The sequence below is a fragment of the Planifilum fimeticola genome, from assembly GCF_003001905.1.
Taxonomy (GTDB): domain Bacteria; phylum Bacillota; class Bacilli; order Thermoactinomycetales; family DSM-44946; genus Planifilum; species Planifilum fimeticola.
The window spans coordinates 1-57,671 of sequence record NZ_PVNE01000006.1 but is presented as its reverse complement, the minus strand read 5'-3'; the positions used below and the strand labels follow the sequence as shown (position 1 = coordinate 57,671).

Genomic DNA, 57,671 nt, shown 5'->3' with positions numbered 1-57,671 from the left:
ATCGTGTGGTACGGGCGTTTGCCCGGCTCCAGGCAATTGGGATGGCCGGGATCCAGGGTGAAATTGCACCCCCGGTTGTGCAGGCTGATGCCCGTTCCCGGGACGACCAGACCGGAGCCGAATCCCATGTAGTTGCTCTGGATAAAGGAAACCATGTTCCCCTCGCCGTCCGCCGCGGCCAGATAGACGGTACCGCCCCTCGGCGGACTTCCCGGGAGGGGATCGGAGGCGCGCTCCCCGATCTGTTTCCTCCGCTCTTCGGCGTAAGCATCGGAAAGCAGCTCCGCCACCGGCACCTCCCTGCAGCGTGGGTCGGCGATCCACCGCTTCCCGTCCGCAAAGGCCAGCTTGATCGCCTCGATCTGCCGGTGAACCGATGCCACACCAAATTCGGCTGGATCAAACCCCTTCAGCAGGTTGAGGGCCATCAGGGTGATGAGCCCCTGGCCGTTGGGAGGAAGCTCCCACACCTCAAACCCCCGGTAGTTCACCTGGATCGGGGTCACCCATTCCGGGGAGAAGGCGGCCAGGTCCTCCGCACGCAAATAGCCCCCGTGTGTGCGGGAAAAAGCGTCGATTCGCTCGGCCAGTTCCCCCCGGTAAAAGGCCTCGGCCCGGGTTTCGGCGATGGCCTGCAGGGTCTTCGCGTGGTCCGGAGAGCGCCACCGCTCTCCGATCTCCGGCGCGTCTCCCCCAGGGGCGAAGGTGTCAAACCAGGGGGCGAACAAATCTCCGTCAAGCCGGCGATACACCTCCGCCGCCCGTTTCCAGTGCTTCCCCAACACCGGCGTGAGGGGAAAACCCTCCTCCGCGTAACGGATCGCCGGAGCCAGCACTTCCGTCAGGGGAAGCCGCCCGAAGCGCCCCGAACAGGCGGCCCAGGCGGCCGGAGCGCCGGGCACGGTGACCGGAAGCCAGCCGAATCGGGGCATCTCCGCATGACCCGCCCTTTTTACGGCCTCGAGCGAAATTCCCTTCGGCGCGGGGCCGCTGGCATTCAATCCGTACAATCGACCCTGAAACCAGATGAGGGCGAAGGCATCCCCGCCGATCCCGTTGGAGGTGGGCTCCAAGACGGTCAGGCTGGCGGCGGTGGCGATGGCCGCGTCGACGGCGTTCCCCCCCTTTCTCAGCATCTCCAGGCCGGCCTGGGCGGCCAGGGGCTGAGAGGTGGCCACCATCCCTCCGGAGGCGTACACGGCCATCCGGCGGGACGGATGCGGATAGTACAGGGGATCAAATTGCAGCACCGACCCCACCCCTTATGATTTGGTCAATTCCGCATGCTCTTCCAGATTCCGTTCAGCGCCCAGGAGATAACGCTGACGATGATCGCTCCGAAGAAGGCGCTGAGAAAACCGTCGACTTCAAATCCGGAGACGAAGGCGCCCACCAGCCAGAACAGCAGGGCATTGATGACGAAAATAAACAATCCCAGCGTCAGGAAGGAGATGGGCAGGGTGAAGAAGACCAGCACCGGTCGGATCACGGTATTGACGATCCCCAGAATCAGCGCGGCCAACAGGGCCGTTCCGAATCCCTTCACCTCGATTCCGGGAACCAACTGGGCGGCCAGGAAGACGGCCAGTCCGTTCAGCAGCAGCCTGACGATCAGGCCCATCCTATCGCTCCTTTCAGCCATCAAGCTCCTTTCAGATCATCCAGCACTTCGACGAGGACGGACTCCACCTCTTCGGCGATTCCCTTCAGCTGTTCATCGCCGGTGAGGCCGAAGAGAACAGTCAGTCTCGCCATGCCGATCCGGGTTTTCCCCGTTTCGCGGTCCTTGTACACGACCACCCTGCAGGGAAGGAAATAGCCCCCCTTCTGGTTCCGGGTCAACACCTTTTTGGGTATCTCCGGATTGCACACTTCGAGGACGCGATACTCCTGGTCCAGGTGAATCCCCTTCTCCAGCAGCTTGACGGGAATGTCCAGCTTCCACAGTACGCTGAATTTGCGTCGTGCCAATGCTTCTTCCACCGAACGCACGGCTTCATCCACCGTCAGTCCGGTCTCCACGGTGTAGTCGAACATCGGTTACCCTCCTCGATCACTGTTGACACCTTTATTGTATATCAAAAAAGCTCGCGAGTCCCTGCCCGTAAAACCGATAAGCTTCATCCCCGCAGTAGGCCCCTTCCCCCCCTTCACCGCTTTTCAGCTTTGAAAAACCCCGGCGAGCCGGCACCGCGACTTGTCTGACAATGACGCTTTCGGTCCGGGCGGAACGGCGTACATCTTTTGTCGCACGACACACATCAATAAGTATTGAGAAAAGTAATAAAATCATGCTATAATGCAGCCACCACTTCAAGAATGACAGATCCTGAAGCCGAGGCTGCAGAAGGGACGAACATTACATGTTGGAAGAACGGATTCGAAGCCGTTTTCATCAGCTTACCAACGGTCAGAAAAGGGTGGCGAAATATTTGTTGGATCACCCGGAGGAGCTGGTCGTCCGTTCCGCCGCCGATATCGGAAACGCCGCGGGGGTCAGCGAAACGACGGTGATCCGCTTTTGTCACGCCTTGCACTACAGCGGGTACGCCGAACTTCAGAAACAGATCCGCCAAGGATTGATTCAGCCGAAAAGCGGCCTGGAGAAGTACCGCGCTTCCAAACAGGATCTTGCGACGCAGCCCCACTTTTACGCGCAGGTGATGCGAAAAGACCTTTCCAATCTGGAGCGTGCGATCGCCCAGATCCGCGAGAAGGATTTGGATGTGGCCGCCCGGAGAATCGCCGAGGCCGGTCGGGTGGTGGTGGTCGGCATGCGGACCTCTTACGCCGCCGCCCATTGGCTCTCTTTCATACTCAATCTGGTACGGGGAAACACCAGGCTGTACCGCCCGGACACGGATGACATCCTGGAGATGACGGCGGATGCGGGCAGTGAGGATGTATGGATCGCCATCTCCCTCCATCGATACGCGAAAGCCACGATCCAAATCGCCGAGAGGGTCGGCCAAAAAGGGGCCTTTGTAATCGGGCTGACCGATTCGCCGGTAGCCCCCCTGTCCGACGTCAGCGATGTGACGTTAACCATCGATTCTTCCCCCACTTCCACCATCGATGCGGCACCGATGCTTTTCTCTCTCATGAACGCACTGGTGAGCGGCGTGGTCATCCGCGATCGGGAACGCTTTGAACGGCGGCGCGCCGCATACGATTCCACGCAGATGGAAGATCTTTTCGTGCAGGAGGAATTTTAGCATGAATCCCGCAGTGAAAAAGTTGGAACCCATAATTATGGAAATTTTTCAACATCTGCACAACCACCCGGAGATCAGCTGGCAGGAATATGGGACAACGTCCTATGTTGCGGGGCTGTTGGAGCGCCACGGATACCGGACAAGGCGGTTTGAGGATTGTACCGGGGTGGTCGGGGAGATCGGTTCCGGCCGGCCCGTCGTGGCGCTCCGGGCCGACATGGATGCCTTGTGGCAGGAAGTGGACGGCCGCTTCCAGGCCAACCACTCCTGCGGTCACGATGCGCACATGACCATGGTCCTCGGCACCATATTGCTCTTTCAACGGATGGGGTACTATCCGCCCGGAACTTTTCGCGTCATCTTTCAGCCTGCCGAGGAGAAGGGAACCGGGGCCCTGAGAATGGTGGAGAAACAGGTCATCCGGGACGCGGATTACTTGTACGGCGTCCACCTGCGCCCCGTACAGGAACTGAAAAACGGGACCGCCGCTCCGGCGATCCTCCACGGAGCCGCCCGCTTTATCACCGGTGAAATCATCGGAAGCGAGGCCCATGCTGCACGTCCCCATCTCGGCATCAACACCATTGAAGTGGGGGCTTCCTTCGTTCAGGAGCTCAGCCGCATCCGCCTGGACCCGATGGTGCCCCATTCCGTCAAAATGACCCGTTTCACCGCCGGTTCCGAAAGCGGAAACATCATCCCCGGCCGGGCCAGGTTCAGCCTCGACCTGCGGGCGCAGACCAACCGCATCATGGATGGAACTGACTTCGCGCGTTCACCACATCGCGAAAAGTTTGGAGCGCTTGCACCGTGTGGAAATCCGCCTCACCGACACGGCCTACACGGCCGCGGCGGAACGGAACGAAGAGGCGGAACGGCTGATGGCACGAGCGATCCGGGATGCGCTCGGCCCCGAGCGGCTGGCGGAACCGATCGTGACGCCCGGAGGGGAGGACTTTCACTTTTACCCCCTGAAAAACCCCCGGCTGAAAGCCACGATGTTGGGTCTCGGTTGCGGTTTGCGCCCGGGATTGCACCACCCGCAAATGACCTTTGATCGCGGTGCGCTCCTCAACGGGATCGACATCTTGTCTCGGGCGGTACAACTCACCTTTGCCCGTCATGAGGAGGGACATCCATGACGCGACCCATTGCCGTTCGGCGGCTCACCTCGCCGGACGAATTCAAAGCCGTGCAGCATTTGGAGAGAACCGTCTGGGGGATGGATCCGATTCCCATTCATCAAACGCTGACGGCCGTCAAAAACGGCGGCATTCTGATCGGCAGCTTCGACGGCGACCGCCTGGTCGGCTTCTGCTACGCGTTTCCCGGCTTTGACGGCAAACGAACCTACCTCTGTTCGCACATGATGGGCGTCGCCCCCTCCTACCGCGGGATGGGCCTCGGAAAGCGAATGAAATGGGCGCAACGCGAATGGGCCCTCTCCAGGGGCTATTCGCTGATCACCTGGACCTACGATCCCCTGGAAAGCGTCAACGCTTCCCTCAACCTGAACGCGCTGCGCGCCATCTGCAACACGTACGTCGAAAACTGCTACGGAGAGATGGACGATGTGCTCAACCGGGGCCTTCCGACGGATCGTTTTCAGGTGGAATGGTGGCTCGACAGCCCCCATGTGACGAACCCCGCCCCGCCGCCGACGACGATGGGTTTGCATCGCCGGGTGTGCGATTGGTCCGTCAATTCGGACGGAATGCCTCAACTGCCGGAAAACGTGGAACAAACCTTGGCGGGGGCAGAACACTTTCCGGATGGAACAGATTCCCTTCTGGTTCCCATCCCTGTCCGGTTCCAGCACATCAAATCCCGCGATCTGGTTCTGGCCCGGGATTGGCGCATGAAGACCCGGACGATTTTTCAGGCGCTCTTTTCGAAGGGTTACGCGGCCACAGGAACCCTTCGCCAATCGGGGGAACCGGTGCATTACTATGTCTTGCAACAGAGGGAGCGGCTCCGAATCGACACGTCGGCCGAAACAGAAAAGGGGGATAAATCATGAAGATCGCTCGCGTCACCCTGCGCCAGCTTCGCATGCGTCTGAAGGCCCCGTTTGTCACCAGCTTCGGTTCCTTCCTCGACAAGGACTTTCTTCTGGTCGAAGTGACCGATACGGACGGAACCAGCGGATGGGGGGAGTCGGTCGCTTTTTCCTCCCCCTGGTACAGCGAGGAAACGGTGAAAACCAACTGGCACATCCTGGAGGACTTTTTGATCCCGATCCTGTTTAAAGAGCCCGTTCGCCATCCGGGGGAGCTGTCGGCACGCTTCTCCCCCCTGCGGCGGAACAACATGGCGAAATCCGCATTGGAAGGAGCCGTGTGGGATCTGTACGCGCGGCGGAGCGGGCAGGCGCTGGCGGCGGCTTTGGGAGGGGAAAAAGCGGAGATCGAAGTGGGAATCAGCATCGGCATCCAGCCGACGATCACCGATTTGCTGCGGCTCATTGAAAGGCACGCGGCGGAAGGTTACCGTCGCATCAAAGTGAAAATCAAGCCCGGTTGGGATATCGAAGTGATCAAGGAAGTGCGCAGGCACTTCCCCGACATTCCCCTGATGGCCGATGCCAACTCCGCCTACCGGCTCGGCGACGCGGCCCGGTTGAAAGAACTGGACGCGTACAACCTGATGATGATCGAACAACCTCTGGCCTTCGATGATATCATCGACCACGCCGCCCTTCAGGCACAACTGTCCACACCGATCTGCCTGGACGAGAGCATCCACTCCGCCGAAGATGCGCGCAAGGCGATCGAACTGGGAAGTTGTAAGATCATCAATATCAAGATCGGTCGGGTCGGCGGATTGACCGAGGCCCGGCGAATCCACGACCTGTGCCTCGACCGCGGCATTCCCGTCTGGTGCGGGGGAATGCTGGAGTCCGGTATCGGTCGGGCTCACAACATTGCGATCACTTCCCTCCCCGGGTTTACACTGCCCGGAGATACCGCCGCTTCCTCCCGTTACTGGGAGCAGGACATCATCGATCCGGAAGTGATTGTGGAGAACGGCCGCATACGGATTCCGAAGAAACCGGGGCTCGGATTTGAGCCGGTTCGGAATCGGATGGATCAGCACACGATCCGAAGCCAAACCTACCGGCCATAATCGGTGGGGGTCAACACAGTAAAAAAGAGTGGGAGGGAATGCGGATTTACGTTGGGTTTGCTGAGCTGCTCGATAAAAGGACGAAAGACAGCGCCTCGGGCAGCTCACCCTGCATTCCCGGGATTCTGTCCCCAAGCGATCCGGTCGCCCGGCCGGCGGTACCGATGGCCGTGATCCGAATTGGGAATGATCTGCCGCCGTCAGCTTGATATCAAGAAGTGAGGGAATTTTGAACGGTATCCATGCCGGAAACAAAGCGGGTTCAGATTATCCGCCCCTTGCAGGGAGCAAAAAAGTGTCCTGTACGGACACTGAGATTGAAGTCAAACCCCCGGCCTTTTCTTTGAAAAAGGAACGGGGGTAGTCATTATATTTTTTTGTCGTTTTGAACCTCAGCAGCAAGGATTCGTTTCTCAGTTACCCGCATAAGCCTCCTGTATCGTGCATAACTGACCATAGGGGGGTAGCCGCCCCCTCTCTACTCTATCTGCCGCGATGTTTTTCCTTTCTCTTTTTCACTTTCAACTCCCGCCTTTTCGCGGCGAGCGCTTCTTTTCTCGCCTTTGCCGACTTCCTGCGCTCTTGTTTGCGCCTTTCATACTCGTGCTTTATCGCCATTTGCGCGTAAGTGGAAACGCCTTTTTGTTTCATTTCTTTCGCCGCTTGCCGTGCCAGTCGCTTGGGATTCACCTTTTTCTCCCTGCGGCGAGCAGAAACGTGTTCCCTGGATTCAGCGATCAACCGAAGCATGTTTCTTTGGACGAAGAGCAACACTTCGTTATCTTTGGGTTCTCTGCCAAAAACATATTGAGCCGCTTTCAGTCGGTCCCCGTCCCATTGCTCGATGACTCCCACCCAAAACTGGCCATTGAAAAAAACAGTCAGTTTCATTTCCTTCGTTCCCCCTCTTGTACATTCAAAAAGGGAATGATGGACATCCCGAGGGGGGAAGGTTACTGACACCGGAAATCTCCGTTTCCGATGCAACCGGACTACCAACCGGTTCGTGTTTTTACATTCCCTTATTAAGCAGCATTATTTTACATTTTGCCAATTGTGTTTATCCACTCATCTCATCATCAGTTGAGTCCGTTTTTGTGTAAAAAGGGTCTATTTGATAAGAACCATTCTCAAAAAACCTCAAGCGGACGACGCCGGATACCTGACAAATGCGTCCGTCATGCATTTCAAGAGTTTTTACCGTCATCGGCCACCGCCGCAAATTCAATGTCCGCCGGGTTTGTCAACAACCTCATTGTCGTCTTCTTCGACCTGGGGCAAAAAATCACAGCCCCGCCGTCCGTCAGGACGACGAGGCCAACTGTTCCTCCAACTCTCGGATTTGCCGCTCCATCCGCTCCCGGTCCCGTTTCAGGATCGGGCCGAGAAAGCGTCCCGTGTGGGAAGCTTGCACTCCGACGACTTCCTCCGGCGTCCCCTCCGCGACGATGGTGCCGCCGGCGTCTCCCCCCTCCGGACCGAGATCGATGATGTAATCGGCGGTCTTGATCACGTCCAGATTGTGTTCGATCACCAGGACCGTGTCGCCGTTTTCCACCAGCTGCTGCAACACATCCAGCAGGCGGGCGATGTCGTCGATGTGCAGGCCGGTGGTCGGTTCGTCCAGGATGTAGAGGGTGCGACCGTTGCTCCGCTTGTAGAGCTCCGATGCCAGTTTCACCCGCTGGGCCTCCCCGCCGGACAGGGTGGTGGCCGGTTGTCCCAGTTTCATGTAGCCGAGGCCCACATCGTAGAGGGTTTGCAGTTTCCGCTTGATGCGGGGGATGTTTTTGAAAAAGTCGAGGGCCTCCTCCACCGTCATCTCCAACACGTCGGAGACGTTTTTCCCCTTGTACTTGATCTCCAGGGTCTCCCGGTTGTAGCGCTTGCCCTTGCACACCTCGCAGGGCACGTAGACATCGGGGAGGAAATGCATCTCGATCTTGATGATCCCGTCGCCGCGGCAGGCTTCACAGCGCCCGCCCTTCACGTTGAAGCTGAAGCGCCCCTTCTTGTACCCGCGCACCTTGGCTTCGGGGGTGGAGGAGAACACCTCCCGAATGTCGTCGAAGACGCCGGTGTAGGTGGCCGGATTGGACCGGGGCGTGCGGCCGATGGGCGATTGGTCGATGTTGATCACCTTGTCCAGGTGTTCAATCCCCACAATTTCGTCATGATCGCCGGGAATCCCCTTCGCCTTGTTCAGCCGGCGCGCCAGAGCCTTGAGGAGCACTTCGTTGACCAGGGTACTCTTCCCCGAGCCGGACACCCCGGTGACGCAGACGAACAATCCCAGCGGAATGCGCACGTCGATGTTCTTCAGATTGTTCTCCCGGGCTCCGCGCACCTCCAGCCACTTGTGGTTCGGCCGGCGCCGCTCCTCCGGCAGGGGGATGAATTTTTTCCCGCTCAGATACTGGCCGGTGAGGGAGTCCGGGTTGGCCATCACTTCCTTGGGAGTGCCGGCGGCTACCACCCGGCCTCCGTGGGCGCCGGCCCCCGGTCCGATATCGATGATGTAGTCGGCAGCCAGCATCGTATCCTCGTCGTGCTCCACCACGATCAGGGTGTTCCCCAGGTCCCGCATCTGCTCCAGGGTGCGGATCAGCCGGTTGTTGTCCCTCTGATGGAGCCCGATGCTCGGCTCGTCCAGGATGTACAGCACCCCCATCAGGCTGGAACCGATCTGCGTCGCCAGGCGGATGCGCTGCGCCTCTCCCCCCGACAGCGTGCCCGCCGCCCGGTGGAGGGTGAGATAGTCCAAACCCACGTTGACCAGAAATCCGAGGCGGTTTTTGATCTCCTTCAACACCTGCCGGGCGATGGCTTCCTCCTTCTCGGTCAGCTTCAGCCCGTCGAAAAAGGCCATCGCATCCCGCACCGACAACCGGGTGACGTAATCGATGTTCTTCCCGCCCACATAGACATGGAGGCTTTCCCGGCGCAGCCGGGCGCCGCGACAGGTTTGACAGGGCTTCTCCGTCATGTAGGACTCGATCATCTCCCGCACATGATCGGAGCTGGTCTCCCGGTACCGGCGCGTCAAGTTGGGCACCACGCCCTCGTAGCGGACGGAAGTTTTCCGCCGGCCGCCGAAATCGCTCTCGTACTCAAAGGGAATCCGATCCGGCGCTCCGTACAGGAGCAGCCTCCGGCTCTCCTCGGACAAATCGGCGAAGGGCGTGTCCCGATCGATGCCGAAATGATCGCAGACCGCCTCCAGCAACTGCTCGTAATAGCTGCCGGGGGAGCCGGACCAGGGTTCAATCGCCCCTTCCCGGAGGGTTTTTCCCTTGTCGGGAACCACCAGTTCGGGGTCCACCTCCATCCGGCTTCCCAAACCGTCGCAGGCGGGACAGGCGCCGTAGGGGCTGTTGAAGGAAAACATCCGCGGGGAAAGCTCGTCGAGGCTGTAGCCGCACTCGGGACAGGCCAGATTTTGGCTGAACAGGAGCTCCTCCCCGTCCACCACGTCGACCAGCACCTGGCCTCCGGTCAGGTTGACCGCCGTCTCCAGGGAGTCCGCCAGGCGGGTTTCGATGCCCGGCTTCACCACGATCCGGTCGACCACCACTTCGATGGTGTGCTTTTTGTTCTTTTCCAGGCGGATCTCCTCGGTGAGCTCCCGCATCTCCCCGTCGACCCGGACGCGGACAAATCCCTCCCGGGCGATCTCCTTGAGCAGTTTGACATGCTCCCCCTTGCGTCCCTTCACCACCGGAGCGAGAATCTGAATCCGCGTCCGCTCGGGCAGCTCCATGACGCGGTCCACCATCTGCTGCAGGGTTTGGGCGCTGATCTCGATGCCGTGTTCCGGACAGACCGGACGGCCGATCCGTGCGAACAACAGCCGGAGATAGTCGTAAATCTCCGTGACGGTTCCCACGGTGGAGCGGGGATTGCGGGAGGTGGTTTTCTGATCGATGGAGATGGCCGGCGATAGCCCTTCGATCGCATCCACGTCCGGTTTGTCCATTTGGCCGAGAAACTGACGGGCGTAGGCGGAGAGGGACTCCACATAGCGGCGCTGCCCCTCGGCGTAGATGGTGTCGAAGGCCAGCGACGACTTGCCGGATCCGGACAAGCCCGTCAGAACGACCAACTTGTCCCGGGGGATGGTGACGTCGATCCCTTTCAGATTGTGCACCCTCGCGCCGCGAATGACGATGTTTTCCTGTGCCATCGGTTCAAGCTCCTTCCGCCTTCAGCTCGATAATCATGTCCCGGAGCTCGGCGGCCCGCTCGAACTCCAGTTTCCGTGCCGCTTCCTTCATTTCCTTTTCGAGTTGGCTGATCAGGTTTCGGCGTTCCTTTTTGCCCATGCTGCGCACATCCAGAGCTTTTCCGTAGGGGGCCTTCTCCTCCGCGACTTTGGTGGCCTCGATCACCTCGCGCACCGCCTTGCGGACGGTCTGCGGCGTAATGCCGTGCTTTTCGTTGTACTCCCGCTGGATCCGGCGCCGCCGCTCCGTCTCGTCGATGGCTTTGCGCATCGAATCGGTGATCGTGTCCGCATACATGATCACCTCGCCATTGGCGTTGCGGGCGGCCCGGCCGATGGTCTGGATGAGGGAGCGCTCGGCCCGGAGAAATCCTTCCTTGTCCGCATCCAAAATGGCCACCAGGGACACTTCCGGCAAGTCCAACCCTTCCCGGAGGAGGTTGATCCCGACGAGCACGTCAAATTCGCCCAACCGGAGATCCCGCAGAATCTGCATCCGCTCGATGGTCTTGATGTCCGAATGGAGGTAACGGACGCGGATCTCCATCTCCTTGAGGTAATCGGTCAGATCCTCCGCCATCTTCTTGGTCAGGGTGGTGATCAGGACCCGTTCGTCCCGCTGGACGCGTTTGCGAATTTCGCCGATCAGATCGTCGATCTGGCCCTTGGTCGGCCGGACGTGCACCTTGGGATCCAACAGCCCCGTCGGCCGGATGATCTGCTCCACCACATCCGGCGCCTTCTCCAACTCATAGGGCCCGGGAGTGGCGGAAACGAAGATGACCTGGTTGATCCGCTCCTCGAACTCCTCGAAGCGCAAAGGACGGTTGTCCAGGGCCGAGGGCAGGCGGAAGCCGTGCTCCACCAGCACTTCCTTCCGGGATCGGTCCCCGTTGTACATCGCGTGAAGCTGCGGGACGGTCACGTGGGACTCGTCGATGATCATCAGGTAATCATCGGGGAAATAATCCAGCAGGGTGTAGGGGGGTTCTCCCGGTTTTTTGCCCACCAGATGGCGGGAATAGTTCTCGATTCCGGAGCAGAACCCCATCTCCCGCATCATCTCCATGTCGTAGCGGGTCCGCTGCTCCAGACGCTGCGCCTCCAGCAGCTTGCCCTGATCGCGCAGTTCCTTCAGCCGCGCCTCCAGCTCCGCTTCGATGTCCCGAAGAGCGCGGGCCATCACGTCGGAAGCGGTGACATAGTGGGAGGCGGGAAAGATGGCGACGTGTTCCCGATCCCCGATGATCTCTCCCGTCAACACGTCGATCTCCCGGATCCGCTCGATTTCATCGCCGAAAAACTCCACCCGGACCGCCTGCTCGCTCCGGGAGACGGGGAAGATCTCCAAAACATCCCCGCGGACGCGAAACGTTCCCCGGACAAAGTTGATGTCGTTGCGGGTGTACTGGATGTCCACCAGTTTGCGCAGGATCTCGTTCCGCTCCCGTTCCATTCCGACCCGGAGGGACAGCACCTGATCCCGGTATTCCTCCGGCGAACCCAAGCCGTAGATGCAGGACACGCTGGCGACGATGATCACATCCCGCCGCTCGAACAAAGCGCTGGTCGCCGAGTGGCGCAGCTTGTCGATCTCGTCGTTGATCGACGCATCCTTCTCGATGTAAGTATCCGTCTGCGGGACATAGGCTTCCGGCTGATAATAGTCGTAGTAGCTGACAAAATACTCCACCGCGTTGTGGGGGAAAAATTCCTTCAACTCTCCGCACAGCTGGGCCGCCAGCGTCTTGTTGTGGGCGATCACCAGGGTCGGCTTGTTGACGCGGGCGATCGTGTGCGCGATGGTGAAGGTCTTCCCGGTTCCCGTCGCCCCCAGGAGTGTCTGGTACCGTTTCCCGTCGAGCACCCCGCGGGCGAGCTCCTCAATCGCTTTGGGCTGATCTCCCCGGGGCTCAAATTCGGACACCAGACGAAAGCGCTGCTCCATCCCCGATCACCTCGAAATTATCATCCCATCCATTATATCACAGAAAGGGACGGGAACACTCGTTCCGGAAAAACAATTTTCAACCCCATTTTTTCCCTTTTCTCCCCCTTCAACACTTCCAAGAATCAAAAAAGAAGCCCCCTCGGAGGCGGATCGACTGGGAGCAACTGCGCCGAGACTCATTGCGGCCGGGAAAGGAAAATCGACTCCCGCCTCCGAATCCCGGTGGCTTGTCAATTCTTTTGCGGAGACGTCCTGCGTTCTCCCTCACACCTCCATCTCCGCGTGCTGAAGCTGGGACTTCTCCACCTGAATCGTCGTGTGCCGGATCTGGAACTTCTCCTCGATCCGGCGGATCGCTTCCTGAAGGATCCTCTGGCAATCGCAATCGTCTTCAACCAGCAGGTGGCAACTCAGCGAGTCCAGCCCGGAAGTGATCGTCCAGATGTGCAAATCGTGCACATCCCGTACCCCCGGGATGGATTGAAGGGTCCGTCCCACTTCTTCGTGATCGATCGCGGCAGGGGTCCCCTCCATCAGGATATGCGTGGCCTGGTTGAGGACGCCCCATGCGCTTTTCAGAATCAGCAACGCCACCAGGACGCTGATGAGGGGGTCCGCCCAATACCAGGAAAACAGAAGCATCACGAGCCCACCGACAATCGCCCCCGCGGATCCCAGTGCATCCCCGATCACATGGAGGTATGCGCTCCGGAGGTTCACATTCCCCTGAACATCCCCCTTGTGCAAGAGGAACCAGGCACTGGCCAGATTGGCCAAAAGCCCGACGGCGGCGATGGCCACCATCGTACCGCCGGCCACCCGGGGCGGTTCCACCAATCGCTCGACAGCCTCCCAAACGATGAAGCCGGCGATGATGAACAGCGTCACTCCGTTGAAAAGGGCGGCGAGAATCTCAAAACGGTAAAAACCGTACGTTTTTCGGGGTGATGGGGGTTTGAGGGCAAACCACATGGCCGCCAGGCTCAGCGCAAGGGATCCGGCGTCGCTCAGCATGTGGCCCGCATCCGACAGCAACGCCAGGCTGTTGGTGATCAATCCCCCGAAAAATTCCAGGAGCATGATGGCCACGGTGATGCTCAGGGCGATGGTCAATCCCTTTTTGTTCTTCTCCCGCTGGTGATGGGCCTCAGGGTGACCGTGCCCGTGATGATGGTGATGATGCATGATGGACCTCCTTCAAAGATGGTGAAACGGTGCCGGCCGGAGGGGACGCGGAAGGGCCCGGTCAGGGCGCCGGCTGCTCCCCCTGTCCGTCGGCGGCATCCCTAGTCGTGCTGGACGTGCCGGATGGTCTGGAGCAGCATATGGATGACGTGATCATCATCGCAGGAGTAATAAAAGGTGTGCCCCTCCCGGCGGTATTTCACGAGCCGCAAAGTTCGCAACAAGGACAATTGATGGGAAACGGCGGACTGGGACAAATCCAGCATTTCCGCCACCCGGGTCACCGAGCATTCCCCCTGGGACAGCAAATAGAGAATCCGAATCCGCGTCGGATCGGCCAAGGCTTTGAACAGCTTCGAGACTTCCTCCACCGTTTCCGGAGACAGAGCGACCTGCTCTTGAGGTGCCACTTGCTCGCTCCTCCTTTTATATATGAACATATGTGCATATATGTTATTAACATTCTATCACATCGGTGTTATTCTTGTAACATCCAGATCAGGCCGGTGAGGGACATGCAGTCGCGCGGATTTCGCGCCGCGCTCCCCCTCCCGCCCTCGAAAAAACGCTTCAACATGCGCTGAATCCCGCCGCCCCCGACTTCCGTTATCTCAAAGAGGCGGGGTCCGACGGCGGCATCGGTGTCGTTCAGGATTGATGCGGAAAAGGTTTTTCCCGGATGTGCCCTGGCAAACCCGGTATGCAAACCGCACCGGACACAGCATGCAAACCCATGAAACGTTGGAGGGGATACCGTGGAGTTTTGGATGGAAATCCTCAAGTTTTTGTATCTCGGATTGTTGCAAGGTTTCACCGAACCCATCCCCGTCTCTTCGAGCGGACACCTGATACTCGCCCAGCACTTCCTGGGCGTCGCCGTCGAGGGGCACAAACAATTGGCTTTCGCCGTTCTGGTCAATTTCGCTTCCCTGTTGGCCGTTCTGGTGATCTACCGGCAGGATTTGCACCGTCTCGCCACCCGAACCCTCCGCTATCTCAAAGAGAGGGACCCCGCCGATGAAGGGGAAGCCCGGTTCGTCCTGTACATCGTGCTGGGTACGATCCCCGCGGCGGTGCTCGGCCTACTGTTCAACGATCTGATCGAATCCTGGCTGACCGGTGTGACCGTCGTCGGGATCACCCTGATCATCACGGGATTCGCTCTGTGGGTGATCCGCAACCTGAAGGGTCGGAAAATGGACGGAGATCTGCGGTTGGGCGACGCCCTCATCGTCGGCTTCGCGCAGGCCCTCGCTCTGATCCCGGGCATCAGCCGTTCCGGAGCCACGATCGTGGCCGGCATGCTGCGGGGGATGAACCAGGAAACGGCCCTCCGCTATTCCTTCATGCTGTACATCCCCGTCAGTCTGGGAGGCATCGTGCTGGAGGGGGATGACATTCTTCATGCGGTCACGGATGCGAATACGCTCCTGCTCTACACCATCGCCTTCATCGCCACCTTTGTCGCCAGCTATTTTGCCCTGAAATGGTTCATGAACGTGATGAGGCACGGCAATCTCAAGGTGTTTTACATCTACTGCTTCATCGTGGGTTTCCTCGTCGTTCTCTTCGGCTGAACGCGGGACGAACCCCGGATCGCCCGGCGGCAATTCCCGTCTGATACGATCATAGCAAGCACAGGAGAGGATCGGTTATGAACATCCGGCACCTTCGGTGGTTTGCATCCTTTCTCGCTCTGATATTGCTGCTTGCGGCCTGTTCCGTCCCGGCCGTCGACGAAAAACCCCAATTCGCCAGCAAAAAGCATCTGGACGATCATTACGTCAAGCACGTAATCCGGCAGAAAGAATTTGGAAAAATATCCAAGAAGAAATACCTGCGCCGGGCCCAGGAACTGGTCACCTCCGAACCGGGAGGCGACATCCTGGTGAAGCGGCGCTCCAACGGCGACCGGCTGTTCTACAATCAGAAAACCAACGAATTTGCGGTGTTGAGCGAGGACGGCATCATTCGCACCTTTTTCAAGCCGAAGGACGGCATCGATTATTTCCGCAGGCAGTAAGGAGGCGACATCATGTCTCACCTCTGTCCCGTATGCGGTTATGACGGGTTGGAGGCCCCCCCCTACGACGCAAAGGGAAATCCCTCCCATGAGATCTGCAGCTGTTGCGGCTTTGAATTCGGGTATGACGACCAAAGCCAGGGGGACAGCTTTTCGGACTACCGAAAAAAATGGCTGGCGGAAGGAGCGAAGTGGTTCGATCCGGCGTGCAAGCCCGAAAACTGGTCCCTGAAGGAGCAATTGAAGCGAATCGGAATACAGCGGTGAACGGATCCGCACATGGATAAACCCCCCGCACCCATCAGGGTGTGGGGGGTTTTTTCCGGTTCGCAAAATCACTTCATTTGTTTCTTCAGCACATCGATGGCCACCTGGAGCTGAATGTCGCTCTCGGGGTCGCGCAACAGTTTCAGAAACTCTTCCTGCAGCTTCAGCGCGGTTTTTTGATCCACTTGCCCAGACACCGGGAGTTTGCGGGTTTTCTGGAACGCCTTGACGGCCAGTTCCGTCTGTTCGCTGAAATAACCGTCGGTTCGGCCCGGAGGATAGCCCATGCCGTCCAGTATCAGCTGCAGATTCCGCACTTCGGTCGATGCCATGTCCCGCTTCAGGGGCTTATCCGGCATCGGCGGAGTGGCTCGGGCGTAGGCCGGGGGTTTGGCGGTCACATCGGGTTTGATCCCCTTCGTTCCCCCTTTTTGGTCGATCCAGATGCCCTTCGGCGTGAGCCATTTCGCCATCGTCAGCTTCAGATTGCTGCCGTCGTCGAAGTCCTTGGCGGTCTGCACCGTTCCTTTCCCGAAGGTGGTCTGGCCGACGAGGGTGTATCCCCCCGACTCCTTCAGGGCAGCGGCCAGAATCTCCGAAGCGCTGGCGCTTCCCTTGTCGATCAACACGACGATGGGATAGGGCTTCGGCTCCTTGAGCTTCGACTTGTACTCCACCCGCTGTCCCCGTTTGTCCTCGGTGAACATGATGGGTTTCTCGCCGGGGACCAGATCTTCGGCGATTTCCAACACCGCCGGCAACAAGCCGCCGGGATTGCCCCGCAGGTCGATGACCAGCCCTTTCATCCCCTGCCCTTCCAACTTCTCCAGGGCATCGGCAAAGTCCTTGGCCGTATCCTCCGCAAACTGGCTGATCTCTATTTTTCCGATGCCGCCCTTCAGCATCTGCGCATCGACGGTCTCAATCGGAATCTCATCCCTGGTCACCGTGATGTGCAGAATTTCCGAATGGCCCGGCCGGACCACTTCCAGCTTCGCCTTCGTTCCCTTGGGACCGCGGATCTTCATCACCGCTTCATTGAGGGTCATCCCCTCCAGGCTGACGCCGTTCACTTTGATCACCTGGTCCTCCGGACGGAGGCCCGCCTTTTCGGCCGGAGATCCTTTGAAGGGGGACACGATGGTGACTCGTCCGTTTTTCATCGTCACCTCCGCCCCGATCCCTTCAAAGGAAGACTCGAGGGTGGAGTGAAACTGTTTTGCCGTCTCCTGATCCATGTAGACGGAATAGGGATCGTCCAGGGCCTCCACCATCCCGCTGATCGCCCCGTCGATCAATTTCTGGTCATTCACATCCCGGATGTATTCCTGCTTGATCATCCTGTAAGCCCGTTGCAGCTTCTGCAGGCCGTCCTCCAGACCGTCCCCACTATTTGAGGCCGGAACGCTTCCGGGAAGGATCGATGCGATCGACTCACTTGCACCGAACGCCGCAGCCGTGAGCAAGCTGCTGCACAGCACGGAAAAGACGATCAATATCGCCGCTGTGCGACCGCGGATATACATGAAAACACCACCCTTTAAACCGCCTGTTACGGTTGGAGATAGGGGAACATCCCATAACGGATCGCTTGTTTCGTCGGAATGGGGTGCACGGAAGCATCGCCCGGCTGGATTTCCGGATTCCTCGGTACGAAACGCCCTCAAATTCCCCGAAACATCCTAAAACGCCGTCAATCCCCTTGTAATTCCAGTATACTATTGATTCCATCAGACAAGAACCGGAAAGGTGAAAGGAATGCCCGTTGCGTTCCGTCCTCTTGGCAACGTGAAGCCAGGGGCGCCATCCTTATAGAAACACTCTAGCAAAACGGCAATTCGAACACAAGGGAACCAAAAAAGGAAAAGGCCGGAATCGGCCCCGTAAACAATCCCCGCAAAACATTTTTATTTGAGATACGACATCGGGTTGACCGCTTGTCCATTCCTGCCGATCCGCACTTCGAAATGCAGGTGATTTCCCGTGGACATGCCGTTGCTCCCGATCCCGGAGATATGTTGTCCGCGCTTCACCTCGTCCCCCGGCCGGACGCGCACCTGATTCGGATAGCTGTGGGCATACCAGGTGTACAGGGGAGTACCGTCCTTGTTTCCGTGATAGATAACGATGAGCCAACCGTAACCCACGCTCGTACGGCTTTCCACCACTACGCCGGAGGCGGCGGCGTAGATGGGGGTGTTGTAGCTTCCGCCGATGTCGATGCCGGAGTGCATCCGGTATCCTCCGCTCACCGGATGGGACCTCATCCCGAAAGTGGAAGTCACCCGTTTGCTGGCCGACGGCCATGACATGGGTCCGCCCTCATAGGGGAAAGACAACTGGTTGCTTTGGATCAGCTTCAAGTTGATGCGCCGAATCTCCGCCTCTTTGATCATCTCCAGGTTTTCCAGCTCGGAGAGCTTCCCTTTCTTCTTCTTTGCGTCTTCGAGCATTTCCTTATAGGCCTTTTCCGCCTTGGCCGTAATTTTTTCCTGTTCCTTGCGGAGTTTCAGCAGTTCCTTCTTCTGCTTTTCCTTTTCCTCGCGCAGGCGCACATAGTTGTAGAACAGGCTGTGGTCCCGTTTGGCGATCAGCCGGATCGATTCGAAGCGGGCGAGAAATTGCCCGAAGGATTCGGATTCCAGCAGGGAGACCATGTAACCGACTTCGCCCTGCTGGTACAGCTTGCGAATCCGCGTTTTGAAGAGCTTCTTGTAATGTTCCTCCTCCTTCTTTATTCCTTCCATTTTCTTTTCGATCTCGGCCACTTCTTTGTCGATCTTGATCATTTCCTTTTCCGCGGCTCGGATCGTGTCCCGATTTTTCTTCATCTCCTCGTCCAGCTGATCCAGATCCTTCTTGATGGCGCTTTTATCGTCCTGAATTTTTTCCAGTTCTTGTTTCACTTTGTCCTTTTCGTTGGCGTGCGCCAGGCCCACCGTCGAAAGCGTGAGACAAAGGACAAGGAACAGCGTGAAAACCTGCTTCATGCTTCTCTCCCCAAAGTCGGTTTGCGGTTTCATCATGCCTTCACCCCTGCACAAAGCACCGGGTATCCCCGTACAATCGGCATCAGTAATAGTTCATCGGATTTTGCGGGCTGCCGTTTTTTCGCACTTCGAAATGCAGATGGGGACCGGTGGATCGTCCGTTGTTTCCGATGGAGGCGATGCGTTGTCCCTTGCTGACGCGCTGGCCGGTCGACACCAGGACGGTGTTGCTGTACATGTGGCCGTAAACGGTGGTCAGGCCGCTGCCGTGATCGATGACAATAACCCAGCCGTAGCCGCTGGCGGGGCCGTTTTCCTTGACGACTCCGGAAGCAGCGGCGTAGATCGGATCGCCCAGGTTTCCATCGATGTCAATCCCGTAGTGATTTCTGCCGCCGCGAGGCCCGTAGGGGGAGTTGATCCTCCGGCTGTTGGCGGGCCATACGAAGGGACCCCCGCCGTAGGCGAAGTTGCCCGTATTGGAGGTGAGGTACGTGATGCGTTGGATCTCCGCTTCCTTCAGCTCCTCATCGTGCTCCAGCTTGGCCAGTTCCTTTTGATGCTTCTTCATCGTCTTGACCAGCTTGTCGTATTCTTTTTTCATATCGTCGCGCTTCTCTTTCTGTTCCGCCTGCTTCTCCGTCAGTTCCCGCTTCTCGTTCTCGTATTTTCTCTTGGTTCTGAAATAGCCCTCCAGCACCGTGTGATCCTGTTTCACCAGGAGGCGCAGGGCCTCGAACTTGTCGAGGAACTCCCGGAAGGAATCGGCCTCGAGAAGCGCCGTCATGTACCCCATTTCCCCCCGCTGGTACATCCGGCGAATCCGGTTTTTAAAGAGCTCCTCCCGCTTGCCGAGCTGCGCCTCCAATGTCTTCATATTTTTTTCGATCTTGTTGATATCCTTCTCAATGCCGTGCAGATCCTTTTCCAGCTTGTTCAATTTCTTTTTTTGCTCATCGACGTCCTTTTTCACATCCTTAAGTTCCTCTTGGACGTCCTTTTTCTTCTCGCGAATCTCCTTCAATTCTTTTTTCGCCTTTTCCACCTTGCTCTCAGCCGAAACCCAGCCTTCGGGCAAAGGGGTGGTGGTCAGCGCCAAACTGAAAGCAAGCAGGATGGTCAGCAACGTCCGTTTCATTCCATCCTCTCCCCGATTTCACATTTTGGTTGACTGGCGATGATCTGCTTAACGGAAATAGGGTTTCGGGTCCACGGTACGGCCATCCTTGATAACCTCCAGGTGAAGGTGGGGACCGGTCGACTGCCCGTTGTTTCCCACCGCCGCGATGACCTGTCCCCTGCTGACGGACTGGCCGATGCTCACGGTCACGTCCTGGGGATAAACATGGGCGTAAAGGGTGGACACCCCGCCTCCGTGGTCGACGACCACGATGTAACCGTAACCGCTGGCGGGACGGGATTCAATCACCTTCCCATCCGCCACGGCTCGGATCGCCGTTCCGAGCGGCGCGCCGATGTCGATCCCCTCGTGCAGCTTGTAGGCGCCTGTCACGGGATTCCTCCGATAACCGTATTCGGAGGTGATGATTCCCCCCTTCACCGGCCAGAGAAATTTGCCATCCTTCGCCTCGGCCTGCTGTTTGTCCTTTTCGGCGGCTTCCTTCATTTTTTGCGCGATCAACCGGCGGACTTCCTTCCGCTCCCGCTCGTTGATCTCCTCCAGGTGCTCCTGCTTCTTTTCCAGGTCGGCAAGTTGCTTCTCATACTGCTTGTACTCTTTGACCAAGCGCTTATGTAGCCGCTCGGCCTCCGCCGCCAGCCGTTTCCGCTCCTTCAGGTCCCGTTCGATCGAGGCCTTCTCCGCTTCCGCCTGCTTATGGTCCTCCTTGTGGGCATCCAGAAGCCTCCGGTCCGCCCGGATCAGCTTCCGAACCAGATCGAGCCGGGACAAAAAATCCCCGAAGGAATCGGAATCCAGCAGGGTTTCCAGATAGTACATCTCCCCCCGCTGATACAGGAAGCGAAGGCGGTTTTTCAACAGGGCCTCCCGTTCCGCAATCCGCTTCTCCAACTCCTGCAGTCGCCTCTCGCTCTTGTTCAGCTTCTGTTCGGTGCGGTACACCTGTTCATTCAACGACGCCAGACGGCTCTTCATGTCATTCAACTGCTTCATCAATTCCCGCTTTTCTTCCAGGGTCAGCTTTTTCTCCCTCTCAATTTGGAGGATCTGTTTGTCCCGCTCCTTGATCTCTTTCTTTTTCTCCTCGATATCCGACGCCTTCGTCTCGGCGAACGCCGCGGGCAGCACCGCGAAGAGAAAGAGCAGGAAACTTAGCGCAACATGAAGAGTCCGCCTCACGTCAACCCCTCCTTGATCCTTGTCGGCGACGGGAATCCCGGGATTCGGAAACTCCGGCGCCCCTCTCCTTGTCTGAATTTTCCATCCTTTGAAGGGAGGTGGATCAAACCTTCAGGAAGCGACGGATCGAAATCACACTTCCCCAGACCCCGATCAACACGCCGAGGAAGGTGGTCAACAGCGCGACGTACAGGGAAAGCGGCATCATGGGCAACATCTTGATAAAGCTGTACTGGCTGCCGTCCGTCAAAACGTTTAAGGCGGCTTTGTAGAAGGCGAGCACGATGATCACCGGAAAGACGGCTCCCAGCATTCCGATGAACGCCCCCTCGATGAAGAAGGGCCAGCGAATGAACCAGTTGCTCGCTCCGACCAGGCGCATGATCTCGATCTCACGGCGGCGGGCGAAGATGGTCAGCTTAATCGTGTTGGAGATGAGGAACGCCGCCAGCACGGCCAGCCCCAGACCGAAAACCAACACCACGTTCCGGACCAGACTGGAGAAGTCCAGCAACTTGTCCGTCACGCCGTCGCCGTGGTCTTCCTGTTCAATCAAGTTGTTGGCCTTGATCTTCTTGGCCAGCTCATCGATCCTCTGGGGATTATTCGGCACGATCACCAGGGTGTCCGGCAGGGGGTTTTCCTCCCCTTCCAATCCCTCGAGGATTTTGCTGTCCTCGCCCAGCTGGGCCTTCATTTGCTGCAATCCCTGTTGTTTGGGGATGAAGGTGACCGATTTGACCTGCGGATCCTGTTCAATCTGCTTCTGCAGCTGCTCGATATCGTCGGCGGAAGTTCCCGGGTAAATCGATGCCCGGATCGCCACCTGCTGATCCAATTCTTTGGCGAGGTAGTTGATGTTGAAGGCGAATACGAGGAACAAGCCGAAGATGAGCAGGGTGACGGCGACGGCGCTGACCGCCGCAAAGGTCATCCACGTATTTCGCCTGAGGCTCTTGAACGCCTCCCGCGCATGTCGGAACATCGTGTCAATCTTCATAACCGTATTCCCCCTGATCCTCGTCACGGACGATCACGCCGTTTTCGATGGCGATGACGCGCTTGCGGATCGTGTTGACGATCTCCTTGTTGTGGGTCGCCATCACGACGGTGGTTCCCCGGGCGTTGATCTCCTCCAGCAGATACATGATATCCCAGGAGTTTTCCGGATCCAGGTTGCCGGTGGGCTCGTCCGCGATCAGGAAGCCCGGGTTGTTTACGATCGCCCTGGCGATGGAAACCCGCTGTTGTTCTCCCCCCGACAGCTGGGAGGGAAGTGCGTCCATCCGGTCGCCCAATCCCACCAGCTCCAGGACCTCCTGAACCCGGCTGCGGATCTTGCGACGCGGCGCTTCAATGGCTTCCATGGCAAAGGCGACGTTTTCGTAGGCCGTCAGGTGGGGAAGCAGTTTGTAATCCTGGAACACCACCCCGATCTTCCGGCGCAGGTATGGGATCTTCCAATCCCGCACCCGTTTGACGTTCACCCCGTTGATCAGGATGACGCCGCTGGAAGGTTTTTCTTCGCGGTACATCAGTTTGATGAAGGTGCTCTTGCCGGCGCCGCTGGGACCGACCACGTAACAGAACTCCCCCTGGTCGATCCGCACATCGATGCCCCGGAGCGCCTCCACGCCGTTGGGATATACCTTCCAGACATCGTGCATTTCGATCACGCTATCACCTTCCGCACAGAGTCTTCACGCATTTATAAGTGATCGATCCACGAATAGGCGATTAGTTCGAAGATGAGGCCTGTCCGCTCACGATCGCCGGCCCGTCGGGCTTCCGGGGATTCCCGGCCGTTTCCCCATGCCCGGAAGTTCACATTCTATTATAGCATCTGATCTTTATTTTCCCAGAGTTTCTTTTGAAAAAGATTGAATTGAAACGAAACGGAAAGAAACCCCATCGTCTCAATGACAGGGATTTCTTCCGCCTGAATTTCATCATTATCTATTAACGGTGGAAGTCCAACGGAAAGTTTCAGCGATCATCCGCTTTTTTTCAGAGAGGGCCTCGAGGACGGCCTCCCGGGCCGTGCCTCCGGGGATGTTGCGGGACTCCACCACGCGTTCCGAATCCAGAATTTGGTGGATGTCCGCTTCAACGAGGGGGGTAAAGCGGCGGAACTCTTCGAGGGAGCATTCGCCGAGGGTCTTTCCGCTTTGGATGCAGTACAGGACCATCCTCCCCACCACTTCGTGGGCCTCGCGGAAGGGAACTCCCTTCTTGACCAGATAGTCCGCGAAATCGGTGGCATTGGCAAAGCCGGCCTCCGCGCTTCTCCTCATTCTCTCCCCGTTCACCTTCATCGACTCCAACATCGGAGCCATCAGCCGGAGGGATCCCGTGAGGGTATTGACAGTGTCGAAGAGTCCCTCCTTGTCCTCCTGCATGTCCTTGTTGTAGGTGAGGGGCAGGGCCTTGAGGGTCGCGAGAAGCGCCATCAGATGACCGAACACCCTGCCGGCCTTGCCCCGGATCAGTTCGGGAACGTCCGGGTTTTTCTTCTGGGGCATCATGCTGCTTCCCGTGCAGAAGGCGTCATCCAGTTCAATGTAACCGAACTCCTCGCTGGACCAGAGAATCAGTTCCTCCGACAGCCGGGACAGGTGGACCATGATCAGGGAAGCGGCGGAGAGGAATTCGACGAGAAAATCCCGGTCGCTCACGGCGTCCATGCTGTTGTCGTAGATGCGGTCGAAACCCAGCTCTTCGGCGACCATCCATCGGTCGATGGGAAAGGTGGTGCCGGCGACGGCTCCGGCGCCCAAGGGCGAAGTGTTGACCCGCTTGTAGCTGTCCATCAGCCGTTCGGCATCCCGCTGAAACATGGACACGTAGGCCAGCAGGTGATGGGCGAGCCGCACCGGCTGCGCCCGCTGCAGATGGGTGTAGCCCGGAAGAAGGGTATCCACGTGCCGTTCCGCCTGGCCCACCAGGGCCTGCTGCAGCCGGGCCAGGAGCTCCACGATCTCCACGGTGCGCGCCCGGACGTACAGGTGCATGTCGAGGGCGACCTGATCGTTGCGGCTTCGACCCGTGTGCAGCTTGCCGCCGAGGGGGCCGATTTCCTCGATCAACAGCTTTTCGATGTTCATGTGGATATCCTCGTGCTCGACGGAGAAGGAAATTTCCCCGGCCCGCACCCCGTCGTGGATCTTGCCGAGCCCTTCGATGATTTTCTCCGACTCTTCCGGGGTGAGGATGCCGCAGGCGCCCAACATGCGGGCGTGGGCCATGCTTCCGCGGATATCCTCTTCGACCAGAAGGTGGTCGAAGCCGATGGAAGCCGTAAACTCCTCCACCAGCCCGTCAGTTTTCTTGGTAAACCTTCCGCCCCACAGCTTCTTCACCGGTGCCCTCCTTTCCCCGGTTGACCTGGGCGTATACCTGCGTCGGCAGGCCCCAAAGCTTGATGAAGCCCACGGCCGCCTGATGATCAAAGGCATCCTCCGGCGTATAAGTGGCCAGCTTCTCGTTGTACAGGGAATGGCTTGATTTGCGCCCGGTCACCGTAGCATGCCCCTTGAACAGGCGGACCCGCACGGTCCCGGTCACCGTTTTCTGGGATTCCTTGATGAAGGCATCCAGGGCCCGCTTCAGGGGGGAATACCAAAGCCCCTCATACACCAGCCGCGCCCACTGCTGCTCAATCAGCGGCTTGAAATGGGCCATCTCCCGGGGCTGCGTGAGGAATTCCAGTTCGCGGTGGGCGGCGAGGAGGGTCATCGCCGCGGGACATTCGTACACTTCCCGGGACTTGATGCCCACCAGCCGGTCCTCCACGTGATCGATCCGGCCGACGCCGTGCTCCCCGGCAATCCGGTTGAGGCGGGAGATCAGCTCGTGGAGGGGCAGCCTTTCCCCGTCCAGAGCGACCGGCATTCCCTCTTCGAAGTCGATCAATACCTCCGCCGGCACGTCCGGCGTGTCCTCAAGGGATTTCGTCCACTCATAGGCCTCCTCCGGAGGAGCGTTCCAGGGATCTTCCAGCACTCCGCACTCGATGCTCCGCCCCCACAGGTTTTGGTCGATGCTGAAGGGATTATCCAGGTCGACGGGAATGGGAATCCCGTGCCGCTCGGCGTAGGCGATCTCCTCTTCCCGGGACATGGCCCACTCGCGGACGGGGGCCAGCACCTTCAGGTCCGGGTTGAGAGCGCTGACGGAAACGTCGAAACGAACCTGGTCGTTCCCTTTCCCGGTGCAGCCGTGGGCGACGGCCACCGCTCCCTCTTCCCGGGCCACCTCCACCAGCACGCGGGCGATGAGAGGGCGCGACAAGGCCGACACCAGCGGATATTTCCCCTGATAAAGGGCATTCGCCTGAAGGGCGGGAAGCAGGTATTCCCGGGCGAACCGCTCCCGCACATCCAGAACCACCGACTTGACGGCCCCCACCTTCAGCGCCTTCTGCCGGACGAATTCCAGGTCTTTGCCTTCCCCCACGTCCATGGAAACGGCGATCACATCCATGTCGTAATGTTCCTGCAACCATTTGATGGCCACCGATGTATCCAATCCGCCCGAATAGGCGAGCACCACTTTCCCTTTGCTCACAACCGGCTCTCCCCTTTATAAAAATTCATGTATACGAATTATTATACGTACCCTTTGCGAAAAAGTCCACCCCTTTATCGCGCAGGTCAAGCAGTGATAACGGAAACAGCGACTCGCGTTCCCTTTGGCGAAAATGTCCCGGGCGTATGACAAACTCCGAACCGCCCTTCCCCTGTTCGAAAGCCCGCTCCCCTTTGCAGGAAAGCGAAATCGTTCCGAACAAGATCCACGCGGTTTTTCACACCTCTTCGACTGATTGGAATCCCGATCGCGATCCGTCGCATCTTCGCCGAAAACCCGCGCGTTCACATCGATTCCCCGTCCCGATTTTAAACCAACCTTATTATTATGTATACTAAAATTGCGGGTTTCGAAATTTGGAAGAAAGGTGGGGGATGGTTCATATGAAGTACCGCCGTCTGGGAAAAAGCGGTGTGAAGGTTTCCGAGATCGCGCTCGGCAGCTGGCTGACTTACGGCACGGTAACCGAAAAGGAGCAGGCGATCGCCTGCGTCAAACAGGCGTATGATCTGGGCATCAACCATTTTGACTGCGCCAATGTGTACGGGAGCGTTCCCCACGCCGCGGAGGAAGTGTTGGGGGAAGCCCTCGCCCCGTATCCCCGGGAGAGCTACATCCTGACGACCAAGGCCTTCTGGCCCGTGGGCGACGGGGTGAACGACCGCGGACTGAGCCGGAAACACATCGTCTCCGAAGTGGAAAAAAGCCTGCGCGCCCTGGGCGTCGACTATGTGGACATCTTCTATTGCCACCGGTACGACCCGGAGACGGATCTGGAGGAAACCCTGCGGGCCATCGACGATCTGATCACCCAAGGCAAGATTTTGTACGCCGGGTTCAGCGAGTGGCCCGCCCACAAAATCGCCGAAGGCGTCCGGTTGCAGAAGGAGCTGGGACTTCACAAATTCGTCGCCAGCCAGCCCGTTTACAACATGTTCAACCGTTACATCGAATCGGCGGTGATTCCCCTCTGCGATGAGGCGGGCATCGGACAGGTCGTCTTTTCACCGCTGGCTCAGGGGGTGCTCACCGGAAAATACAAAAGGGGGCAACAGGCGCCCGCCGGTTCCCGGGCAGCGACGGACCAGGTCAAAAAATTTGTGGAGCGCTACCTGACCGACGAAAATCTGGCCCGCGTGGAACGACTGGAAGGAGTGGCCAAAGAACTGGGCATCACCCTGCCCCAGCTGGCCCTCGCCTGGGTGCTCCGCCTCCCGTCGATCAGCAGCGCCCTGATCGGCGCCAGCCGTCCGGAGCAGATCGTGGAAAACGTCAAGGCCGTCGACGTGGAGCTGGACGAGTCGGTCCTGGAGAAGATCGAGGAAATCCTGAAATCATAACGATTCGGCACTGCCAAGGGGATGGTCCCCCGATCATCCCCGTCTCCAAAAATGATGATCCTGATCACCTTGATCCAACATGCGTTTTTCCGAGAGCCGCCCTTCCGGCGGCTTTTTTATTGATGGACGGAAACGTCTCCGGAACCGGCAACCGCCCGATCCCCGCACAAGAGGATGTTAAGAAGATCGTTCATCCTTTCCCTTTCCCCGTCGCTTCTGCAACCGCCGTCGGTGGACGGCGACGTTGTACCGGTTGGAACAGCGCGTGCTGCAAAACCGCCGGCTTCGGTTTTTGGAACGATCGATGAACACTTCCACACACGGGCGGGCGTCGCAGATTTTCAACCGCGCCTTTCCGTGTCGCTGCAGTTCGAAGCCCAAAGCCAGGGCGGCCTCGACGGCGAGGCGATCGGCGATCGGCGCATCGGGGTCCGCCTGGATGTTCAATTGGAATGTTCCTTCCCAGGAGAGGGAGGGAATGACCGCCGCCGAGCGAAGCAGGTCGTTCAGGATTTGGACCGCCTCCGTCTCGCTGTCCGTCTCCGCGAACCGGCGAAGGCGCGCCCGCAGCCGGCGGACCGCCGCCAGATCCCCTTCCGTGATCGCCTTGGAACAATCGATGTGCCTTTTCCGGAGAAAACGGGTCAGATCTTTCGTCCCGCGCAGCTGCTCCGGTTCGTCCAAGTACGGGTCCCAGGTGTTGATCAAATCGACGGCCAGATCCAGTTTGCTCCGTTCGTAATTATCCATTTACATCTTCCCCTTACAACATAATGGTCATAAACATTATCCCTCATTACAAAGGGGGTGGGTGAAAAGGAAAGCGCGGCGGCGGGATCGGTTTCCGCGCCGCCGTTGGAACACAGGGGAAGGGGCGCGAATTTCGGAGGCAATTTTCAGGCGTTGTGGACGACGACGGCATGTTCCAATCGGGGGGACGAATTGCATGGTGCTCCCCGTCTTGGCGACCACCTCGACACCATCTCCCGGTCTCGTCGCCGCCGGCACAACCGCCCTCACCCTGCCATGGCTCCTTTTTTCTCTCCCTGTCGGCGCGACCGTGGATCGGGTGGACCGCAAAAGGATGATCATTGCCGTCCCCGCATCGGGTCTGCCGGCGGCGGGGATCATCCCCCGGATCCAGATCGGGTCGCCTTCGGCGGCGGCGTTTCTGCTGGGAGTGCGTAAAACCTTTTCGGACACCGCATCCGGGCCCCCAGCGGCTTCGCAACCCTCGCGGCAAAAAAAACCCGGGTACGCCCCCGGGTGGATTTATTGTGGAAGAGGCGGCGAGGTCGCCGAATCACGCCGCGCCGCCCGATTTTCTCTTTTTGCGGTAGAACCAGAAGACGAAAAGGATGATGCCCAATCCGATCGCCGCGTAGGCAATATGGGAGTAGACGTCCATGAATTCGAGGATTTTATCCCAAGACTCTCCCAGCACGGCGCCGAGGGAGACCAGAATGACGTTCCACAGGGCGGTTCCGATGACGGTAAAGAGGAGGAAAAGTCGGAAATCCATCTTCGACATCCCCGCAGGGATGGAAATCAGGCTTCTCACCAGCGGAACCATCCGGCAAAACAGGACCGTCCAATACCCGTACCGATTAAACCAGTCCGTCGCCTTGTGCAGATCCTCCTTGGTTACCCGCAGAATTCCGCCCCACCGCTCGACGATCGCTTCCAACCGCTCCACGTTCAAAAGGCGGCCGACACCGTAAAGGATGATGCCGCCGGCGACCGATCCCGCGGTGGCCACCACGACGACCCCGGGAACGGTCAGATTGGTATAGGTGGTCATAAATCCGCCGAAGGTCAGGATCACCTCCGAAGGGATGGGAGGGAAAACATTTTCCAAAGCGATCATCAGAAAAATGCCGATATACCCGTACTGCTCCATCACTTCCACAATCCATTCCTGCACCTTGATCCCTCCATCGCATCATCATCGGACAGGGGCATTCCCGTCCGTCTTCTTGTCAATGATTGCGTCGATCAACTTGTAGACGCCAAACATGCCGACCAGGCCCAGCCCGTAAGCAACCAGGGTATATTGGACAACCATCAGCGCCACCACCAGGGATTCCGGATGGCTTACCGCCCCTCTCACCCCATTCAACAGCACGGCGAACAGAAAGGTCAATGCCGCAAACCCGAAAAGGTAATGGTGAGCGGGAAACCGGAAAACCGGTGAGTTTTTCGACAGGGTCATCAGCTCTTTGACCTGAAACTGTCGGATCGCCTCCTCCATCGCCTCCTTCCTCGATCTTCCCTGATCCATTAAATCCTGCGCGTAATCCTCCAAATAATTTCGCAGTTCCTGGCGTTCTTCGCGATCCAACCCAATTGATCGACAAAGGAGCGAATGTCGCCGTGCTTCTGATACAGCGCATGCACCCGGACATGGGCCATGTAATTGCAAACTCCCCAGAGAACCGCCACGGCAAAGGCGAAGTAGTAGGCGATTTCGAGCAGGGTTTGGTCCTCGGGATCGACATGGCGGTCTATAAAAAACGAGGCAGCGAACAGGATAAAGGAAACCAGCAACATCCAACCGTATTTCGGATCGGAAAGCCGAAAACACGCTTTCAAAAACTTCCTCACACAGGCTCCCTCCTAAAGAAATCGTGCAACGATTTCAACCAGCTGCTTCCAGTCCCGAATCTGACCTTGCAACATTTTTCTCCCCTCCTCCGTAATGGAGTAGTATTTGCGCCTCCCTCCCCGGCTTTCTTCCCCCCAGTAGGAGGAAACCATCTTCCGTTTTTCCAAGCGCTTCAAGGACAGGTAAAGGGTCGGTTCCTGCAAGGTGAAGGCACCCTCCGTTCGCTGCTTGATCGCTTTGGAAATTTCATAACCGTAGCTGTCCTTTTCATTTAATAGTGATAGAATGAGAAGATCGATGATCCCCTTCAGCATTTCTTTATTCAGGAGCTTCACCCCCTTAAGGATCATCTTCAATACTATGTAGTGAAAAGTAGTTTTCCTTATTAAATAATATAGAGCAAAGAACTAAATGTTGCAAGGTATTTTTCTTTGTCTGCATCACCCTGAAAATCCTTCTTTTCAAGGGAAGGGTTGACCATGACCGGAGAGGAGAGGAGAGAAGAGATTATGCGAATCGATCTGCGCAGCGACACGGTCACAAAGCCGACGGAAGCGATGCGCCGCGCCATGGCGGAGGCGGAGGTGGGGGATGATGTCTACGGGGAAGATCCCACGGTCAACCGGCTGGAGGAGTGCGCGGCGGAAATCCTGGGCAAGGAGGCGGCCCTGTTCGTCACCAGCGGCACCCAGGGAAACCAGATCGCCGTCCTTTGCCACGCGGGTCCCGGAGATGAGATCATCCTGGAGTCGGATTCCCACATTTTCCTCTACGAGGCCGGGGCCGCTTCCGCCCTGGCCGGCGTGCAGGCCCGTCCCCTGAAGGGAAAGAGGGGAGCGATGGATCCGGAAGAAGTGGAAGGGGCGATCCGGGGAGACGACATCCACTTCCCCCGGACGGCCCTCATCTGCCTGGAAAACACCCACAACCGGGCGGGCGGGGCGGTGCTTCCCCTCGATCACATGGCCGCCCTCCGGAAAGTGGCCGATCGGCATGGAATTCCCGTTCACCTGGATGGGGCCCGACTGTTCAACGCGGCGGTGGCGCTGGGAGTGGATGCCTCGGAAATCGCCCGGTTCGCCGATTCCGTATCGGTCTGCTTCTCCAAGGGGTTGGGGGCGCCCGTCGGCTCCCTCCTCGCGGGCCCGAAATCCTTTATCGACAAGGCGCGCCAATGGCGGAAACGCCTCGGCGGCGGCATGCGCCAGGCGGGCGTGATCGCCGCTCCGGCTCTGCTGGCGCTGACGGAAATGGTGGACCGGCTGGCGGAGGACCACGAAAACGCCAGGCGGCTGGCCCGTGCCCTGGCGGAAACGAAAGGCTTTTCGGTCGATCCGGACCAGGTGGAAACCAACATCGTCATCGTCGACATTTCGGGCACGGGCAGGACCGCCGGCGAGGTCCTGGATCGGCTGGCCGCGGAAGGGGTGTTGGCCGTTCCCTTCGGCCCGACCACCCTCCGTTTCGTGACCCACAAGGATGTGTCCCGAAAGGACATCGACGAGGCCATCCTCCGGATCCGTCGGGCGGTGGGTTCCCTCTGAACAACCGGCGTTTCGGGTTGTCTTGGGGCACCGAAGAGCTTTGGAAACCCTGAAGCCCCTGATCAATCCGGTTCCGGAAAAACGCTCCCGGTTACAGGATTCACCCGGCACCGACAAACCAAAATTTTCCCGCATGAAAAAGGCTCCCGCGTCGTATTCAGGTGCACAAAGCGGGAGCCTCGGTTTGTTCGTTCCTTTTCCGGGCGCGAGCGGTTTTATCCGGCCGCTTAATAGCTGATCAGCGCGGCCATCAGGAGGCCGGAAGCCACGCTGAGGCGCGACGCGAAGATGGCGACGGAAACATTCCCCTTGGGAATCTCGGACACGACTTTAAAGGGAGTGAGGAGTTCAAACAAATAAAAAACGAGGACTTGAAACAGGATGCCGATCACTCCCCACAAGACGAGATCCCACAGGTTGAGGGAATGAAACACCGCCGAAGCGAGCACGATGGAGAGCCCGATGATCTTCCCTCCCAGATCGTGAGCCGCCGCCTTGGCCGCCGCCGTCTTTTGCGGATCGGTCGCATCCGCCCCATCCCGGATCAGTTGGAATTCCTTATATGGCGTGGTGAACAGGAAGACGGCGATCCCCATCCCCAGGAGGGGAAGGGTGACTCCCAGGTATATCAGAAAATTGAGCATGTTGGACCACTGGGCGAACATCTGATCATCTCCTTTTCCGTTCGATTTCCGCGTTATGTCCGCAGGCCCTCCCGGTCGGTCGGCGTCGGCTTGAAGGTTGCGGGAGCGGATTGCCCTTGGCGAGTATCGGGAAAACGTCCGGGGGGAGCGGCACATCTCAGGGAATCGGCGTAGCACACCGGCAAGAAGTAGGACATATCGCCGGTGACGGGCCCATCCACCCGAGCCAGGATCGCGGAAGCGCGTCCGCCGATCAGGAACGAACCCCACAGCAGCCGCCCCCTAAAGGGCCCCTTCAGCGTCTCCACCTCCACCGGCTCCATTTCCACCCTGCGCTGGAACACCATCGGTTGATCCCCGTAACGGTCATCTCCCCGACAAACCGCAACGCCTGAAGCGTCGTAGAGGGTCACCCCCGCCCCTTCCCGCCCGAAGATCGGCTTCGTCACGTGGGGAATTCCCCGGAAGCGGTTCTCCAAATAGGTGGGCAGCATGTAGGTTTCGATGATCCGATGTTCTTCCGGATCGAAAAATTCCCCGGCCTCATGCAGGGCCCAGATCAACGCCTGCATCGCTTTGGTCTGGGAAAGCAGGGCTCCCGGCGGATTGATCACCGCCAAACGGCGCCGGGCGATGAGCTCCAGCGCATGGGCTCCCGTGGGGTACCCGTCGTCATCCCGGTCCTCCGCCAGGATCTCCAGCGCGTGCAAGCGGTAAAGGACGTCGACGGGCAACGAAGCTCCCTCGACGAGGGCCGTCATCCGCTCCCCTTCGACCCGGAGGTCGGAAAGGGGCACAAAGCGGCCGTCCAGGCCGGAGCGATCAAGCAGGTAGCGGGTCGTGCCCGCATCCTCTTCGTGCCAGTCCAGCGCGCTGAAAACGACCCGCTCCGTAGCGTATCCTTCCTTCCGGTAGGTGTCCAGGGCATGCCGAAAGGCGAGGCGAAGGTGCTCCTCGCAGCCCTCGTTGGGATCCTCCGCGCCGAAGTGTTCGCACACCCTGCCGTTGACGTAGAAGGCTTCCACGATCCCCGTCGGCGTGTCGCTGTTAAACTCCAGCATCTTCAGTCCCTCCGGCGTCGGAGCAAAATCGAAGCGGCCGATCAACGTCGGATCGCTCTCCGGGAGAAACAGCCGAACCGCCCTTCGGGCCGCCGCAGGAATCCCCAATTCCTCCAGCAGGGCCTCCGGGCCCCGGCGAACCACGGCCACCGTTTTGGCGAAGATTTGCCCGAGAGCCTCCGTCGCCCCGACGATTTCCTGCCGAAACTCCCGGGAGACGGGATGAATCGTCGCCAGGGCGTACTCGGCACCGTACATCTCATCCCAGGTGAAAACCCCCTCGGCCCGGAGCGGGTCATACAGCTTCCTCCGCCGCTCTGCGTAATCCTCTCTCATCATCCGATTCCGTCAGCCGCCGCTGAAAAAGGAGGATTTGCCGATTCCGCCCCGGGAACCGGAAGAGACCCGGGTCTTTCGGTCGATATCGAAATTTTTCGCGACGGAGGATTTGACGTATCCCACTTTTTTCCCATTGATCACCACGTAGGAATCCGCGTCCACTTCGCTCAAGTCATCATCGCAGAGGAGATCGTTGTCGTCATCGTAACAGATTTCAAGACGGTTATCGTCGCATCCGGATGCCACCAACAGGCTGGCCGCGGCGAACAGCCCCAGCAGCCGGGTTGTGCTACGTCTCTTGCGCTGCTGCCCTTTTTGCTCCTCCATGTTTCATCCCCCTTCCTCCGTCGGTTCCGCGTAGATGACATACACTTTCCGGTTCTCGTCCACTTCCGCGGAGGTCTTTTGCCACTCCCGACCGCCTATGTAAAACAGGTCGCTCTGCAGGTGCAGAAGGGCGTCTTCATCGCTGTGAAAATAAAAAGTGTGCACCACCGGATAATGGACCGTTCCTTCCCGGAAGTGGCGCACCTCCATGCGGATTCCCCTCCAGTCCGGGACAAAGACCAGCTGGTCGTCCAGCACCTTTTCATCCTCCGCCCGCCGAATATAAATCACATAAGTCCCATCCTCCACGGCGCAACTCGTCTTCTCGTAGACGTGTTGATCCTTGACGAAATAGTCGCAGGCGAACCGGAGGGAGATCTCCTCCTTGTCAATGCTGTTGTAGTAACAGAGAACGGGATATCCCCTCTCTTCGTCCAGCAGGCGATACTCCAGCCGGGGCAACGCTTCACCTCCTTCTGTCATTTTCGCTTCTCCTTTTTCGACAAACATCAACACATCCCTTTCGTTTCGCTTATCCCCAAAACCCGGATAAGAATTTCGGGTTTAATGACAAAATATTCATTATGTTGCACACCGCATTTCCCATACCATAAAATAAGTGAGACAAACCATGACAAATTTGTGACAGGGAGGGATTCCCTTGAGCCAACAAACGGCAGCACAACCTGTTTCCCGACGGGCAGTCATCGCCAGTCTGGTCGGAACGTCAATTGAATGGTACGACTATTTCCTCTACGGAACGGCGGCCTCACTGGTGTTCAACAAAATCTTTTTTCCGACGGTCGACCCGATCGTCGGCCTGCTGCTCGCCTATGCCACCTTTGCCCTTTCCTTCATCATCCGGCCTCTGGGAGGCATCATCTTCAGTCATATCGGCGACAAGATCGGCCGGAAACGGACCCTGGTCCTCACCCTGATGCTGATGGGGATTGCGACGGTCCTGATCGGATTGTTGCCGGGATACGAAACCATCGGCATCTGGGCGCCGATCCTGCTGATCCTTCTCCGCCTCATTCAAGGTCTGGGCATCGGAGGCGAATGGGGCGGCGCCGTCCTGTTGGCGGTGGAATACGCCCCGAAGGAGAAGCGGGGATTGTTCGGAAGCGTGCCGCAAATGGGAGTTCCCATCGGCCTCGTGCTGGGCACCTTCGCCATGTCCCTCATCGCCGGCATCTCCGGTGACGCCTTCTACAGCTGGGGATGGCGCATTCCCTTCGTCCTGAGCATCGTACTGGTCATCATCGGCCTCTGGATCCGGAACGGCATCGACGAAACCCCGGTTTTCAAGAAAGCCCGTGAATCCGGGGAAATCGCCAAAGTCCCCCTGATTGACACGCTCAAATACCAGTGGAAGACTGTGCTCCTGGCCGTGGGAACCAAAGTGGTGGAGACCGCTCCCTTCTACATTCTGTCAACCTTTGTCATCTCCTACGCCACCGGATTGGGATACGATGAAAGCGCCGTGCTCAACGCCGTCGCCATCGCCGCGCTGGTGACGACGATTTTGATTCCGATCATGGGATCGCTTTCAGACAAATGGGGGAGAAAGCCCCTGTACATCGCCGGCACCGTGGGGATGATCCTTTTCGCCTTCCCCTACTTCATGCTCCTGTCCACCGGCTCCAATCTGTGGATGACGGCGGCCAGCGTTCTGGGGCTGGGCGTCATCTGGGCCCCGATCACGGCGGTGCTGGGAACGCTGATGTCGGAAGTGTTCCGCACCAACGTCCGGTACACGGGAGTGACCATCGGCTACCAGTTGGGAGCCGCCCTGGCCGGTGGAACCGCCCCCTTCATCGCCACCGCCCTGCTGGCCCGCTTTAACAACGCCTGGCAGCCGGTCGCCCTGTACATGATCCTGACGGCGGTCATCTCGCTGGTAGCCATCCTCGCCCTTCGCGAGACGAAGGAGACGGAACTGCACACTGCCGCCGAATAAGCCTTTGCACCTTTCCAGGGCAATCCGCCCGAAACCGGGCGGATTGCCTTTCTTCTCAATCACCCGACGAAACGGAGGGAGATCCGCCTTGCTGGCGCTGTCGAAGCAAGACATCCGAGCGCTCTATTCGATGAAGGACTGCCTGAGGGATGTGGAGGAAGCTTTTCGGGCCCATCAGGAGGGAAAGACCGTCACGCCGGTGCGCATCGCCTTGTCCGCGGGGACGGGAGAGGCCGCCACGCTGTACATGCCCTCCTTCGTGGAACCGGCGGAATCGATGGGCATCAAGATCGTCAGCGTTTTCCCCGACAATCCCCAGCGGGGAAGGCCCGCCATCCAGGGAATCACGCTGCTCACCGACGCGGAAACCGGCGAACACCTGGCGCTGATGGACGCCACTTACTTGACGGTGCTCCGCACCGGAGCCATCTCCGGCGTGGCCGCCAAGCACCTGGCCCGGAAAGATGCCCGGGTCTGTGCCCTGCTCGGCGCGGGTGCCCAGGCCATCGGACAGATCCAGGCGGTGATGGAAGTGCGCGACCTGACGGAAATCCGGGTGTGGAACCGGACCCGGGAGAAGGCGGAGCGGCTGGTAAAGGCGATTCGGGAAGCCCGTCCAAACTGGGCGGGGACGATTTCGGTCTTCGACCGGCCGGAAGAAGCCGTCCAGGGAGCGGATATCATCCTGTGCGCCACCCGGTCGACACAGCCGCTCTTCGACGGCAGGAAGATTCCCCCCGGCACCCACGTCAGCGCCATCGGCGCCTATCTGCCACACATGCGGGAAGTGGACGCCGTCCTCCTCAACCGGAGCAGCAAGGTGGTGGTGGACACGCGCGAAGGGGCGATGCACGAGGCGGGGGATCTGCTGATACCGATGGGGACGGGAGAGTGGAATGCGGAAAAACTGTACGGCGAACTGGGAGAGATCGTCGCCGGGAAAAAGCCGGGACGGGAGAAGCCGGAGGAGATCACGGTGTTCAAATCGGTGGGCGTCGCCTTTTTGGACACGGCGGTGGCGAAAAGCGTCTACGAGAAGGCAAGGCGGCTCAACCGGGGAACCGTGATCGATCTTTGAGGAGCAATCTCCTCCCGCGTCAGGCAAAAAAAAAGCGGAGCAAGGCTCCACCCGGCCGTTGACAGGGATCGGGAGAGAGCGATTTTTCGCCGCGGCTCCGTTCAGGCCCAAGTCGCTCGGCGAAAAATCGGCTCCCGGTTCCCAGGCTCAGCGGGAGGCCGCTCCGCTTTTTCCGCTTGATGGATCGGCAAACAAGCGGAACCGGCGAGTGACAAGCCGGAGAATTGTCGCAAAGTCGATGAACGGATTTTCGTCAGACCCATGCCCGACACGGACCCGAGGTACCCGGGGAACCGGGCGCGATCAATCCTTCCCCTTTTCGCGGCCGGAGATGCTCCGCGTCATCTGCTGCCACACGGTGCCGCTCGCTTCCTCTCCGCTCTCGATGCGGGCAATGGCCATCTTGATCTGCATGTCCACCTCGAATTCCGGATCGTCCTGGGCCTGGCGGAGGGCGGGAAGCGCCCTTTCATCTCCCACTTCGTACAGGAAGCGGGCGGCGCGCCACCGGACCAGCTTGTTGGAATCCTTCAGCGCCTCGGCCATGGGGCCGATCGCATCGGGATCCCCCAGGTCGGACAGGGTGTCCCCCGCCGTCCGGCGGACGATGGCGGAGGAATCCTTCAGCGCCCGGTACAAGAGAGGGAGAACTTCCTTCCCGCCGATCATCCCCAAGTAGACGGTCGCCAGGCGGCGAATGGACGCCTTGGGATCCTCCAGGGCTTTGGCGAGCACCGGCAGGTCCTCCAAGGTGGGATCCATCCGCTCCAAAGCGGCAAAGCGCTTTTTCCAGTCGGACGCTTCCAGACCCCGGGCCACCTCGGCGGAAGAAAGCTTTTCTTCCGCTTCCATCCGCTGCACGTCCTCGCCCTGCAACACCCCCTCGACCAGCCGGTTCAGCCTTTCTTCATCGTAGGCGGCGTCGATTTCCTGGGCGACGGTTTCACCGATCTCGTCCATCTCCCCGTACCGGACTCCCCTCTCCTCCCAGCGACGCTCCAGCACGATGTTCTCCGACGCGGCCTGGGCCTTCATGGCGGCTTTCATAAAGCGATCCGGCAGGGCATAGCGCCGTTCTTCCCGTTCCTCCACCCCCGCGACCAGTTTGATCTGCATGGGGATGCCCCGGAACATCTGGACGTAGACCTGCACTTCACCGTACCCTTTTCCGGTTTGAACGGACGCTGCGCCGCCCGCATCCCCTTTCTCCCCGAAGATCCTCTTGATCTCCCCCAGAATTTCTCGCCAATCCGCCTTCGGATGACGGTCGACGGCAATAAAGTCGGCCACCTGAAACACGCTTTTCACACCCGGGACCTCCAGGATCCGCCGCAGGAGCTCCGGCGCTTCCTCCCGGTTGACGGCGGTGTAGGTGACTCCCTTGTCACCGGGCAGACGACGATCCAGGTTCAATTTCATCGTGTGGGGACTGGGAGTGGGTTCGATCGACAGCAATTTCATCGGACCACCACCTTTCCTGTAAATCATCTGAAGAGCACCGTTCTTTACTCTCCGGGATGCACCCTTGTTCAAGCGGTTCAGAACCATTGTATCCCACAATCCGGCCGGAGGAAAACCGCACCTACTCCGAAGACCGTTTCTGCTACAGGCAAGGCAACCCAACCAACCTGGTATTTTTCGGACTTTTGTGCTAATGTCTATAGTAGTCAAAGCCGACCCGAAAGCGGCGCCCAGGAGCGGCTTGGCCCGGGATGAACCGAACTTCGCCATCGCAAAAATGCGATCCAAACACTAAAGGAGGTTGGATGATGGGCAAACGGATCTTCCTTTTCCTCACCGTCAACGCACTCATCGTGGTCACCATCCTGCTGGTCACCAACATCCTTGGAATCCGTCACTATGTGACGGAGCAGGGAATTGACTTTACGGCTCTGCTGGTGTTCAGCGCCATTGTCGGATTCACGGGGGCACTGATCTCCCTCGCCCTCTCCCGGACCATGGCCAAGTGGATGTTGAATGTCCGGGTCCTTTCTCCCGACGACCCGAACCTGTCTTCGGATGAACGGTGGCTGGTGGAGGAGGTCCACCGGCTGGCGCGGAGGGCCGGTCTGGTGGAAATGCCCGAGGTGGGGATTTACGACTCCCCCGAGGTGAACGCCTTCGCCACCGGTCCCACCCGAAACCGCTCCCTCGTCGCCGTCTCCACGGGACTATTGGAAAACATGGACAAGGAAGGCGTTCAAGGGGTCCTGGGCCATGAAGTGGCGCACATCGCCAACGGGGACATGGTGACGATGACCCTTCTCCAGGGCGTCATCAACACCTTTGTGGTCTTCCTGTCCCGGTTGGCCGCCTACGTCGTCTCCCGCTTCGTACGGGAAGAGTTGGCCGGAGTGGTCCATTTCATCTGCATCATCGTCTTTGATATTCTCTTCTCCATCCTGGGCAGCATCGTGGTGATGGCTTACTCCCGCCACCGCGAATATCACGCCGATCGCGGCGGTGCCGATCTGGCCGGAAAGGAAAAAATGATCCACGCCCTCCGCTTGTTGCAACAGCACGTGAGCATGATCGATCCGAGCCACAAGTCCCTGCAGACGATGAAAATCAGCAACCGTTCCGGCTGGCTCAAACTGTTCTCCAGCCACCCGGATCTGGAGGACCGCATCGCCCGGCTGGAGCGGGCATAATCGCTCAGGGATCGGACTCGGAAGGCTCTTTGCCTCCAACGCACGTTCGGCGTCACACCGCCCCTTCGGGGGCGGTTTTCATTCCCGAAGAAACCGTTACGCCCGCGCCCGCCATTCCTCGGGAAAATGGGCGATGTCCCCGTGGAGGAGGATTTCCCTTTTCCCTTCGCCCACCCGAACCAGATTGAGACAGGCGGGATGAATGTAAGGAGGATCCCAGAGCCGCTCCAGCGGCCGCCCCTCAAAGTGGGCCATCAAGGTTTTCAACACGACGGTGTGGGTGACGATCAGAACGTTCCCCCCGGGGTGGGATCGCAGGATTTCTCCCATCGAAGATACCACCCGCCTTTGCACATCGATATAACTTTCCCCCCGCTCCCTGCGATAAAGGTGCGGCTTTCTCCAATATCGGTCGAATTCCTCCGGAAACCGGACCTCGATCTCCTCGGACCTCATCCCCTCCCAGTCTCCCAGCTCCATCTCCCGAAGATCCGGGTGTTCCCGGATCGCCACATCCCGATCGCCGCAAAGGATCTCCGCCGTTCGGAGAGCGCGTCCCGCCGGGCTGGAGTAGACGGCATCGAAGGAGATCCCCCGAAGACGCTCTGCCAGATACTCCGCCTGTCGGACGCCCTTTTCCGTCAGGGGCGAATCACTGCTTCCCTGAAACCGGTTCTCCACATTCCACTCGGTTTGACCGTGCCGAGTCAGGTACAACCATGTCACCGCCTCCACCCTCCCCGCCGGCGAAATCAAAAGCATGACAAACATACCAAAAAAACCGGAAAAGATCCATCCCGACGAGCCGTGTAACCGTCGTTCCTGCTTCCGGCTCGGCATTTCTTTCGGACGCCGAAATGAAACAAGCTGACGCCCGTGTAACACAAGCGTCAGCCGAAAATCCCTTTTCTGTGTGCCCCAAATCATCCCAGCAAGGTCAACAGCAGCGCCTTCTGGGCATGCAGGCGGTTTTCCGCCTGGTCGAACACCACCGACCGGGGTCCGTCAATCACTTCTTCGGACACCTCCAGTCCGCGATAAGCAGGAAGACAGTGAAGAAAAAGGACATCCTCCTTGGCCTGGGCCATCAGCTTCGAGTCAACCTGGAATCCCTGAAAGTCCCGGATCCTCCGCTCTTTCTCCTCCTCCTGGCCCATGCTGGCCCACACGTCGGTGTACACGGCGTCCGCGCCGCGGACCGCCGCCGCCGGATCGTGGAAAAGGCTCAGCCTGGCTCCGGTGGTCAGCGCGATCTTGTTCGCCACGGCGACCACCTCGGGATCCGGCTCATAGCCGGGAGGCGTCGCCACCGCCAGGTGCATGCCCGTGGCCGCCGCGGCGTGGAGAAGGGAGTGCAGCACATTGTTTCCGTCGCCCACATAGGCCATCTTCAGCCCCGCAAGCCGCCCCTTCTTTTCCCGCAGGGTCAGCAGGTCGGCCAGGGCCTGGCAGGGATGGAAGCGGTCGGTGAGTCCGTTGATCACCGGAACGGTGGCGTGGCGGGCCAGCTCGACGACGGTGGCATGGGAATGGGTGCGGATGAGGATGCCGTCCACATAGCGGGACAGGGTGCGCGCCGTGTCCGCGAGGGTTTCCCCTCTCCCCAGCTGCAGCTCATTACGGTTGAGGGAAAGGGCGTGTCCGCCCAGTTGGATCATCCCCGCTTCAAAGGAAACCCGCGTGCGCGTGGAGGGTTTGTCGAAGATCATCGCCAGGGTCTTTCCGGCGAGGGGAGCCGCAACTCCTCCCGCATCCCTTTTTTTCTTCAGATCCTCGGCCAAGTCGAGCAAACCCTCCACTTCCGCCGGGGACACGTCCCCCAACGACAGAAAGTCCCGTCCCCGAAGGGTGTTCAACCACGGTTTCGGCTGTAACGCGCTCATCGCATCATCCGCTCCTTTCGATTGATGGCCTGCAGAGGAAGAAGGGGGAATGCATGCCCCCGGTCCGCTTCCTGGGTTCGGATCACCCAGCGGAAGGTGTCGATGGAGGTGAAACAGGGCACCTGCCAGCCGAGGCATGCCTGGCGCAGGCGAAAGCCGCTGCGCCGGGCGTCGCCGCCGCTGCCGGGGATGTTCAGCACCATCTTCGCTCCCTCTTCCCGAAGCCAATTCGTCCACTCATCCGGCTTCAACTCCTCGACGGAAGCCCCCCAACGATCCGCGATCCAGCGGGCCGTGCCGGGCGTGGCGCGCAGGGAGACTCCCCGCCGCAGCAGATCCGGAACGATTCCCTCCAGGTCCGGTTTCGCCTTGTCGGCGACGGAAAGCCCCACCGTCACCCCCGGGCCGAGGCGGGGCAGGGGTGAACCGGCCACGGACGGCAACACCTTGGCTACCGCCTCCTCCGGCGATTCCCCCAACCCGAGCACTTCTCCGGTCGACTTCATGGAAGGCCCCAGGGCGGGGTCGACTCCGGGCAATTTCGCCGCGGAAAACACGGGCCCTTTGGCCGCAAAGACGTCCGGCGGGGGCAGCAGCCCCGTCGGCGCGAAGGATCGGAGGGATTCCCCCAGCTGCACCCGGGTGGCCCAGCCGACCATCGGCACTCCCATCACCTTGCTGACGACGGGAACCGTGCGCGAAGCCCGCGGGTTCACCTCCAGGCAGTACACCTCGTCTCCCTGAACGATGAACTGGATGTTGAGCAATCCCCGATGGGGGAGCGCCCGGGCAATCCGATGCGTGTACTCGACGATCGCTTTCCTCTGATTTGCCGTCAGATCCAGGGCGGGAAGAAGGGAGATGCTGTCGCCGGAGTGAACCCCCGCCCGCTCCACGTGTTGAATCAGAACCGGGATCATCACGTCCCGGCCGTCGGTGACGGCGTCCACCTCCACCTCCAGCCCCTCGAGGAAGCGGTCCAGCAGCAGGGGGAACGCCTTCTCCGAGAGGGAGTAGGCATCGAAGGCGTCCATCACTTCCGCCAGCTCCTCCCGGCTGTGCACCACCTGCATTCCCTGTCCTCCGATCACAAAGGAGGGGCGAAGAAGCAGGGGATAGCCCAGCCGGTCGGCCAGGGGCAGCACCTCGTCGCGGGTGGAGGCGGTCGCGCCCGGGATGTGCGGGATGTCCAGCTTCAGGAGCAGCTCCGTAAACCGCTTCCGGTCCTCCACCGCGGCGGCCACTTCGGCGGAGGTCCCCAGGACGGGAAGGCCCGCCTCCTCCAATCCCCCGATCAGATTCACCGCCGTCTGTCCCCCGTACTGGACGAGGATGCCCTCCACCCGTTCCTTCCGGGCCACGTGGTAAACATCCTCGACGGTGAGGGGATCGAAATAGAGCCGATCCGCAGTGGAGTAATCGGTGCTGACCGTCTCCGGGTTGTTGTTGATGACGATGGAGTGAATCCCCATCTCCCTGAGCGCCTTGGCGGCGTGGACCGAACAGTAGTCGAACTCGATCCCCTGGCCGATGCGGATGGGACCCGAACCGAGGACGAGAACGCGGCGCTCGGCTTCCGCCGGCACCACCTCGTCCTCCCCCTTCCAGGTGGAGTAGAAATACGGCGTCTCTGCGATGAATTCGCCGGCGCAAGTATCCACCCACTTGTAGGCCGGGCCGCGCTCCAGCCGCTCCCAGCGCCTTCGCACCTCCCTTTCCGGCACGCCGTAGAGGCGGGACAGGTGGGCATCGGCCACTCCCCATTCCTTCGCCCGCACCAGGAGGGAGTCGGGCGCCGTCTCCCAGGTGTGTTCCGCCAGCTCCTCCTCCAGCTGAACCATCGAGCGGATTTTGTGCAGGAAAAAGGGAGCGATTCCGGTCTTCCCGCGCACATCCTCCAGCTCCCACCCCCGGCGGAAAGCCTCCGCCAGGAGAAACAGCCGCTCATCGTCGGGGCGCCGCAGGCGGTCCGCCAGCCGGTCGTCGGAAAGCTCCCGGGCAAAGGGTTGAATCAGGGAGAACCGCCCCATGTCCAGGGAGCGGACCGCCTTGTACAGGGCCGATTCCAGATTGCGGCCCAGGGCCATCACTTCCCCGGTGGCCTTCATCTGGGTCCCCAGCTTTCGATCGCCCCGGGGAAAGCGGTCAAAGGGCCAGCGGGGGAGCTTCACGACTACGTAATCGAGGGCGGGTTCGAAGCTGGCGAAGGTATGGCCGGTCACCGGATTGAGACACTCGTCGAGGCGGTAACCGATGGCCAGTTTCGCCGCCAGGCGGGCGATGGGGTAACCTGTCGCCTTGGAGGCCAGGGCGCTGGAACGGCTCACCCGGGGATTCACTTCGATGATGGCGTATTCGTCGGTTTCCGGATGCACGGCGAACTGGATGTTGCACCCTCCGACCACCTTCAGGGCGCGGATCACTTTGCAGGAGACGGAGCGGAGGCGTTGAACCATCCGGTCGGAAAGGGTCTGCGTCGGGGCCACCACCATGCTGTCCCCGGTGTGAACGCCGACGGGATCGATGTTTTCCATGTTGCAGACAGTGATGCAGGTGTCGGCGGAATCCCGCATCACCTCGTACTCGATCTCTTTCCAGCCCAGGATGCTTTTCTCCACAAGCACCTGCCGGATGGGGCTCGCGGCCAATCCCCGCCGGGCGATCTCCCGCAGGGAAGCCTCATCCTCCGCAAAGCCCCCTCCGAAGCCGCCCAGCGTATAAGCCGGCCGCACGACCACGGGGTAGCCGATCCCCTCGGCGAACCGGACCGCTTCCTCCACGGCGGACACGGTGGCGCTTTCCGGCACCGGCTCCCCGATCGCCTTCATCATCCGCTTGAAGGCTTCCCGGTCCTCCCCGTGCCGAATCGTCTCCACGGGGGTTCCCAGCAGTCTCACGCCGAAGGCGTCCAACACCCCCCGCTCCTTCAGCTCCACGGCCAAGTTCAGCCCGGTCTGCCCGCCCATCGTGGCCAGCAGCCCCTCCGGCCGCTCCCTTTCGATGATCCGCGTCAGCACGTCGACGGTGAGGGGTTCCGAATAAACGACGTCGGCCACCTCTTCGTCGGTCATGATCGTGGCGGGATTGTTGTTCACCAGAATCACCCGGATCCCCTCCTCGCGCAGCGCGAGGCAGGCCTGGGTCCCGGAATAGTCGAACTCGGCGGCCTGACCGATCACGATCGGCCCCGACCCGATCACCAGGACGCTTTTCAGTCCCGGGTTGGGATCACCCGATGATTCGCTTGAGGGAAAGGCGGAATCAACCATTTACCTGCACCTTCTTCCTAGCCGAAACTAACGAAACAAACCGGTCAAAAAGGGCGCTCGCCTCCGTCGGCCCGGGACGGGCCTCGGGGTGGAACTGCACTCCCATCACGGGGTACATCCGGTGGGCGATGCCCTCCACCGTCCCGTCGTTGACGTGCCGGTGCGTCACCTCCCACTCCACGGGATCCAGCGAATCCTCCCGAACCGCGTAACCGTGGTTCTGCGAGGTGATCCAGACCCGGCCCGTGGCGCATTCCCGCACCGGGTGATTGCTGCCGCGATGACCGAAAGGCAGCCTTTCCGTATCCCCGCCCAGGGCGAGCGCCAACAGCTGATGTCCCAGGCAGATCCCCAGGGTGGGGATTTGCCTGAAGAGCGGAACCCATGCCGGCAAAAAGGGTTTCAGCGCCTGGGGATCCCCCGGGCCGTTGGAGAGGAGCAGTCCGTCCGGTTCCATCTGCCGGATTTTCTCCGGCGCCCAGTAGTACGGAACCACCGTCACGGAAAATCCCGATCGGCGGAGGGCGCGGATGATGGATGCCTTGGCCCCCAGGTCGATCACCACGATATGGGGGGCGCCCGCCTCACCGGGATAATGGAGGGGCTCCTCCGTCGCCGCCCGGCTCACCCACTCCAGCGAGCGCGGATCGGGCCAATTCCCGAGGGGGGGACGGGGGGAGGCGGAGATCACCCCCCGCACCAGTCCCCGGTCCCGCACCCGTTTCGCGACGGCCCGGGTATCCACTCCCACAATGGCCGGCACCCCCTGATCGGCCAGCCACCGACTCAGAGATCCCCCCGGCCCGTCGTACACTTCGCTCATCACCGCACCGGCGCACAGGGGACGCCTTCCTTCGCTTTCCCCCGAAGTCACCCCGTAATTGCCGATCAGGGGATAGGTGAAGGTGATCACTTGACCCGCATAGGAGGGGTCGGTCAGGGTTTCCTGGTATCCGGTCATGCCGGTGGTAAAAACCACCTCTCCCCTGGCCTCGACGGGCCGGCCCAGCCACTGGCCCGGAAACACCTCGCCCGTGTCCAACACCAGATAAGCCCTCATCGTCCCGCCACCCCCAAGGCCGTCACGGAATCGGCCAAGATCTCCACGGCCCGGTCGACCATCTCCTCCGTCACGATCAGCGGAGGCAAAAGGCGGACGACCCGGGAGCCGGCCGGCAGCACCAACAATCCTCGTTCCCGGGCGCGGCGGATCACCGGCGCCGCCTCTTCCGCAAGTTCAATTCCGACCATCAATCCCCGTCCCCGGATCTCCTTCACGGAAGGATGATCCCTCAGTTTGTCCCGCAGGGAGGCAAGCAGGCGCTCGCCCTGCACCCGGACGTTCTTCAGCAGCTCCGGACGGCGGATCTCCCGCAAAACAGCCCGGGCGGCGGCCATCGCAACCGGATTTCCGCCGAAGGTGCTGGCATGGCTGCCGGGGCCGAACACGGGGGCGAGATCGGACCTGGCCATCATGGCGCCGACGGGAATGCCGTTGCCCAATCCCTTGGCCAAGGTCACCACGTCCGGCGTCACGCCGTACCCCTCGAAGGCGAAGAGCGAACCGGTGCGCCCCATCCCCGTCTGCACCTCGTCCACCATGAACAGGATCTCCCGTTCTTGGCAAAAACGGAACAGCCCCGCGACGAAGGCCGGATCGGCGGGACGGACCCCGCCCTCTCCCTGCACAAGCTCCAGCATCACCGCCGCGGTGCGATCATCGGACGCCCGCTTCACCGCCTCCAGGTCCCCGAAAGGAACGGTGACGAAGCCCTCCGGGAGGGGAGCGAAGCCGGTCTTCACCTTTTCCTGTCCGGTGGCGGTCAGGGTGGCCAGGGTGCGCCCGTGGAAGGAGCCCTCAAAGGTGATGATGTTCGGCAGCTCGATTCCCCGCCGCTCCCGGGCCGCCTTGCGGGCCAGCTTGATCGCCGCCTCATTGGCCTCCGCACCGCTGTTGCAGAAGAAGACGGCACCGAGCCCGCTCGCCTCCGTCAGAATAGAGGCCACTTCCTCCTGAAGCGGGATGTGAAACAGGTTGGAGACGTGCCACAGGTTTTCCAGCTGCTTTTGCACCGCCTCCGTCACCCGGGGATGGCAATGGCCCAAATTGCAGACGGCCAGGCCCGAGGTGAAATCGAGCCAGCGCCTGCCCGCCTCGTCCCAGAGCCAGGCTCCTTCGCCCCTGGCCGCCCGGACATCATACCGTTGGTAAGTGGGAAACAACATGATCGGCTCCCTCCTCCTGAACGATCCGCGTTCCGTTCCACCCTTCCTCCTTCGTTCCGTCCAGGGAAAACGGTTTTCCCCCGTCCACGATGAGCACCTCCCGGACCGGCCCCTTCAGGCAGGACAGCGCCGCCGACACCTTGGGAATCATCCCTCCGCTGATCTTGCCGTTTTGGATCAGATCGCGGACCGCGGCGGGCGTCACGGTGCGGAGCACACCCTCCTTTTTTTCCGGGGAGGCGTAAATCCCGGGAACGTCGGTCACCATCACCATCCGGGACGCATGCAGCGCCCGGGCGATGGCTCCGGCCGCGGTGTCGGCGTTGACGTTGTAAATCTGTCCGGCTTCGTCGACGCCCAGAGAGGCGGTCACCGGCATCCACCCCTTCTCCAACAGAGCGGATAGGAGAGCCGTCTCCACCCCGGTGACCTCCCCCACATAGCCGAGGGAGGAATCCTTCTGCCTGACCTGAAGCAGCTTTCCGTCAACCCCCGAGAGGCCGACGGCGGCGGCGCCGGCGGCTTGAAGCCGCGCCACCAGATCCTTGTTCACCAACCCGGCCAAGGCCATCTGCACCCATGTCAGCGTCTCCGCATCCGTCACCCGAAGCCCCCGGACAAAGCTCGGTCGGATCTCCGAACGCTCCAGCAGCCGGTTGATCACCGGGCCGCCGCCGTGAACCACCGCCACTCGAACGCCGCGCTGTTGCAGAGAAACACACGCTTCATAAAAACTGGGATGAAGCCGTTCCAGCACGCTGCCCCCGATTTTTACGACCACACTCGGCACGTCCGCCACTCCCTCTCCTCCGATTCGGCCCTTCGTCTCAGGTCCGGTAACAGGCGTTGATCCGGACATACTCGTACGTGAGATCGCATCCCCAGGCAACCGCCTCGTGGATGCCCTGATGGAGATCGATGCGGAATTGCACCCGTTCCTCCTTCATATGGGCCTGAACCTGCTCCTCGTTGAAGGAGACGGGCCTGCTCTCCCGCACCACCGGAATATCCCCGATATACAGATCGACGGCTTCCGTCTTCACGTCCGGGTCGGAGTAACCGATGGCGCAAAAGACTCTTCCCCAGTTGGCGTCCGCTCCGTAAACCGCCGATTTGACCAGATTGGAACCGACCACGCCCTTGGCCACCCGCCGCGCCATGGCCTGGGAAGCGGCACCGGTGACCCTCACCTCCACCAGCCGGGTGGCCCCTTCCCCGTCCCGGGCGATCATCTTGGCCAACTCCCGGGCCACATGGGCAAAACCCGCTTTAAACACCGCCCATTCGGGATGGTCCGGATGGAGGGCGGAGTGGCCCGCCCGCCCGCTGGCCATGGCCAGCACCATGTCGTTGGTGCTGCAATCCCCGTCGACGGTGATCATGTTGAAGGTCTCATCGGTCACTTCCCGCAGCAAATGCTGCAGGTGGCGCGAATCGATCACCGCATCGGTGGTGAGGAAGGCCAGCATCGTGGCCATTTGGGGATGAATCATCCCGGAACCCTTGGCCGCTCCGGCGATGCGCACCGGACGCCCTTCCACCCTCAGGACCACCTCGGCCTCCTTGGTGCAGGTGTCGGTGGTCAGGATCGATTCACTGAAGGGGAGATGCCCCCCTTTTCCCACCTCTTTCACCAATCGGGCCAACCCTTCCATCATCCGGTCCATCGGCAGAAACTCACCGATCACTCCGGTGGAAGCCACGGCGACGCGGTGATCCGGAATGCCGAGCAATTTGGCCGCCTCGCGGCGCGTCTTCAGGGCATCCTCCAATCCCCTTTGACCCGTACACGCGTTGGCATTGCCGCTGTTGACCACGACGGCCTGCAGTTTACCCTCGGCCGCCAAACTGTCCCGGGTCACCTTCAGGGGGGCGGCCTGAAACGCGTTCATGGTATAAACCGCCGCGGCGGAAGCGGGAACCTCGCAGAAGATCATTCCCAGATCCCGTCTTTTCTTCTTCAGACCCGCGTGCACTCCTCCGGCGACAAACCCGGAAGGGGAAGTCACCGACGGTTCCGCAACGACCTCATAGCCCGCTTCCGCGGCAATCGTCTGCGTCCCCTGCCCGTTCATGCTCCTCTCCCTCTCTTTATGGATTTGTCTTTTCCCACGACAGGGTTTACGGATAGAGGGGAAGCCCCTCCAGGCCCGCCGTCTCATCCCATCCCATGCGCAGGTTGAGATTCTGGACGGCTTGGCCGGCGGCCCCCTTGACCAGGTTGTCGATGACCGACATCACGATGACCCGGCCGGTTCGTTCATCCAGATGGACGGCCAGATCGCAATAATTGCTTCCCTGGACCTGCTTCGTCCCCGGCCAATCGTTTTCAGAACGAATTCTCACAAAAGGAGCCGATTGATAAATCCCGCGGTACATCTCCTCCAGCCGGCGGCGGGTCCAACCCTCCGCCGCGCGGGCCGTCAGGGTGATGAGTATTCCCCGGTTCATCGGCACCAGGTGGGGAATGAAGGTGACGCGGACCGGACGTCCCCACGCTTCCGAGGCGTACCGTTCGATTTCCGGAGTGTGTTGGTGGGCATCCACCCGATAAGGACGCAGATTCTCGTTGACTTCGCAGAAGAGCGCGTTCAGCTTCAGCCCCCTCCCCGCGCCGGACACGCCCGACTTGGCATCGATCACGATCGTGTCCGGATCGATGGCCCGCTCCCTCAACAGGGGAATCAACGCCAGGAGTGAGGCGGTGGGATAACAACCCGGATTGGAGATGAGCGTTGCGCTCCGGATTTGCTCCGCGTACCATTCCGACAACCCGTAAACCGCCCGTTCCAGCCAATCGGCGGAAGCGGGCTCCCGCCCGTACCACCGCCTGTACGCATCATCGGTCAAGCGGAAATCGCCGGACAGGTCGATGCACACCTTCCCCCGCTCCGCAAACCGGGGCGCCCACTGGCTGCTGACTCCGGGAGGGGTGGCGAAGAAGACCACATCCCCCGCCTCGCACAGGCGGTCCGGGTCCAGTTCCTCCAGGGTCTCCTCCATGTGGGACAAATGGGGATAGACCGCCTTCAGCGGCTCACGGGGCTGCGAGGAAGAGACCAATGCGCCGATCCGGGCCTGGGGATGGTTTTCAAGGAGGCGGATCAACTCCACTCCCCCGTACCCCGTCGACCCGATCACCACGGTTTTCACTTCCCACTCTCACTCCTTTGGAGGTCGGTTTGTAACATTATACATAGTGAATTATATTTATTCAATCCCCATTTTTCACCCATATTCACAACTGTCCCGATTTTGAAAGGCCTTCCGTTCTTTAGGGAAAACCGATCTCCGGTCTTTCACGTTTTTCGCGTTGGATGGCCGAAGAATCTGGAGACGCCGCCGACTCGGGGAAAGGGAAGCGGAGTGGAAGCGAATCCGGCCCTTGTGGCACCGGCTCAAACATCAATGGAATGAAAATTTCGACATCCACCGAGCGAAATGCGGACGGTCGAACGAAAGATGAATGCGACCCTCCCATCGGCGTAAAGGGTGGTATCTGTGCAGCACTGGCGTCACCATTTTTGGCGCTGCCCTTTTGCCTCCGGACAAGATATATCGCCATGGGCTCGGCCGGAAACAGATTCAACTCCAACGGGCGATTTCGACTCTTTCCCGAATGGCACATAAAAAATGTACCGAATGAGAATTGGGTCCCTTTTTCCGAAGTCGGAAACCACCTCGGGATCGCCCTAAAAGGGACATGTCGGTCAAAACCTCCATTTTGGCGGAGACGAAAGCGAAAAATCGGTGGACGCGCCTTCCTTGTCCCGCTGTTTCAAAGAGCTGACCCAAATCTGCCGCGATCCCACCAAATAAAAAGACCGCCGACAAAGAGTCGGCAGCCTTTTCGGCTCGTTTCACTTCTGTTCCGCCAGCCATGCGGACAAGGACTCCCGTTCGGCGTCGGACAGCTGGGTTTGCGCCGGCATCTGCCCCTTGCCGTTCTTGATGATTTCACCAATCTCTTCCTTGGAGTACTTCGATCCGACGCTGGTCAGCGACGGGCCGAAGCTCCCTTCCAGGTTGGCACCGTGACAGCTGGCGCAGTTGTTGTCATAGACCGCCTTGACTTCGGCATCCGCCGTCGCCCCGTCGCCGGCATCCGGGGCTTCTTCCTGGGAGGGAGTTTCCCCCTGCTCGGGGGGTTGCGTTTCCTGATCCGTACCTCCGGCGCAGCCGGTCAAAGCCCACAACAGGACCCCTCCGACCAGCACGCGCTTCCACCAGCGTTTACTCATCGTGCACCTCCCGTCTGCATTGTCATTGTCCCCGGAGGTGATCCGGCTTTCTCGGATAGCTGGAACCGGGGGCGGCTTTTTCCCGGGGCTTTTCCATCAGTTGATGTCGATCCTTCGATTCTTCCGCTCTGCGCTGACTTCCCTTTTGTTCAGCCATCTCGCCCCTCCCGTCGGGTCCCTCAACTTGGATGAGGGGTTTTGATGGTTATCGTAAACAAAAGGGGCGGGGGTTATGCATCCCCGCCCTTTTCCCCCTCGCCGCCCTTGTCAGACCGGTCGGTTTCCTCTGCGGCCCGGACGGCACCCACGGGAGAAATATCTCCATCGGTTTCCCGTTCCTTCCCTTTTTGGGTGTTGCTAAAGCTGAATTTTTTCCTCGGTCTTCGCTTCAAAGCCAAAGGCTCGTCAAAGGAAACCTCGCTCGAATCGGCGAACAGCTTGTCCAGCTCCGCCACTTCGCGGCTCCGCTTCTTCGTCATAATCACCGTCAAAAAAATCAGCAAGGCGATAACCAATGTCAAAGCGATCCACACGAAGGCGGGAACCATCTCCACCAGCTCTACCACCGCTTGAATGGCAACCATCGTTCATGACCCCCTCCAATGTCTGTTTATGGTGCAAGGTTGTCAAAGCAAGGGTGTACGGGCACAACACGCTAAACGACTTTACTGATCGAAAAGTTCCCGGAAAACCTTTCCACGAGTGGTTATATTCCCTTTTTTCCAGCGATCAACACCCACAAAAAAGAACCGGCCGAACCGGACCGGTCGGTTTCAGGGCATGTTATTTTATTTTCCGCGGAAACGGGGATTCCGCTTCTGGAGGAAAGCGTCCATCCCCTCGATTCGGTCCTCGGTATCGAAGGAAAGGCCGAAGAAAGAAGCCTCCAGCCGCAGACCGCTCTGAAGATCCGTTTCCGCCCCCTGGTTGATTGCCTTTTTGATATACCTCATGGCAACCGGGGCCTTTTGGGCCAGCAGTTCCGCCAGCTTGCGGGCCTCCTCCAGCAGCTGGTCGTGGGGAACCACCTTCTGAACCAGCCCGAGCCTGAGCGCCTCTTCGGCGGTAATCATCTCCCCCGTCAGGCACAGGTATTTGGCGGTCGTCTTCCCCACCAGCCGCGCAAGGCGCTGGGTGCCCCCGTAGCCGGGAATCACCCCCAAATTCACCTCCGGCTGACCGAAGCGTGCCTTTTCGGAAGCGATCAGAATATCTCCGCTCATGGCGAGTTCGCATCCGCCTCCTAGGGCATATCCGTTCACCGCCATGATGACCGGTTTGTCGAGCTCCTCGATCCGCGAAAAGAGAGCCTGCCCGCGGGCCGCAAGCCTCTCCCCCTCCGCGGCGGAGGGAATCTGCCGCAGCTCCCCGATATCGGCACCGGCCACAAAGGCCTTGTCTCCGGCCCCGGTTATGATCAGGGCCCGGACCTTCTCATCGGCTTCCACCTGATCGACAGCCTGTTCCAGCTCCTCCAGGGTCTCCCGATTCAGGGCGTTCAACACCTTGGGGCGCTGAATGGTGATCAGGGCCCAGCCATCCCCCTGCTCCAGCGCGATGTTTTTCCACTCCATCGGACTCACCACCCTATCGCTTCTCTTTGGCCGCTTACCGATCCCGTTCCTTGGACGATTGGATCCGCTTCCGCAGGTAAGCGTCGATGAACACGTCGATTTCTCCGTCCATGACCGCCTGAACGTTCCCCACTTCCACCTGGGTTCGGTGGTCCTTCACCATGCTGTAGGGGTGAAATACGTAAGAGCGGATCTGGTTGCCCCATCCGATCTCCGTCTGTTCCCCCTGCAATTCGGCCAGTTCCTTTTGCCGCTCCTCCATCATCCGTTCGTACAGGCGGGCCTTCAGGATCTTCATCGCCCGTTCCCGGTTTTGGATCTGGGAGCGTTCCGACTGACAGGTGACGACGATCCCCGTGGGAAGATGGGTGATCCGCACCGCGGAATCGGTGGTGTTGACATGTTGTCCGCCGGCTCCGCTGGAACGATACGTGTCGATCTTCAGATCTTCCGCCTTGATCTCCACCTCGACGTCGTCATCCACTTCCGGCATCACATTGGCCGACACGAAGGAGGTGTGGCGGCGGCCCGACGCATCGAAGGGGGAGATCCGCACCAGGCGGTGAACCCCCTTTTCCGCCTTGAGGTAGCCGTAGGCGTTGTGTCCCTTGATGAGCAGGGTGACGCTTTTCACCCCCGCCTCTTCACCGGGCAGGTAATCCAGGGTCTCCACCTTGTAGCCTTTGCGCTCCGCCCATCGGGTGTACATCCGGAGGAGCATGGAGGCCCAATCCTGGGATTCCGTTCCGCCGGCCCCCGGATGGAGTTCCAGAATGGCGCTGTTCTTGTCATAGGGCTCATTGAGGAGCAGGTTCAGTTCGAATTCATTCAATTCCTTCTTCAGGGATTGGATTCCCTCCTTCAATTCGGGGAGGAGGGACTCATCCTGCTCCTCGGAGACGAGCTCCAGCATCAGCTCCAGCTCCTCCTGGGACTCCTCCAGCTTGGCCATGGTCTCCACTTGTTCTTTCAGATGCTTGACTTCGTCGATCACCTTCTGGGCTTCCGACTGGTTATCCCAGAAGCCGGGGGCGATCATCCGCTGTTCCAGCTCTTCAACGCGGGCTTTTTTCTTGCCGACGTCAAAGAGACCCCCTGATGTCCGCCAATTTCTTGGCTGTATTGGTCAATTCATGACGCAGTTCGCTCAGCTCCACGCATCATCACCTCTGGTTTGTTTTTGACCCGCTATCCATTATAGCAGACGATTTCAACCCGTCCGAACCGTCCGGGCGCAGCAGTGCTTGTATTTTTTACCGCTGCCACAGGGACAGGGCTGGTTCCGTCCCACCTTTTCCCGACGGACGGGCTGCCGTTTCGGCGCTTCCTCGCGGCTGTGGGGAGAACCTCCGGCGCTGGCCTGCTTGTTGACGGCCACCTCTTCCCGCTCCAGGTTTTCCCCGACGCTGGCCTTCATCACGTATTTGACCACTTCTTCCTGGATTTCGCGGACCATCTGCTCAAACATCTCAAAGCCTTCGAACTGATACTCCCGCAAGGGATTGGTCTGTCCGTAGGCACGCAGGTGGATGCCCTGGCGCAGCTGGTCCATCGCATCGATGTGGTCCATCCATTTCCGGTCGACGGTCCGCAGGATCACCACCTTGGAAAACTCCTGCATCCGTTCGAAGCCGATCTCCTTCTCCCGCAGTTCGTAGTGGCGAACCGTCTCACTGAGCAGTTTGTCGACGATCTGCTTCGGCTCTTCGTATTCCTCCAGATCCTCGATCGCGACAACCCCCTCCGGGAAAAGGGTGGATTCCGCGAAGTCGAGGATCGACTCCAGATCCCATTCCTCCGGCAGATCCTTCTCCGGCGCGTGGACCTCCACCACCCGCTGGATCAATTCCTTCGCCATGTCCAGCACGATGTATTTGAGGTTGTCGCTCAACAGCACCTGGCGCCGCTGCTTGTAGATGATCTCCCGCTGCTGATTCAACACGTCGTCATATTGAAGCACCCAGCGGCGAGTGTCGAAGTTGATGCCCTCCACCTTTTTCTGGGCATTTTCGATCGACCGGCTGAACATGGCCCCTTCAATCGGCGTGTCATCATCCATTTTCTGATTCATCCACTCGCGAATGCGGTCCGGGGCGAAGCGGCGCATGAGGTCATCCTCCAGGGAGAGGAAAAACTGCGAGGATCCCGGATCCCCCTGCCGCCCGGAGCGACCGCGCAGCTGGTTGTCGATCCTCCGGCTTTCGTGCCGCTCCGTACCGATTACGTGAAGGCCGCCCAGCTCCGCCACGCCTTCGCCCAGGACGATGTCGGTCCCCCTCCCGGCCATGTTGGTGGCGATGGTCACCGCTCCCTTCTGCCCGGCCTGAGCGATGATCTCCGCCTCCTTGGCGTGGTTTTTGGCGTTGAGCACCTGGTGGGGGATGCCCCGCTTTTTCAGCATGCGGGAGAGTTTTTCCGACTTGTCGATGGAGATGGTGCCGACCAGCACGGGTTGCCCCTTGGCGTGCCGCCGGACGATTTCCTCCACCACCGCCCGGAACTTGGCATCTTCGGTGCGGTACAGGACATCGGAGAGGTCTTTCCGGATCATCGGTCTGTGGGTGGGAATCTGCACCACGTTCATGCCGTAGATCTTGCGGAACTCCTCTTCCTCCGTCTTGGCGGTGCCGGTCATGCCCGCCAGCTTCTTGTACAGCCGGAAGTAATTCTGCAGGGTGATCGTCGCCAGTGTCATGCTTTCCCGCTGAACCTGCAGCCCTTCCTTCGCCTCGATCGCCTGGTGCAGACCGTCGCTGTACCTGCGGCCGTGCATCAAGCGGCCGGTGAACTCATCGACGATCACCACCCCGTCCTCGTTCACCACGTAGTCCCGGTCCCTCTTCATCAGCACATGGGCCTTCAGCGCCTGCTGGACGTGGTGGTTGATGGTGATGTTCCGGGCGTCATACAGGTTGTCGATGCCGAGGAAGGATTCCGCCTTGTCCACCCCCGACTCCGTCAGGGTGACGGTCCGAGTCTTCTCGTCGATGGTGTAGTCATCCCCGGGCTTCAGCCGACGAACCAACTGGTCCGCCTTGTAGTACAGGTCCGTGGCCTTGTTGGCCTGCCCGCTGATGATCAGGGGCGTCCGCGCTTCGTCGATCAGGATGCTGTCCACTTCGTCCACGATGGCGAAATGGAGATCCCTCTGGACAATCTGCTCCGGATAGAGCACCATATTGTCCCGCAGGTAGTCAAAACCGAATTCGTTGTTCGTCCCGAAGGTGATGTCCGCCCGGTAAGCCGCCCGCTTTTCCTCCGGCGTCATCCCGTTTTCGTTCAGACCGACGGTCATGCCGAGAAATTCGAACACCTGGCCCATCCATTCCCGGTCGCGGCGGGCCAGGTAGTCGTTGACCGTCACCACGTGAACCCCTTTCCCGGCCAAGGCGTTCAAATAGGCGGGAAGGGTGGCGACCAGGGTTTTCCCCTCCCCGGTCTTCATTTCGGCGATGTCCCCGTTGTGCAGCACAATCCCGCCGACCAGCTGAACGTAGAAGTGGCGCATGCCCAACACCCGCTTGGCCGCCTCCCGAACGACGGCATAGGCTTCGGGCAGCAGGTCGTCCAGGGTTTCCCCCTCCGCAAGACGGTTCTTGAATTCCTCCGTCTTGGCTCGCAAGCCGGCATCGGACAAAGCTGACACCGACGGTTCCAACGCTTCGATCTGATCAGCGATCTTGAAGCATTTTTTCAACTGCCGGTCGTTGGAATTGAGCAACTGACGGATCGCTTTGAACACGCTGTCATCCCCTTCCGATCATGAAGGACTATGGCAAAGGCGGCGGGAAAATTCCCGCCGCTCGCTGGATCTCACAGACATGAACGGGCCGCCGGAGCCCTCTCCACTGTCATGGGCCGTTCGGGATTCTCGCGCCTCCCGGCCTGTATCCGCCGTCACGACAATGCTCCGGCGCGTGATCATAATAATGATAACATATTTTTGCAACCCTGCAAAAAATCAATTGTGCGGGGGGCCCGTATCGGTACGGAGAATCCTTCACCCGAAGCGGCTTTCCGGAATTTTCCCTTTCAAAAAAGTTGAACGGGATTCCAATGAATACGGTTGCAACTATGCAGTTCAACGGGCAAAAAAAAGACCGGGCACCCCGGTCGGAGAGATGTCCCCTTCTCTTCATCCTTCGCCGCATCGCGGAGGGGAGATCGATCAGCCGATCATTCGGGCTCAATCAACCCGTACCGTCCGTCCCGACGACGATACACCACGTTGACCCGATTGGTGTCGGCATTGGAGAAGACGAAAAAATTATGTCCCAACATGTCCATCTGCAGGATCGCTTCCTCGACGTCCATCGGTTTCAAGCTGAACCGCTTGATCCTCACCACTTCCGGGGCATCCTCCTCCAATTCCCTCGGCGCCCCGTTTTTGACGCCTGTATCCTTCCACTGCGAACGGAGACTTCCTTCCTGGCGGAACTTGCGGTTGACCTTCGTCTTGTATTTGCGAATCTGACGCTCCAGTTTCTCCACGACCAAATCCAGCGAGGCGTACATATCACCGCTTGCTTCCTCGGCCCGAACCAGGGCTCCCGGAAGTGGAATGGTCACTTCGACTTTGTGCTCGTCCCGCTGAATCGCAAGCGACACATTGACATCCGACTCCAAGGGCGTGTCAAAGTACCGTTCCAAACGGCTCAGTTTTTTTTCGGCATATTCCCGGAGCGCAGGGGTCACCTCAAGATTGTTTCCGCGGATGTTAAATTTCACAGTCATTCTCCCTTCGCATCATACTCGCCAAATCCCTTCATTTGTTCATTTCCCTTCCCTCCGTCCAACGAAACGCTCGCTTCATATTACCCAATATTCCAATCAATTCCTTTTCATTCAGACAAAAAACGACCCCCCTCTATCTGAGGGGGGTGAGATTGATGACAAACCCCCTGGCTCTTTTCGCAAGAAAAGCGCCAGGGGTTGCATGTTTATGGGAAATAAACAGATAAAGGAAATTAGATTTGGTAAATTAGGCGGATCACAAAGCCTTTTCCTCTCTTCGAGAGGAGCAAGGCCATTTTTTTGATGTTT

At 59.6% G+C, this 57,671-nt stretch carries 53 protein-coding genes and 1 pseudogene (1 of these 54 running past the window's edge); 12 read left to right on the top strand and 42 right to left on the bottom strand.

The window, feature by feature from the left end; all coding sequences use genetic code 11:
* The 4 genes from CLV97_RS05405 to CLV97_RS17835 form a co-directional block, all read right to left on the bottom strand.
* A protein-coding gene (locus CLV97_RS05405; RefSeq protein WP_106344588.1) for a gamma-glutamyltransferase family protein crosses the window boundary here: on the bottom strand, window positions 1-1,205 show its 5' portion. Its footprint begins 352 nt before the window's first position; the window shows 1,205 of its 1,557 coding nt (coding positions 1-1,205); it begins with the start codon at window positions 1,203-1,205; its stop codon lies off the left edge, out of view.
* A 68-nt stretch (window positions 1,206-1,273) separates the two neighbouring features.
* Window positions 1,274-1,621: a phage holin family protein gene (locus tag CLV97_RS05400; RefSeq protein WP_106344505.1), complete on the bottom strand. Its 348-nt coding sequence runs from the start codon at window positions 1,619-1,621 to the stop codon at window positions 1,274-1,276.
* A gap of 20 nt (window positions 1,622-1,641) precedes the next feature.
* Window positions 1,642-2,037, bottom strand: a complete 396-nt coding sequence (locus CLV97_RS05395; protein WP_106344504.1) for a DUF302 domain-containing protein — start codon at window positions 2,035-2,037, stop codon at window positions 1,642-1,644.
* 31 nt (window positions 2,038-2,068) lie between these two features.
* Window positions 2,069-2,317, bottom strand: coding sequence for a hypothetical protein (locus CLV97_RS17835; protein WP_146130412.1), 249 nt, complete (start codon window positions 2,315-2,317; stop codon window positions 2,069-2,071).
* A gap of 46 nt (window positions 2,318-2,363) precedes the next feature.
* Between CLV97_RS17835 and CLV97_RS05390 the strand changes: the two genes are divergently transcribed.
* From CLV97_RS05390 to menC, 4 genes and pseudogenes are all read left to right on the top strand, one after another.
* The gene (locus CLV97_RS05390; protein ID WP_106344503.1) at window positions 2,364-3,215 is read left to right on the top strand and encodes a MurR/RpiR family transcriptional regulator; all 852 of its coding nucleotides are present in this window, start codon (window positions 2,364-2,366) and stop codon (window positions 3,213-3,215) included.
* A 1-nt stretch (window position 3,216) separates the two neighbouring features.
* Window positions 3,217-4,357, top strand: a pseudogene (locus CLV97_RS05385) (M20 peptidase aminoacylase family protein).
* Complete coding sequence (locus CLV97_RS05380) at window positions 4,354-5,235, top strand: GNAT family N-acetyltransferase (protein WP_106344502.1); 882 nt, start codon at window positions 4,354-4,356, stop codon at window positions 5,233-5,235. Before CLV97_RS05385 ends, CLV97_RS05380 begins: the two are co-directional and overlap by 4 nt.
* Window positions 5,232-6,341 (top strand): o-succinylbenzoate synthase, encoded by a 1,110-nt coding sequence (gene menC / locus CLV97_RS05375; protein ID WP_106344501.1) that lies wholly within the window; start codon window positions 5,232-5,234, stop codon window positions 6,339-6,341. Before CLV97_RS05380 ends, menC begins: the two co-directional genes overlap by 4 nt.
* Window positions 6,342-6,824: 483 nt before the next feature.
* Here menC and CLV97_RS05370 read toward each other — a convergent pair whose 3' ends face one another.
* From CLV97_RS05370 to CLV97_RS05350, 5 genes are all read right to left on the bottom strand, one after another.
* Window positions 6,825-7,232 (bottom strand): YjdF family protein, encoded by a 408-nt coding sequence (locus tag CLV97_RS05370; protein WP_106344500.1) that lies wholly within the window; start codon window positions 7,230-7,232, stop codon window positions 6,825-6,827.
* A gap of 412 nt (window positions 7,233-7,644) precedes the next feature.
* Window positions 7,645-10,524, bottom strand: coding sequence for an excinuclease ABC subunit UvrA (gene uvrA, locus CLV97_RS05365; RefSeq protein ID WP_106344499.1), 2,880 nt, complete (start codon window positions 10,522-10,524; stop codon window positions 7,645-7,647).
* Between the two features lie 4 nt (window positions 10,525-10,528).
* A complete protein-coding gene (gene uvrB, locus CLV97_RS05360; RefSeq protein ID WP_106344498.1) occupies window positions 10,529-12,511 on the bottom strand; it encodes an excinuclease ABC subunit UvrB in 1,983 nt (660 codons plus the stop codon).
* Window positions 12,512-12,778: 267 nt separating this feature from the next.
* Entirely contained in the window at window positions 12,779-13,699 is a 921-nt protein-coding gene (locus CLV97_RS05355) for a cation diffusion facilitator family transporter (protein ID WP_106344497.1), read from the bottom strand.
* A gap of 101 nt (window positions 13,700-13,800) precedes the next feature.
* Window positions 13,801-14,139, bottom strand: a complete 339-nt coding sequence (locus CLV97_RS05350; RefSeq protein WP_106344496.1) for an ArsR/SmtB family transcription factor — start codon at window positions 14,137-14,139, stop codon at window positions 13,801-13,803.
* Window positions 14,140-14,454: 315 nt separating this feature from the next.
* Between CLV97_RS05350 and CLV97_RS05340 the strand changes: the two genes are divergently transcribed.
* The 3 genes from CLV97_RS05340 to CLV97_RS05330 all read left to right on the top strand — a co-directional run bounded on the left by CLV97_RS05340 (window position 14,455) and on the right by CLV97_RS05330 (window position 15,989).
* Entirely contained in the window at window positions 14,455-15,276 is an 822-nt protein-coding gene (locus CLV97_RS05340; RefSeq protein WP_245891382.1) for an undecaprenyl-diphosphate phosphatase, read from the top strand.
* 77 nt (window positions 15,277-15,353) lie between these two features.
* Window positions 15,354-15,722, top strand: a complete 369-nt coding sequence (locus tag CLV97_RS05335) for a hypothetical protein (RefSeq protein WP_211295688.1) — start codon at window positions 15,354-15,356, stop codon at window positions 15,720-15,722.
* A 12-nt stretch (window positions 15,723-15,734) separates the two neighbouring features.
* Complete coding sequence (locus CLV97_RS05330; protein ID WP_106344494.1) at window positions 15,735-15,989, top strand: hypothetical protein; 255 nt, start codon at window positions 15,735-15,737, stop codon at window positions 15,987-15,989.
* A gap of 68 nt (window positions 15,990-16,057) precedes the next feature.
* Here the strand turns inward: CLV97_RS05330 and CLV97_RS05325 are convergent, their stop codons facing one another.
* From CLV97_RS05325 to CLV97_RS05290, 8 genes are all read right to left on the bottom strand, one after another.
* On the bottom strand, window positions 16,058-17,515 hold the full coding sequence (locus CLV97_RS05325; RefSeq protein ID WP_211295687.1) for a S41 family peptidase: 1,458 nt from the start codon (window positions 17,513-17,515) through the stop codon (window positions 16,058-16,060).
* Window positions 17,516-17,896: 381 nt separating this feature from the next.
* A complete protein-coding gene (locus tag CLV97_RS05320; protein WP_170070367.1) occupies window positions 17,897-19,012 on the bottom strand; it encodes a murein hydrolase activator EnvC family protein in 1,116 nt (371 codons plus the stop codon).
* A gap of 49 nt (window positions 19,013-19,061) precedes the next feature.
* The gene (locus CLV97_RS05315) at window positions 19,062-20,117 is read right to left on the bottom strand and encodes a murein hydrolase activator EnvC family protein (protein WP_106344492.1); all 1,056 of its coding nucleotides are present in this window, start codon (window positions 20,115-20,117) and stop codon (window positions 19,062-19,064) included.
* Between the two features lie 48 nt (window positions 20,118-20,165).
* On the bottom strand, window positions 20,166-21,299 hold the full coding sequence (locus CLV97_RS05310) for a murein hydrolase activator EnvC family protein (RefSeq protein WP_106344491.1): 1,134 nt from the start codon (window positions 21,297-21,299) through the stop codon (window positions 20,166-20,168).
* A 103-nt stretch (window positions 21,300-21,402) separates the two neighbouring features.
* Window positions 21,403-22,299 (bottom strand): permease-like cell division protein FtsX, encoded by an 897-nt coding sequence (gene ftsX, locus CLV97_RS05305; protein WP_106344490.1) that lies wholly within the window; start codon window positions 22,297-22,299, stop codon window positions 21,403-21,405.
* Window positions 22,289-22,975 carry a cell division ATP-binding protein FtsE gene (ftsE, locus tag CLV97_RS05300; protein ID WP_106344489.1) on the bottom strand — a complete coding sequence of 229 codons (687 nt, stop codon included), beginning with the start codon at window positions 22,973-22,975 and terminating at the stop codon, window positions 22,289-22,291. The genes ftsX and ftsE overlap by 11 nt, the downstream gene beginning before the upstream one ends.
* 276 nt (window positions 22,976-23,251) lie before the next feature.
* Window positions 23,252-24,658, bottom strand: coding sequence for an argininosuccinate lyase (gene argH / locus CLV97_RS05295; protein ID WP_106344488.1), 1,407 nt, complete (start codon window positions 24,656-24,658; stop codon window positions 23,252-23,254).
* Complete coding sequence (locus CLV97_RS05290; RefSeq protein ID WP_106344487.1) at window positions 24,618-25,865, bottom strand: argininosuccinate synthase; 1,248 nt, start codon at window positions 25,863-25,865, stop codon at window positions 24,618-24,620. The genes argH and CLV97_RS05290 overlap by 41 nt, the downstream gene beginning before the upstream one ends.
* A gap of 404 nt (window positions 25,866-26,269) precedes the next feature.
* Here CLV97_RS05290 and CLV97_RS05285 point away from each other — a divergent pair, with 404 nt between their 5' ends.
* Entirely contained in the window at window positions 26,270-27,226 is a 957-nt protein-coding gene (locus CLV97_RS05285) for an aldo/keto reductase family protein (protein WP_106344584.1), read from the top strand.
* Between the two features lie 177 nt (window positions 27,227-27,403).
* Here the strand turns inward: CLV97_RS05285 and CLV97_RS05280 are convergent, their stop codons facing one another.
* The 5 genes from CLV97_RS05280 to CLV97_RS05260 form a co-directional block, all read right to left on the bottom strand.
* Window positions 27,404-27,976: a CGNR zinc finger domain-containing protein gene (locus tag CLV97_RS05280; RefSeq protein WP_106344486.1), complete on the bottom strand. Its 573-nt coding sequence runs from the start codon at window positions 27,974-27,976 to the stop codon at window positions 27,404-27,406.
* Between the two features lie 553 nt (window positions 27,977-28,529).
* The gene (locus CLV97_RS05275; RefSeq protein ID WP_106344485.1) at window positions 28,530-29,150 is read right to left on the bottom strand and encodes a DedA family protein; all 621 of its coding nucleotides are present in this window, start codon (window positions 29,148-29,150) and stop codon (window positions 28,530-28,532) included.
* 21 nt (window positions 29,151-29,171) lie between these two features.
* Window positions 29,172-29,477: a hypothetical protein gene (locus CLV97_RS05270; protein ID WP_146130411.1), complete on the bottom strand. Its 306-nt coding sequence runs from the start codon at window positions 29,475-29,477 to the stop codon at window positions 29,172-29,174.
* A 29-nt stretch (window positions 29,478-29,506) separates the two neighbouring features.
* Entirely contained in the window at window positions 29,507-29,830 is a 324-nt protein-coding gene (locus CLV97_RS05265; RefSeq protein WP_106344483.1) for a hypothetical protein, read from the bottom strand.
* 12 nt (window positions 29,831-29,842) lie between these two features.
* A complete protein-coding gene (locus CLV97_RS05260; protein ID WP_106344583.1) occupies window positions 29,843-30,157 on the bottom strand; it encodes a PadR family transcriptional regulator in 315 nt (104 codons plus the stop codon).
* Between the two features lie 183 nt (window positions 30,158-30,340).
* Between CLV97_RS05260 and ltaE the strand changes: the two genes are divergently transcribed.
* Window positions 30,341-31,375 carry a low-specificity L-threonine aldolase gene (gene ltaE / locus CLV97_RS05255; protein WP_106344582.1) on the top strand — a complete coding sequence of 345 codons (1,035 nt, stop codon included), beginning with the start codon at window positions 30,341-30,343 and terminating at the stop codon, window positions 31,373-31,375.
* 227 nt (window positions 31,376-31,602) lie between these two features.
* On the opposite strand, the gene CLV97_RS05250 is transcribed toward ltaE, so the two are convergent.
* Genes CLV97_RS05250 through CLV97_RS05235 form a run of 4 tightly spaced genes read right to left on the bottom strand, consistent with a single transcriptional unit; the run spans window position 31,603 to window position 34,208 of the window.
* The gene (locus CLV97_RS05250) at window positions 31,603-32,040 is read right to left on the bottom strand and encodes a DUF350 domain-containing protein (protein ID WP_106344482.1); all 438 of its coding nucleotides are present in this window, start codon (window positions 32,038-32,040) and stop codon (window positions 31,603-31,605) included.
* Between the two features lie 32 nt (window positions 32,041-32,072).
* The gene (locus CLV97_RS05245; RefSeq protein WP_106344581.1) at window positions 32,073-33,416 is read right to left on the bottom strand and encodes a glutathionylspermidine synthase family protein; all 1,344 of its coding nucleotides are present in this window, start codon (window positions 33,414-33,416) and stop codon (window positions 32,073-32,075) included.
* A gap of 12 nt (window positions 33,417-33,428) precedes the next feature.
* Window positions 33,429-33,746 carry a hypothetical protein gene (locus CLV97_RS05240; RefSeq protein WP_106344481.1) on the bottom strand — a complete coding sequence of 106 codons (318 nt, stop codon included), beginning with the start codon at window positions 33,744-33,746 and terminating at the stop codon, window positions 33,429-33,431.
* A gap of 3 nt (window positions 33,747-33,749) precedes the next feature.
* Entirely contained in the window at window positions 33,750-34,208 is a 459-nt protein-coding gene (locus tag CLV97_RS05235) for a hypothetical protein (protein WP_106344580.1), read from the bottom strand.
* Between the two features lie 199 nt (window positions 34,209-34,407).
* On the opposite strand from CLV97_RS05235, the gene CLV97_RS05230 reads away from it, so the two are divergent.
* Both CLV97_RS05230 and CLV97_RS05225 read left to right on the top strand, forming a co-directional pair.
* The gene (locus tag CLV97_RS05230) at window positions 34,408-35,706 is read left to right on the top strand and encodes an MFS transporter (RefSeq protein WP_245891380.1); all 1,299 of its coding nucleotides are present in this window, start codon (window positions 34,408-34,410) and stop codon (window positions 35,704-35,706) included.
* Between the two features lie 88 nt (window positions 35,707-35,794).
* Window positions 35,795-36,784: an ornithine cyclodeaminase family protein gene (locus tag CLV97_RS05225; protein WP_106344479.1), complete on the top strand. Its 990-nt coding sequence runs from the start codon at window positions 35,795-35,797 to the stop codon at window positions 36,782-36,784.
* 303 nt (window positions 36,785-37,087) lie between these two features.
* On the opposite strand, the gene CLV97_RS05220 is transcribed toward CLV97_RS05225, so the two are convergent.
* Complete coding sequence (locus tag CLV97_RS05220) at window positions 37,088-38,245, bottom strand: conserved virulence factor C family protein (protein ID WP_106344478.1); 1,158 nt, start codon at window positions 38,243-38,245, stop codon at window positions 37,088-37,090.
* Between the two features lie 308 nt (window positions 38,246-38,553).
* On the opposite strand from CLV97_RS05220, the gene htpX reads away from it, so the two are divergent.
* Complete coding sequence (gene htpX, locus CLV97_RS05215; protein ID WP_106344477.1) at window positions 38,554-39,435, top strand: protease HtpX; 882 nt, start codon at window positions 38,554-38,556, stop codon at window positions 39,433-39,435.
* A gap of 96 nt (window positions 39,436-39,531) precedes the next feature.
* Here htpX and CLV97_RS05210 read toward each other — a convergent pair whose 3' ends face one another.
* The 15 genes from CLV97_RS05210 to hpf form a co-directional block, all read right to left on the bottom strand.
* Window positions 39,532-40,161 carry a histidine phosphatase family protein gene (locus CLV97_RS05210; RefSeq protein WP_211295686.1) on the bottom strand — a complete coding sequence of 210 codons (630 nt, stop codon included), beginning with the start codon at window positions 40,159-40,161 and terminating at the stop codon, window positions 39,532-39,534.
* 197 nt (window positions 40,162-40,358) lie between these two features.
* Window positions 40,359-41,318 (bottom strand): ornithine carbamoyltransferase, encoded by a 960-nt coding sequence (gene argF / locus CLV97_RS05205; protein WP_106344476.1) that lies wholly within the window; start codon window positions 41,316-41,318, stop codon window positions 40,359-40,361.
* The gene (carB, locus tag CLV97_RS05200; protein ID WP_106344475.1) at window positions 41,315-44,587 is read right to left on the bottom strand and encodes a carbamoyl-phosphate synthase (glutamine-hydrolyzing) large subunit; all 3,273 of its coding nucleotides are present in this window, start codon (window positions 44,585-44,587) and stop codon (window positions 41,315-41,317) included. The genes argF and carB overlap by 4 nt, the downstream gene beginning before the upstream one ends.
* On the bottom strand, window positions 44,580-45,647 hold the full coding sequence (locus tag CLV97_RS05195; protein ID WP_106344474.1) for a carbamoyl phosphate synthase small subunit: 1,068 nt from the start codon (window positions 45,645-45,647) through the stop codon (window positions 44,580-44,582). The genes carB and CLV97_RS05195 overlap by 8 nt, the downstream gene beginning before the upstream one ends.
* Window positions 45,644-46,813 carry an acetylornithine transaminase gene (locus CLV97_RS05190; RefSeq protein WP_106344473.1) on the bottom strand — a complete coding sequence of 390 codons (1,170 nt, stop codon included), beginning with the start codon at window positions 46,811-46,813 and terminating at the stop codon, window positions 45,644-45,646. The genes CLV97_RS05195 and CLV97_RS05190 overlap by 4 nt, the downstream gene beginning before the upstream one ends.
* A complete protein-coding gene (gene argB, locus CLV97_RS05185) occupies window positions 46,785-47,612 on the bottom strand; it encodes an acetylglutamate kinase (RefSeq protein WP_170070366.1) in 828 nt (275 codons plus the stop codon). Before argB ends, CLV97_RS05190 begins: the two co-directional genes overlap by 29 nt.
* 28 nt (window positions 47,613-47,640) lie before the next feature.
* The gene (gene argJ / locus CLV97_RS05180) at window positions 47,641-48,888 is read right to left on the bottom strand and encodes a bifunctional glutamate N-acetyltransferase/amino-acid acetyltransferase ArgJ (protein ID WP_106344471.1); all 1,248 of its coding nucleotides are present in this window, start codon (window positions 48,886-48,888) and stop codon (window positions 47,641-47,643) included.
* Between the two features lie 46 nt (window positions 48,889-48,934).
* Window positions 48,935-49,966 (bottom strand): N-acetyl-gamma-glutamyl-phosphate reductase, encoded by a 1,032-nt coding sequence (gene argC, locus CLV97_RS05175; RefSeq protein ID WP_106344470.1) that lies wholly within the window; start codon window positions 49,964-49,966, stop codon window positions 48,935-48,937.
* Between the two features lie 707 nt (window positions 49,967-50,673).
* Window positions 50,674-51,054, bottom strand: coding sequence for a c-type cytochrome (locus tag CLV97_RS05170; protein ID WP_106344469.1), 381 nt, complete (start codon window positions 51,052-51,054; stop codon window positions 50,674-50,676).
* A gap of 22 nt (window positions 51,055-51,076) precedes the next feature.
* Window positions 51,077-51,211 (bottom strand): hypothetical protein, encoded by a 135-nt coding sequence (locus CLV97_RS18760; RefSeq protein WP_281257583.1) that lies wholly within the window; start codon window positions 51,209-51,211, stop codon window positions 51,077-51,079.
* A 73-nt stretch (window positions 51,212-51,284) separates the two neighbouring features.
* Window positions 51,285-51,638, bottom strand: a complete 354-nt coding sequence (locus tag CLV97_RS05165; protein ID WP_106344468.1) for a hypothetical protein — start codon at window positions 51,636-51,638, stop codon at window positions 51,285-51,287.
* A gap of 204 nt (window positions 51,639-51,842) precedes the next feature.
* The gene (locus CLV97_RS05160) at window positions 51,843-52,628 is read right to left on the bottom strand and encodes an enoyl-CoA hydratase-related protein (RefSeq protein WP_106344467.1); all 786 of its coding nucleotides are present in this window, start codon (window positions 52,626-52,628) and stop codon (window positions 51,843-51,845) included.
* Window positions 52,629-52,662: 34 nt separating this feature from the next.
* A protein-coding gene (gene prfB, locus CLV97_RS05155; protein WP_106344466.1) for a peptide chain release factor 2 occupies window positions 52,663-53,785 on the bottom strand; the annotation gives its coding sequence in 2 pieces (ribosomal slippage) (window positions 52,663-53,712 and window positions 53,714-53,785; 1,122 coding nt in all).
* A 53-nt stretch (window positions 53,786-53,838) separates the two neighbouring features.
* Window positions 53,839-56,370: a preprotein translocase subunit SecA gene (secA, locus tag CLV97_RS05150; RefSeq protein ID WP_106344465.1), complete on the bottom strand. Its 2,532-nt coding sequence runs from the start codon at window positions 56,368-56,370 to the stop codon at window positions 53,839-53,841.
* A gap of 434 nt (window positions 56,371-56,804) precedes the next feature.
* Complete coding sequence (hpf, locus tag CLV97_RS05145; protein WP_106344464.1) at window positions 56,805-57,356, bottom strand: ribosome hibernation-promoting factor, HPF/YfiA family; 552 nt, start codon at window positions 57,354-57,356, stop codon at window positions 56,805-56,807.
* Window positions 57,357-57,671: the final 315 nt, after the last annotated feature.

Excerpts from the sequence above, each read along its gene's own strand:
- ftsX (WP_106344490.1), bottom strand. The coding sequence starts at position 22,299 with ATGAAGATTGACACGATGTTCCGACATGCGCGGGAGGCGTTCAAGAGC.
- CLV97_RS05380 (WP_106344502.1), top strand. The coding sequence starts at position 4,354 with ATGACGCGACCCATTGCCGTTCGGCGGCTCACCTCGCCGGACGAATTC.
- CLV97_RS05350 (WP_106344496.1), bottom strand. The coding sequence starts at position 14,139 with ATGTTCATATATAAAAGGAGGAGCGAGCAAGTGGCACCTCAAGAGCAG.
- argF (WP_106344476.1), bottom strand. The coding sequence starts at position 41,318 with ATGAGCGCGTTACAGCCGAAACCGTGGTTGAACACCCTTCGGGGACGG.
- CLV97_RS05190 (WP_106344473.1), bottom strand. The coding sequence starts at position 46,813 with ATGTTGTTTCCCACTTACCAACGGTATGATGTCCGGGCGGCCAGGGGC.
- CLV97_RS05320 (WP_170070367.1), bottom strand. The coding sequence starts at position 19,012 with ATGAAACCGCAAACCGACTTTGGGGAGAGAAGCATGAAGCAGGTTTTC.
- ltaE (WP_106344582.1), top strand. The coding sequence starts at position 30,341 with ATGCGAATCGATCTGCGCAGCGACACGGTCACAAAGCCGACGGAAGCG.
- CLV97_RS05370 (WP_106344500.1), bottom strand. The coding sequence starts at position 7,232 with ATGAAACTGACTGTTTTTTTCAATGGCCAGTTTTGGGTGGGAGTCATC.
- CLV97_RS05250 (WP_106344482.1), bottom strand. The coding sequence starts at position 32,040 with ATGTTCGCCCAGTGGTCCAACATGCTCAATTTTCTGATATACCTGGGA.
- CLV97_RS05245 (WP_106344581.1), bottom strand. The coding sequence starts at position 33,416 with ATGAGAGAGGATTACGCAGAGCGGCGGAGGAAGCTGTATGACCCGCTC.
- CLV97_RS05330 (WP_106344494.1), top strand. The coding sequence starts at position 15,735 with ATGTCTCACCTCTGTCCCGTATGCGGTTATGACGGGTTGGAGGCCCCC.
- htpX (WP_106344477.1), top strand. The coding sequence starts at position 38,554 with ATGGGCAAACGGATCTTCCTTTTCCTCACCGTCAACGCACTCATCGTG.
- CLV97_RS05285 (WP_106344584.1), top strand. The coding sequence starts at position 26,270 with ATGAAGTACCGCCGTCTGGGAAAAAGCGGTGTGAAGGTTTCCGAGATC.
- CLV97_RS05280 (WP_106344486.1), bottom strand. The coding sequence starts at position 27,976 with ATGGATAATTACGAACGGAGCAAACTGGATCTGGCCGTCGATTTGATC.
- CLV97_RS05335 (WP_211295688.1), top strand. The coding sequence starts at position 15,354 with ATGAACATCCGGCACCTTCGGTGGTTTGCATCCTTTCTCGCTCTGATA.
- CLV97_RS05355 (WP_106344497.1), bottom strand. The coding sequence starts at position 13,699 with ATGCATCATCACCATCATCACGGGCACGGTCACCCTGAGGCCCATCAC.
- argJ (WP_106344471.1), bottom strand. The coding sequence starts at position 48,888 with ATGAACGGGCAGGGGACGCAGACGATTGCCGCGGAAGCGGGCTATGAG.
- uvrA (WP_106344499.1), bottom strand. The coding sequence starts at position 10,524 with ATGGCACAGGAAAACATCGTCATTCGCGGCGCGAGGGTGCACAATCTG.
- CLV97_RS05220 (WP_106344478.1), bottom strand. The coding sequence starts at position 38,245 with ATGAAATTGCTGTCGATCGAACCCACTCCCAGTCCCCACACGATGAAA.
- CLV97_RS05165 (WP_106344468.1), bottom strand. The coding sequence starts at position 51,638 with ATGGTTGCCATTCAAGCGGTGGTAGAGCTGGTGGAGATGGTTCCCGCC.
- CLV97_RS05160 (WP_106344467.1), bottom strand. The coding sequence starts at position 52,628 with ATGGAGTGGAAAAACATCGCGCTGGAGCAGGGGGATGGCTGGGCCCTG.
- CLV97_RS18760 (WP_281257583.1), bottom strand. The coding sequence starts at position 51,211 with ATGGCTGAACAAAAGGGAAGTCAGCGCAGAGCGGAAGAATCGAAGGAT.
- CLV97_RS05240 (WP_106344481.1), bottom strand. The coding sequence starts at position 33,746 with ATGGAGGAGCAAAAAGGGCAGCAGCGCAAGAGACGTAGCACAACCCGG.
- CLV97_RS05315 (WP_106344492.1), bottom strand. The coding sequence starts at position 20,117 with ATGAAACGGACGTTGCTGACCATCCTGCTTGCTTTCAGTTTGGCGCTG.
- CLV97_RS05400 (WP_106344505.1), bottom strand. The coding sequence starts at position 1,621 with ATGGGCCTGATCGTCAGGCTGCTGCTGAACGGACTGGCCGTCTTCCTG.
- CLV97_RS05395 (WP_106344504.1), bottom strand. The coding sequence starts at position 2,037 with ATGTTCGACTACACCGTGGAGACCGGACTGACGGTGGATGAAGCCGTG.
- CLV97_RS05390 (WP_106344503.1), top strand. The coding sequence starts at position 2,364 with ATGTTGGAAGAACGGATTCGAAGCCGTTTTCATCAGCTTACCAACGGT.
- CLV97_RS05195 (WP_106344474.1), bottom strand. The coding sequence starts at position 45,647 with ATGAGGGCTTATCTGGTGTTGGACACGGGCGAGGTGTTTCCGGGCCAG.
- carB (WP_106344475.1), bottom strand. The coding sequence starts at position 44,587 with ATGGTTGATTCCGCCTTTCCCTCAAGCGAATCATCGGGTGATCCCAAC.
- CLV97_RS05170 (WP_106344469.1), bottom strand. The coding sequence starts at position 51,054 with ATGAGTAAACGCTGGTGGAAGCGCGTGCTGGTCGGAGGGGTCCTGTTG.
- CLV97_RS05270 (WP_146130411.1), bottom strand. The coding sequence starts at position 29,477 with ATGGAGGAGGCGATCCGACAGTTTCAGGTCAAAGAGCTGATGACCCTG.
- CLV97_RS05325 (WP_211295687.1), bottom strand. The coding sequence starts at position 17,515 with ATGTATATCCGCGGTCGCACAGCGGCGATATTGATCGTCTTTTCCGTG.
- uvrB (WP_106344498.1), bottom strand. The coding sequence starts at position 12,511 with ATGGAGCAGCGCTTTCGTCTGGTGTCCGAATTTGAGCCCCGGGGAGAT.
- menC (WP_106344501.1), top strand. The coding sequence starts at position 5,232 with ATGAAGATCGCTCGCGTCACCCTGCGCCAGCTTCGCATGCGTCTGAAG.